The sequence below is a fragment of the Microcoleus sp. S13C4 genome (assembly GCF_036700865.1).
Lineage (GTDB): Bacteria > Cyanobacteriota > Cyanobacteriia > Cyanobacteriales > Microcoleaceae > Microcoleus.
The window spans coordinates 1-57,671 of record NZ_JAUBPS010000011.1 but is presented as its reverse complement, the minus strand read 5'-3'; the positions used below and the strand labels follow the sequence as shown (position 1 = coordinate 57,671).

Here is a 57,671-nt window from a genome sequence, read left to right as displayed (position 1 = left end):
CCCTCAACTGTTTTATAAATGGGATTGGCAGTCATCAAATCTTCAATGACATCCGCATCTTTCAGCTTTGTACGAAAAGGATAAATAATCCAATATTGCACTTGTCCCGACTGGCTGACAGCCACAGCCTCAAAGCCTTCTCCTGGTTTAAAAGGAGATTCCTTAAACTGCGCCGTGGAACCCAAAGCTTTTTTCAATTCTCCGAAAGTCATCCCCAGCTTCGCCGATCCAATTCCGCGCTCGGAAATTGTTAAACTTGCAGCAGGTGTTTTTTGAGCAACCTTTGCCACTTCTGGCAGCGCCTTTGTACCCACATGCGCCACAGCGGCATCGGGCCTCGATATTGCTCCCAGATAAGAGCAGATCGCCAGCAAAACAGCTATCATTGATCCAGACAAAACTTTAACATTCAACATGGCTAATTCTCCTAGATTTCAAATGCGACTATCTACCCGTATCTTTTTCGTTTACGTTAAGAAACCGGGGTTTGTGCGTCCAGGACTACTAACTTACTTCCGCACCATCACAGAGCGAATTACAGCATTCGGCTGATACTTATTAGTCTGATAAAATCCCCCTTGGCCAGCGCCATAAACTCCCGCAAATTGTTTCCCTTTAGCCTGGGGAACAAACATAATGTTTCTCGTGGGTTGCTTGGCAAATACAACCCCTTCTCTCATTTCATTATCTACGTTATAAGATAAAGTAGCCTTACCGTAAATTGCCTCGGCTTGTTTCAGATTCATTCCCGGTCCGACACCCTGAACTGTTTTATAACTAGAATTTTCAGTCATCAAAAGTTCAATGACATCGGTATCTTTTAGTTTTGTACCCGCAGCGTAGATAATCCGATATTGCACTTTTTGCGACAGGCTGACAGCCACAGCATCAAAGTCTACCATAAAAGGAGACTCTACCTTAAACCGTGCCGTGGAACCCAGAGCCTTTTTCAATTGTCCGAAAGTCATCCCGACCTTCGCCGCTCCAATTGTGCGATCGGAAATTGTTAAACTTGCAGAAGGTGTTTTTTGAGCAGCATTTGCCGCTTCTCCCAGCACATTTGTAGCCCCAGGCGCAATAGCGGAACCGGGAGTCGAAATTAAGGTGAGGTAACTGCCGATCGCCAGCAAAGCAGCTATCATTGATCCAGACAAAACTTTAACATTCAACATGACTAATTCTCCTAGATTTCAAATGCGACTATCTACCCGCATCTTTTGGGCTATCCTGGGCCTCACCCTCCTAGTTTGGATTCTCAGAGGTGTTGGCCTCTTGACATTCATTCCCGGTGGTGTCATTTGGATACTGATTTTGCTTTCTTTTGTGGCGGGCATCCTCAGCACTTTACTCCGTAGGTAAGCCAGCATCCGGCAAATAACAAATAACAAATAAAAATTAACCAATTATTTTAATTGTGATTGTTTCATTGCCTTGCCCACCGTCACATTTAACTGAGCGCCCATCAGCATCACCAAAGCAGAAAGATTGAGCCACAGCAGCAACACAATAAAAGTTCCAATCGTCCCGTAAGTCCAAGTGTAATTGCTTAAATGCAAAACATAAAACCGAAATAAAGCTGAAAATAGCGCCCACAAAATAGCAGCAAAAACAGCTCCCGAAAAAATAGGAATATCTGGTTGACGGCGACTAGGCCCGTAGCGGTAAACAAAGGCAAAAGCCAGTGATACAATTCCCAAAGAAATCGGCCACCGCCACAGACGCCAAACAGCTAACAGTTGCGACTCCAAAGGGCAATTGCCGGCGAGTAGCAAGCAATTTTGGACATCTTTTAAATCGCAATTGGCGACGGACTCCAGCAGGCAACTCTGGCGGGCAATCGCTTGTACAATTAAGTCGCTGACAAATACTACTCCCGATGCCAGAATCAATAGTATAATTGTGCCGATACTCAGCGCCAGAGAAATAAGTTTGGCTTTCCAAAATGGTCGAGTTCGATCGCTCGGGATTTCATGGATGCGATCGAGTGCAGCCATCGCCGCGCTCATTACTCCAGAAAATGCCCAAATCGCCACAAGAAAGCTCACGGAAAACAGCCCTTTATTGCGAGTTAACAGAATTTCTTTGATTAAGCCGCGAATCAAATTCCGAACGTTATCGGGTATTACCTCCCCCAAAAGGCCGGCGAGTTGATAAAGTGTTGACTGCAAAGGTTCAAAGAGAGCGATCGCAGATAAGATAGCCAACAACCCCGGAAACAGCGCCAGCATAGAATTGTAGGCCATTTGCGCCGACAGCCCCGGCAAGCGCTGCTCTCCCGCCTTAGCGCCGACTTCCTTGATCGTGCCCCAAGTCAAACACCGACAAAACAGCCAAAAAGCACCAAATTTCCTTTTGAGAGTTCGAAGCAGCCTTAAAAGCGCCTTAAACAAAGCTAAAATCAGGTAGCGCAACCAGTAAAAAATGTTCATAGCGCACAGGAAACGGGGCGAAAGATGAGGTAAAACAAGTCGTTAATTAATTAAGCCATTATCAACTCGCAATTGCCAATTCCCAATTGCCAATTCCCAATTCCCCAATCTAAAATCTAAAATCTAAAATCTAAAATCAATATTATGGCTCAGGATGTCAGACAGTGGTTAGATGAAATTAAGCGGCTGCAACAGCAGTTAACAGAAGTTTCGCGCGATCGCGATGAGGCCGGTGAAAGTGCTGCTCAGTGGCGGCAACTCTACAATACCGAAGCCGAACAGCGGCGGAATGATGCCAAATTAACTCAGCAAAGCATCGCTTCTCTGGAAGCACAAATAGAGCAATTACAAAGTTTCTCCCCCATTGTCTCCGAAGGCGAGGATGCTGGAGTTGCTCGACAGCAGGAAGTCGCACAACTGCAAACAGTAGGCGAGCTTAAAGCTAAGTTAGCAGAAGTTCTCCAAGAGCGCGATCGGGCGATCGAACAAGTTAAACAACTCACTCAAGCCCTCAAACAAGAAGAAGCCCGTCACGCCGAAACTAGCAAAAATTTAACTAGCGCCCTCGGAGATGCCGTTGACTTGCTCACGAAATCACAAAATCCTGCCCCTGCAAAAACCGAGACAGCATACTCTTTAGAGATAGTACCTGTTACCACCCAAAATCCGGGAGAAACTGCGATCGAAATCCGCCACAATCCCGCTCAACTTCCGCCTTCTAAAAACCAGTTACTTCAGCTACCACCTTTTAATCAGTAGTCAGTAGCCAGTAGTTATTAATCATACCAAATCCGCTTTTATCATCCGTCTTTTCTTCAGTCGGCGGAGGCGGACTTCATTTTGCAGGGAGCGATTTCAATCGTCTATCAACAAAACTGACCAACCCGGACTTAATATGACGCCTAATTTTCAAGCAAAAACAACAGTCCGATTGCCATAAACTAAAACACGATTTTGTAAATGATATCGCACCGCCCTTGCTAACACAACTCTTTCTAAATCTTTACCTTTGCGAACCAAATCCGACACTTCATCGCGGTGACTCACGCGCACAACATCTTGTTCGATAATCGGACCCGCATCTAAATCGGGTGTAACATAGTGGGCTGTTGCACCGATAATTTTTACCCCTCTTTCATAAGCCCTTTCGTAGGGATTTGCACCCACAAACGCGGGTAAAAATGAATGGTGAATATTAATCACATGGGGAAATTTTCTGATAAAGTCTTGACTCAAAATTTGCATATATTTAGCCAAAACTACTAAGTCAATCTTATATTTATTAATTATTTCTAACTGTCGTGTTTCTTGAATAGCTTTATTGTCTTTAGTAATGGGAATATACTCAAAGTCGATACCGTATTGTGCGGCAAGAGGCTTTAAATTTTGATGGTTGCTGATTATCAGCGGAATTTCACCTCTGATTTCTTGAGATTGTTGTCGCCAAATCAAGTCTAATAAACAATGATCTTGACGGCTGACCCAGATCGCAATCCGTCGAATTTTTTGGGAGAAATGCAATTGCCAATTTGCTTGTAAGTCCTTGGCAATTTCACTAAAAGCAGGTGTTATCTGTTCGGTGGTTAAATCAAAATCATCTAATTGCCATTCTAGCCGACTCAGAAATAATCCAGCGGTAAAATCGGTATGGTGATCCGCGTGAATGATATTGCCATTATGGGAGGCGATAAAATTGGCAAGTAAGGCGACAAGCCCCTTGCGATCGGGACAGGCAATTAACAGGGTTGCAGTAGGCTTGGTCATAATATAATGATGACAAAATTGTCTGGCTGAGTCGCTCGAGAAAAAAGCGATCTCACAGGGGTTTATTGATACGCTTAAGGGCGGGCTCTTCGGCCCACCCCACAAGGAATTTTAACTGAGAGTGTAACAGGCTAGAAAGCCTGTTTCTATGGGCTTAGGGGCGGGCTTTTCGGCCCACCCCACAAAAGATTTTAACTAAGAGTGGAACAGGCCAGAAAGCCTGTTTCGATCTTCCTTCTTCGTTCTTCCCTGTTCCCTCTTCCTTCTTCTAAAATCCCATCGCCCCAGCTACTGCATCCAAAGTCGGAGCAATGCCACTTTTAAACAGATTGTTGCTGTGATTAATGGCGGTATCCGGGTCTTTTAAACCGTTACCAGTCAGCACGCAAACCACCGTCGCCCCAGTCGGAACTTGGTCTTTCACCTTCAGCAAGCCGGCCACAGAAGCTGCACTCGCCGGTTCGCAGAAAATTCCTTCCTGCGATGCTAACAAACGGTAAGCATCCAGAATTTCGGCGTCGGTGACTGCCGCAAAACCGCCGCGGCTGGCTTCGGAAGCTGCGATCGCCTGTTTCCAGCTAGCAGGGTTGCCGATCCGAATCGCCGTCGCCAGGGTGTCTGGGTTCGCCACTGGTTGGCCCGTTACTAAAGGTGCAGCCCCGGCGGCTTGAAATCCCATCATCTGCGGCAAGCGCGAACATTTTTTTGCTTGGTGGTATTGACAAAAACCCATCCAGTATGCTGTGATGTTTCCCGCATTTCCCACGGGAATGCACAGCCAGTCGGGGGCGTCGCCCAAGGCGTCAACGACTTCAAAAGCACCGGTTTTTTGACCTTCCAAGCGGTAAGGATTCACCGAATTTACCAAAGTGACGGGGTAGTTAACAGCCATTTCGCGGACAATTTCTAAGGCGCGATCGAAATTTCCGCCAATCGAAATGACTTCCGCACCGTAAAGCAAAGCTTGCGCCAACTTGCCCAAAGCCACGTAACCCTCGGGAATCAACACGAAAGCTCGCATTCCCCCGCGTCTGGCGTAGGCGGCGGCGGCGGCCGAAGTATTGCCGGTACTGGCGCAAATTACTGCCTCGGCACCAGCTTCCTTCGCCTTGGAAATCGCCATTGTCATCCCCCGGTCTTTGAAACTACCAGTGGGGTTGAGGCCGTCGTATTTGACCAAGACGCGCACGTCTCGACCGATGAGAGAGGCGATCGCAGGTGCTGGAATCAGGGGAGTATTGCCTTCTTGGAGCGTCACTACCGGCGTGGTTTCCGTCACCGGCAGGTAGGGGCGATAAGCTTCGATCAAGCCGGGCCAGCCGTAGCGCTTGGGGGAGGCGGCGCGGGCAGCAGAGTTAGTAGCAGAGTCAGTAGCAGGTAGAATCAGGGTCACGGTGTCAATGGTTTTAGGCAAGGGCTAAGGAATTTACACTAATTTTAGCTCGATCGGTTAATTTGATGTTTAATACGATCGGTTCAGGTTAAAGTAACTTAATGGTGTGAATGTGTAGATATGTCTACTCAATTACTAATGTCAAATAATTCATCCACTCTTTCCCGGCCTCAAGTCACCGCGAGCAATCCCGAAATGGCTAGTTCTTCTACCCTATCGACCACTTTTGCCCGCAAACTAGATTTGGTGAAGTGCCCCTACCAAGCCGATCAGCAAGTTAAGTTCCTGCACTTACAAGCAGAAATCGAATCCTTGCTGCTGGAAGTGCAAAGCCTCAAACAGCAACGCTCGCTCGCTGGCTTGTCGGCTCTCGACCCGATTTCTGGTAGCAACAGCAATTAGCAGACCACAGTCGCTAATGCTAATTGTGCTGCCCCTGTGTTATAAAAACTAAGGTTTTGCTACCCGCAGAATTTTTGCCAAAAGTGCTAGAAATTCCTAACTGCGGATAGCGATCGCTAGCATTTGCTAAAACGCGCTTGCCTACTGCTCAACTCGTCTGCCACAAGCTGGCAACGAGCTGACATTTTACTGCGCTTTTTTATTGCGCTAATTTGTTAAGCCATGCTCATGGCATACGGAGAATCGAAATCAGTTTATGACAGCATCGATCGAAAAACCACTAAATTTGACATCCGCAAGTGACACCTCCAACTTGCGCCTCAAAGATATTCTCAAAACCCTGCCGCGGGAAGTATTCGTCAAAAACCCCCGCAAAGCTTGGACAAAAGTCATCGTCAACGTTTTGCTAGTTGCTGTCGGTTACTGGGGCATAGCAGTATCGCCTTGGTTTCTACTACCCCTGATGTGGATTTTCACAGGTACCGGATTAACCGGTTTTTTTGTGATCGGGCACGACTGCGGCCACCGATCATTTGCTAACCGCCGCTGGGTAAACGATTTAGTCGGACATATTGCATTTCTGCCGTTAATTTTCCCGTTTCACGCATGGCGGCACGGCCACAATTACCACCACAAACACACCAACAAAATTGGCGAGGATAATGCTTGGCAGCCGATGACAGCACCAGACTACGCTGGCGCGTCCAAGCCTTTACAAATAGCTTATAGTTTAATATTCGGTCGGATGTGGTGGATCGGCTCGATCGCCCACTGGGGAAAAGTGCACTTTATGTGGTGGCGCTTCAAAGGCCAACAAAAACAAGAACAAGTCCGGTTTTCGGTTTTTGTAGTTTTAATCGGTGCTGCGATCGGATTCCCGATTTTAATTGCCACAACAGGCATTTGGGGATTTGTCAAGTTTTGGTTGATGCCCTGGCTGGTTTACCATTTCTGGATGAGCACTTTTACGATCGTCCACCACACAGCACCAGACATTTCATTTCAAGAACCCGAAGAATGGAACGAAGCCCAAGCGCAACTATCGGGAACAGTTCACTGCGATTATCCCCGCTGGGTAGAGTTTCTGTGCCACGACATTAACGTCCACGTTCCCCACCACCTTTCAACTGCTATTCCCTGGTACAACTTGCGCCTAGCCCACAGCAGCTTAAAGGAAAATTGGCAAGATCATCTCTACGAAACAGAATTTTCTTGGTCTTTAATGAAGCGGATTGCCGACAACTGTCATTTGTACGATCCCGCGGGTGGCTATCTGACATTTGAGGAATTTAACGCTCAAACAAAGTAGTTTTGAAGCGCGATCGCTCCCATAAAAACCCGGTTTGTCAAACACAACCGGGTTTTTCGATATTACAATCCGTAGCCTTTGTAAGCTGCGGAAGGCGCGCCCTACTGTCAACATCAAAATCCGTACCATTATTAAATCAGTCATTTTCAATTTAAAATCTAAAATCTAAAATCTAAAATCGAATGACTTTCAATCCCAATAACTGTCGCAACGAAAGCGAAGTAGAAAGCAAACTCATTGTCAGCTATCTGCTACCAAAACTAGGCTATACCCCGGACACTTGGCACCAAGAAATCGAATTTGGGAATATTCGTCTAGACTTTCTCTCATTTGCCACCCAAGTTATCCCCATAGTCGTCGAGACAGACTCACCGATGAGTGTAGTCATGGAGGCTAAACATCCCAAGGAAAATTTAGACCGCCACCTGCGAAAACTCAATCGCTATTTAACAAGTTTGAGCATCCGCTACGGACTCATAACTAACGGTAAAGAAATTAGAATTTACGAAAGAGCCGTCGATCATATTGAGCTAGTCTTTAAGTGTGCTGGACAAGACATTGAAAATAGAATTGATGAAATTAGCGCTTTAATTGGCAGAGATCGTTTAAGATTTATAAAAAATCCCGATAATCTCGAACTGGAAGATAGTAAAATTAATTTGGTTAGTCCTGAGTTAGTTAGCGAAGTCCCAGTACAGCCTAACAATCCCGCCCCCGCAGAACCTGAGCCAAGTCAAATCTCAGAACCGGAACCAATACCTGAAAATAATCCAGTTAACCCTCAAGTTAAATCCGATGTAACCGTTCCCCAAAAAACTCAAAATACGATGAAAATCATTGCAGTTTACCACAATAAAGGCGGCGTTGGCAAAACTACAACAGTAGTCAATTTAGCCGCAGCCCTCAGCAAGCAAGGTAAAAGAGTCTTGGTAATAGACATGGACAGTCAAGCCAATACAACATTTGCCACAGGATTAGTCAAATTTGAGGATGAAGAACAAGACGATTTGAAAAACAACAATATTCTTCACGTTTTGCAGTCAGCAGATTTCTACTCTATCACAGATGTCGCGAGAAAGTCTAATTTTTGCACTCCAGCCATAGATGTGATTCCTTCTCATATTGATTTAATGCAATATGAAAATGAACTAAACTCACTGGATTACAGTAAAATAATTCTGATTCAAAAACTAGCAGAAGTACAAGAAAAGTACGATATTGTACTGATTGATACGCCGCCATCTTTGAATTTATATGCTAGAGTTGCTTTGATTGCTGCTGATTATTTAATTATTCCTTCTGACTTAAAGCCTTTTGCCAATCAAGGACTAATTCATGTCAAAGATTTTATCGGAAAAATCAATGGATTCAAGAAACTAATTGGCAGAAATCCTCTAGAAATTTTAGGCGTACTTCCTTGTAAAATATCAACTAACACTAAATTTATACAGTACAGTTTGCCCAAACGGAGGGCGGCAATTCCCAAACGCTACGGCCTGGAAATTATGGAAAGCGCCATTTACGAAAGAGATGATTTGGCTAAGTGTGCAGAACAAACTCAGATGGTGGGAGATATGGAAATTGCCGATCCGGTTTCGGTGCTAGACTTTAATCCAGATTCTACCGCATCTCAAGAATTTGAAGTATTAGCAATGGAAGTCTTGGAAAAGATAGGTGATAAATAATGAAAAAATTATTGGTGTCGTTGGTTCTAGTTAAAAAGATTACATCCACAGTTCCCCGTTCCAATTTTGCCGATCGCGATTTGGAGAAACTGGCGCAACTGATTTTAGAATTAGGAGGATTGATCAACCCCATAATTCTCCGCCGCAACGGTATGGATTCCTACGAGATAGTAGACGGAGACTTTGAATACTACGCTGCGGCGAAAGCCAGGGAAATTAACCCTATGAAAGGCGAGACAATCGGAGCATTTATTCTTGAACCAGAAAATGAAGGACTGCTTTTAGAGCAAGTTCAAGCGCTGAGGAAATCAGCCAAAACTGAAAATTTAGTTGATCTCCCAGAAACCGGGTTTTTGTACGAAAATACTTCGTCGCCGCCCGCAGATTCAATAACAAACGCGGTTTCTTTGGTCGAAGTCCCTAATTTAGGTGAAAATGAAACTCCCGAAGAGTCATCTAGTTTAGAACAGCGACTAACAAATATTGAAGCCCAGTTTGCCAGTCAAATTAATGAATTAAAATCCGAGTACGCCCGCGAACAAAAAGTTTTAGCCCAGAGTATACAAGAACTTGAAAACCGAATCTTACAACAAGTACCTCTGTTAGTTGAAGCTGGGTTAGCAAACAGAATTAATGAGTTGAAATTAGAGTCGCCACCCGAAAAACAACTGGTGGTAGAGAGGATACCAGAAGTTGAAAACGTAGCTTCCCAATCAATGTCGGCGTTGGAAGCACTCAATACTTTAGAAAAAAATCAACTGTCGGCTAATTTGAAAGATGCTGGCTTGAAGCTTCCAATAATCCAAATAATACTCAAAGAGCGAGATGTGCGGCCGTTTGTCTCCTTTGCAAATGTGGTAGAACGTGTTAAAGGGTTAGCCGACAAAACAATGATTAAAATAATTGATAAGTGGCACAAATATTCATAACTCGCAATTCCTGTCGCCACTAGCAACTTTGGTCTAGTGAGTCTCTACGCCAAAAAAAGTAAAGATGAGTAAAGCAGTGTATCCTTGGTGTCCCCCAGCCAGTTAAACTCATCACAGCCGCTTTTTTTAGGAATTGCAGTAACTTTTGCCGTAGCTTGCGGGGCGGGACGCCATCGCTCGGGCTGTCACCGCACAGCCAGCCGCCCAGGTACAGCAGCAACGCCATATCTCCCCCTGATCACCGAGTTCGATAGATCACCGAGTTCGATCGCAGTTGGGGTAAAGTGCTTGTGGCCCACCCGACAATTAGAGTTCTTGGGTTAGTCCTGCATCACTTAAAACTGAGGCTGTAAAGTGCAAATATACACAAATATCTACACAACAGATTTTAATGACAAAAGGGGACTTGTAACAAGATGGATCGATCGTCCGATCAAAACCGAATAGTTGAATATTTGCGGATTAAGCCCATTAGTCACACTCAGATTTACACTTCCCAAATTGCAATACCCGAGTCTCATCGGGGCGAAATTCCTCGCGAACGCCGCGAAGCTCTTAGGAGAAGTCTGATCGAGCAAGGCAGCAACTTGATTCCTTTAATTGTACGCCCCACTGAAGCTTACAGCAACGAAGAAGAATATGAAGTAGTCTGCGGCTCGGATTGGTGTATTGTTGCTAAAGAACTCGGCATCGAGCAAATGTGGGCGTGGGTATTTGAAATGACCGACGAGGAGGTAGCTGTTGCTCAAGCAGAAATGGAACATTTAGCTCCGCAATCGACTCACAAAAATGCACAAATTGAGACTTTACTGCAACAATTTGAGCTATCATTTCAAAAAAAGGTAGACAGTCTAACAAAACAAATAGAACAATCTGTTAAAAAAAATGAAGACCTGCTAAAAAAGCACGTAAAATCTCTAACTGATCAGAACTTTGAGCGTAACCAAATAGAACAGATTAAGCATTTGCTCGAACAAGTGGAAAAAGCATTTCATGAAAAGGTAGATAAAATGGCTAAAAAAATTGAACAATCGAGCAGCAACCATCCGCCAACATCGGCTGTTATTTCTGAGGTAAATCTTGAAGGTGCTTTGAGACAGTTGGATGAACTGGAAAAACTGCTGTCAACAAAATTAGAACGCACAGTCCAAACCATTAATCAGTTTGTCTCCGACGCCATTGAAGACGTAGAAAATGACCTGAAAAATCAAATCGAAACGCTCCGCCGCCAACTGGGCGCCGCGGCGACGCACTCAGAAATACAGCCAGAGGCACCGCCAAAGAAGCAGTCAAAAACGCAGCCGAAGAAGCAGTCGAAAGCACAGCAGAAACCTCAGTTACCGCAGTTGCAGTTGGAGTTGCCGTTTCCGTCCCAGTCCCCAGAGGAAGACTACGAAAGTCTTTCGCTGAGACGGTTGAAGGCGATCGGCAAAGACCGGAAAGTGCGGGGCTACGCGCGCATGAAACGACCGGAAATTCTGGCGGCTCTCAGACAAACTGACGGTCAATAAAACGCTAATTGCTAATAGTTAAAGACTAATTATGCGGTGTTCGATCGCGTGTTTGGGCAAAAAGCGCGATCGGGCTTTCAGAATAGTCCTCGGCCGAGATATGAAAAGCTTGCTAAAATAGACACACAACCTCTTACTCCTCACCCAGCAGCCATGTCCGCAACCGCAGAATTAGCTACTACCCAAGAAATACTAGAAGAAGAGATACCGGAAAACTTTATCTTTCCTCCCGGCGATTTATACAGTGATGAACATTCCGTAGAAACAGAACTGCACCTGCGACAAATAATCCTACTCCTCCAATCCCTAGAATGGCTGTGGCGAGATAGAAACAATTTCTATGCTGCTGGAAATCTCACCATTTATTACTGTTCCAATCAACTTAAATCGAAAGACTTCCGAGGATCAGACTTTTTTGTGGTACTCGGAACTGAACGCAAAACTCGGAAAAGCTGGGTAGTTTGGGATGAAGAGGGAAAGTACCCCAATATTATCATTGAAATCCTGTCTCCCAAAACAGCGGATATAGATAAAAACTTTAAAAAACAACTGTATCAAGATACTTTTCGCACTCACGACTACTTTTGGTTTGACCCAGAAACTTTAGAATTAGCTGGATTTCATTTAGTTGACGGGGAATATGAAGCAATCGCACCGAACGAATTCGGGCATCTGCGGAGTCAGCAGCTCGATTTGAGTCTCGGAATTTGTGGCGGAAAACTGCGTTTCTTTACAGCAGAAGGAGAGCTTGTCTCTACTCCTGAAGAGGTTGCAGAAAGGGAGGCTCAACGAGCCGATCGCCTGGCCGCGAAACTGCGAGAATTAAACATTGATCCCGATACAATTTAGTGCACCCCCTACTCACAAAAACACGGTTTACTGCCGCGTGTATCGGTGCTTCACCCCAATCGGAAAATACTCCGCATCGCCCGTCGCAGTTAATGTCACCACAGGTAACTGATATTCTGGCGGCACATAATTAGCAAATTCGCTGTTTAGCCGCCGCAATTGCGTGAGAATTGAAGATGCGATCGCCTGTTTCATCTCCTCGTCGCCCTCCACCCCCGCTGCTAATTCCACAACCACCGATAAAAACCGATTTTGATCCGCATCTTCCTTGACTTGCAGTACAAATTTTCCCGTCACCCATTCCCGAATCGTGGGAAATTCTAAACCTACGGTGACATTTTCCGGGTAAATGTTAGCACCGAAGTAGGAAACGGTAAAGTGCGATCGCCCAAATACATAGACAAATGGCAAGCAACGAATTCCTCTGGGGAAATCAGAAACTTTCATACCTGCTGCTTGCTGCAAACGTGCCACAGGGTTAAATCCCCATTCAGCCAAAAAATTGAGCATTGCTTCGTAACAAATTAAACCGCCGTTATCGGAGATGTGATAGCGTATTAGCGGGATGCCGTTGTCGCCAGAAAATAACAGCGTGCCGTCATTATTCACTTCAAAAAAGCGGCTTTTCGGATCGTACTGCATCAGCGTTGGCAACCGCGATTCCCCGAATAAATTGCGTGCTGCTTCCGGATTGTTTGCTAAAAAGCGGCGGATGCAAATACTCAGCGGTGTCTCGTTGCCCAAAACGCCCGCATCGGCTGTACCGTAAAGGCTCGCAGAGTTGTAATATAGATTGTCAGAATTAGTGCGATCGCTCACCAAACTCCGCCATTCTTCGCTAAACACTTCTCCCGCAAACACCATCTTAATTCGGTATTTTTGCCACTCCACACCCCCAGCAATTCCGCTATCAATCACATCCTTGATAAACGGCGGATATCCCAACAAAACTACTTGCTCGAAATGCTCCCCAAGTTCCTGCACAACTCGGAATATTTCAGTCTTATTATTCCCCGGCGTCACAACTGTAACTGGATAGCCCTTACTCGCTAGATAGCGGCAGCAATTTGCCGTGTACATTCCGCCTACCCAAGTTCCCAACGCAAAGCAAATGACAGCTAAAGTTGAGCGCTTGTCGGCGTAAAAACTGTCGTGAAATATTTGTTCAAAACGAGCAGCTATTTGCAACTCATCGCTGATAAAACGCGGCCAAAATGTGGGGTTTCCTGTCGAACCAGATGAAACAGCAATGAAATCGCAAGTTTCTAATTTGCCCTGGTAACACAACTGAGGTAGCGGGTGACAGCGTAAATAATTCTCTTTAGTAATTAGCGGCAATTTTTGGAAGTCTTCAAAGGTTTGAATTGAGGCGGGATTGATGTTACGTGCAGCTAGGAAAGTCTGGTAAGCTGGTACTGTGGCCGCGACTTTTTGAAAAAGCGCGATCGCCCTGGATTCGGCAACTCGATTCTGCTGGTGTTGCAATCGTTCCTCAAGCGGCGCCCTCAAAAACTCTTCAAACGCCCCACTTGCTCGCTGACGCTGTTCTGGCTGCATGATTTGCTCCTTAAAATGGGTATTTGGAACCTCGATGCTCAAGATTCAATTAGTAGCGCTAACGACCCGATCGCACATTGGGCTGGACACTAAAAATTTGAACACATTTTGAGGTCGATCGAAAATATGGCGCAGTAGATAAACTTCCATAGCACGAAACCGCTGTTTTCACAATAACCACAGGGGATAGCCAAGGTGCCGATCGACAAATAAACACTGACACACTATGTCAAGATTAATTCAGCGATCGCCCAAAACTCCCAGTCTCAGTCAAGCGTGAAAATCCGACGCAGCAAGTTCCAATGAACAATCCCATCTACCCCGGCATAACTCTCAACAACCACTACCGCATCGTCCGCGAATTGGGACACGGAGGCTTCGGGCGCACCTACCTCGCTGAAGATGCCCACCGATTTAACGAACCCTGCGTTTTAAAAGAATTTGCGCCCCAAGTACATGGAAGTTACGCTTTACAAAAATCCGAGGAACTGTTCGAGCGGGAAGCGGGAGTGCTCTACAAGCTGCAACACAATCAAATCCCGCGCTTCCGCGAACTCTTCCGCGTCAGTATCAGCGATCGAGGCTACCTATTTCTCGTCCAAGACTACGTGCCAGGCCAAACTTACCGCTTTTTGCTAGACGCCCGCAAGCGTCAGGGTTTGCGGTTCATAGAGGCAGAAATCAATCAACTGCTCATCCAGATTTTGCCCGTGCTCGAATACATTCACTCTTTGGGAGTGATTCACCGCGACATCTCCCCGGACAACCTGATTCTGCGGAGTTCTGACGGGATGCCAGTGCTAATCGACTTTGGGGGAGTAAAACAAGTCGCCGCCACCGTAGAGTCTCTTTTCGCTGAGGCTAACGGCACTCCCGCCCCCGCGACTCGCATCGGCAAGCTCGGCTATGCTCCCGTCGAACAGATGCAGATGGGCATCGTCTCTCCCCACAGCGATTTGTACGCTCTGGCGGCCACGGTTTTGGTGTTGCTGACGGGGAAGGAACCGCATCAATTGCTCGACAGCCATACCCTGAATTGGAAGTGGCGGGCGGAATGTTCTCTGTCTCCGAATTTGTCCCTGGTGCTGGATAAAATGCTTGCTCAACAGCCGAGCCAGCGTTACTCCTCGGCTCGCGAGGTAATGCTCGCTCTCTCCGGCAATCCGCCTTTACAGCCACCTTTGCCACCAGCCCCGGATTTTGGGATCACGCAGCCACCGCCGGATTTCTCGCCTATACCCGTGCCCGCTCCCACGCCAAAACTGCCGGGAACTCCGGTGCGAATTGCTGCTATTGGCAATCAGCAAAAAATGCCTGCTTGGAAAATGGTTTTGTTTGTGGTGGCGGTGCTATCAACTATGGGTGGAGTTGGCTGGTTTGCGGGCAATTCTTTGTTAAATCTGCAATCAAAAGTGCAGAAAGTTCCCCAGCCTTCAAACCCGAAGCAGCAACAAGAAGATGCTTTGCAAGATCGCTTTGTCAAGCTCAAAATTGACGATCGATTCTATAGCGGTTATGTCAACCTTGTGGACGAGACTTTCTATGCCAAATACCCGGAATTGGGCGGACGGCTGTTAAAAGAAGGCGATGACGATCGCCAATGGCGCGAAAGGTGGCAGAAAATCGGTGACGAGTTGCTCGATAAGCTGGAAAACCTCAGCAGCGACGCTAGAGCGCGGTTGGGTACTTACGACACCACTGATCTCGATCGCTGGAAAACAGAGGTTAACAAGCTGAATTTGAGCAGTCGGGCTTTGTACGATTTGGCTGATGCTAAGTTCTTTTATTGGTTTCCAGAACAGCCGCGCGATCGCAATATCATTGGTTTGCCGATCGGACAAATTTGGCAAGCAATTACCGCCGACGCACTCGAAGCCTTACAAGCTGGAGCAACTGTCGAAAGCGTTGAATTTGACCGCCGATCGAACAGCAAAAGCCTCACAGGGAATCTCAAACCCGGGGAAGGGAAAGCTTACATTGCCAGGTTCGCTCAAAATCAAACTTTGCGCGTGAATTTACAAGCACCGCGCAAATCTACTCTACTGTCAATTTATACTCCGGGGCGGACAAAGGGCGCGCGACCTTTGCTGGAAGATGCAGAGGGGCTTAGTTGGTCGGGATTGCTGGATGATGCTGGTTTTTATGAATTTGTGGTAGTTTCTCAAGCATCTGAGCCGATCGCTTACGAGTTGAACCTGACGGCGGAATAACTGCTATTGACGCTCTCGATCCACCCAGGCAATAATAAGGTAATACCAATCAGATAAGTTGTCGGGTTCAAACAAAGAATATGCTGAGATTCGCGATCGTAGCTTTAGTGACTTTTGGATTAGTATTAGTGACTGCACTAGGTTTACATCCGGCCAATGCGACAGTCAGCACTCCCGAATTTTATGCTTGGAACTTTGCCTCTGTAGGCAGTAGCGAGCTGGTTTGTAAAAAGACCCTAGTAGTTCCGCAAGACCTGATAATTCCGTCATCATCCATGCAGGCTGTCAGTATCAATTCTGCAATTGTAGATGAAAAGTTTTGCGTGAATTCCCCTAAGCCTGTGAATTAAGGCCGTGCATAATATGATTTCCGGTTAGAGAACCATACTTAAGTTCTCCGTTAGTCGATTTGAGATTTGAGATTTACTTCACAGATGAATCTGGCAGCTTCAACCTTAATCTAAAATTTTTATCTCTCCACGACTGTTGTCTGAAAGCAAGTATCCTTTTTTGGATGAATCAGGACACTGCGTCCTGATTCATTCATTGATAAAAAACTCTAGTTGTCAGTACAAATACGGACTTATTATGAACAATTAACCGGACCTCATATAAGTGATAGCCTGAGTAATTTCCGCCATCGGCGCTGTGAAAGTGTGGGCGGCAATTTTTTTAATGAGAAATATCGGCTATTTTGTAATGAAAATTCATCAAACAAGTCGGGCGCCGAAGTTTTATGCTCTTGAAAGAGATCAAACTCTTCCTTATTTTCCCAGTGCTTTTATGGTGACTTAAGAACCGAGGGAAAATATTCAGCCATTTGGCTAATCGTTTATTGGCTAATTGGCCGACTCAGTAATTCGTTAGTTTGAGTATGCTAGAGTTAGTCAGGTTCAGATATATAGTGCCATCTGTTATCTAAGTATCATGCTCAAAATTTTGGTGATTGAAGACGACGAATTAATCCGGGAAACTCTTCTGCAACTCCTGGAATCTCACAGCTACCGGGTCATTGCGGCTGAAAACGGTCGAGCTGGGGTGCAGATGGCACTTTCGGAGATACCTGATTTAATTTTGTGCGATGTGCAGATGCCGGAACTCGACGGTTATGACGTGTTGCGGACTCTGCGGCAAAACTCTCTAGCTGCAACAATTCCATTTATTTTCCTCACGGCTCAAAGTGACAAAACCGATTTTCGTCGGGGGATGGAATTGGGGGCAGACGATTACTTGACAAAGCCGTTTACCAAAGCTGAATTGCTGGGAGCCATTGCTTCTCGCGTCTTGAAACGGCAAACTATTACTCAACCGCTGACAGTCGCGCTTCACCAAGCAGAAGCCAGACTCAAAGATTTAGTTAATGACTCGACCAAGGTTACGACCGTCTCTCCTGAAAAGTTTGCTCTCGAAGCTTTGCTGCGCCACGCTTTGGCACAAGGTGAGTTTCAGGTATATTATCAGCCACAAGTGAATATTGCGACCGGCCAAGTTATCGGCGCCGAAGCTTTAGTTCGCTGGCAAAATCCCGATCGAGGTATAATTTCTCCCGTCGAATTTATTCCCTTAGCAGAAGAAACAGGTTTAATTATTCAGATTGGGGAGTGGGTACTGCTTTCAGCTTGCGCTCAAGCCGCTAGTTGGCTGGCTGCAGGGTTTTCGCCCTTTACAATATCAGTAAATTTGTCTGCGCGACAGTTGTCAGACCCGGAACTCAAGGCGCGAATCGTGCAAATATTGGAAACTACAGGTTTAGATCCTGCTAATTTAGAATTAGAAATGACCGAAAGCGCTTTGGTGGAAAATGCGACAGTAGCAGGCGCTACTTTAAACCAACTAAAAGCTTTAGGAATTCGGATTGCTATTGACGACTTCGGCACCGGTTACGCTACTTTAGGATATCTTAAGCAATTTGCTTTTGACAGTTTAAAGATTGATCGAATTTTCGTCCGTAATGCCAACGAAGATACTCAAAATGCTGCTATTACTACAGCAGTAATTTTACTGGGTCACAGTTTGAATATGACCGTAATTGCTGAGGGAGTGGAAACACAAGCAGAACTAGATTTTTTGAAACAACATCAGTGCGATATCATGCAGGGGTATCTGTTCAGCCGCCCCGAACCAGCAGCGATAATTGAAAGTATGTTGGTTGCCGACCCTGGTTTGTGCGCGCAGCCGCCAGTAGTAGGACCTGCTCGCGTTGTCCCTTTTGTACCTGTTTCCGAACCCGAAAAATCTAAAAACCTTTCAATGTCGGGTCTAGGAATAGTGTAAGTGTCATCCAGCTTTCTGTTTTATAGGATTAAATTCTTTCTTTTACCTTCTATGGTCTGCATAAAAGTTGACGCTTCCTCATAAAAAGTTGTAGCTTTTGATGATATGCGAATCAAAGAAGGATATTGTTCCCCATATTGCTCTACTGCTTCCCCTTTTATGCGCTAGGCGCCCCTAATTGGACTATTTGAGAAAGTGTAGCGTCTTCAAATTGCGAGCCTTTATCAAGTTGCAGGAGGTAAACTCATTTAAGTTCCTACTTTGGAACTGGCAGTTTCAAGAACTGTCCAACTCGAATTGGTGCAAGCCTGTCATGGAAAGAATATTAGTAGTTGACGACGAAGCAGACTGTCAAACAGTCTTAGCAATGTACTTGGAAAGTCAAGGATATCGGGTTGAATGCGCTAATTCAGGGGTTGAGGCGCTCTCGATTTTTGAAAAGGCCCCCCCAGATTTGGTAATTTCAGATGTCATGATGCCGGAAATGGACGGGTTTGAGTTTTGTCGCCGTTTGCGAACTACCCGTTTGGGACAGTTAGTCCCTTTTATATTTTTGTCGGGTCAAGGGGAGATTGAGTCAAAAGTTGAAGGTCATTCGATCGGCGCTGACGATTATCTGGTAAAACCTTTTCAATCGGAAGAAATCTTAGCTAAGGTAAAGGGGCAGTTAGAGCGCTCTCACCGCATTCACGCCGAGATTGTCCGACTGCTGCAAACTGCTAGCGGTAGGGCGGTGGAACCAACATTTGTGGCAGTATTGCCCGCACCTGCACCTTTGCCTTTAACTCCAGCCGAGGAAAGAGTTTTTTGGGAGGTTATCCAGGGTTATACTAACAAACAAATTAGCGATCGGCTGTTTATTAGCCCCCGGACTGTGCAAGCTCATTTAGGCAGCATTTTCAGCAAACTACAGTTAGAAAATCGTGCCCAGCTTGTGAGATTTGCCCTAGAAAGAGGATACAAACCACCTCAAACTTAGCTCGGATCTCAACTTAGGGTGCGCCAGCCAGTGGATTTTAGATTTTAGATTTTAGATTTTAGATTTTAGATTTATTCCACAGATTCATCTGGGAGCTGGAACTTTACTCTAAAATTTTGATCTTTCCACGACTTAAGTGGGGAACTTGTATCCGTTTTTGGGCGGGAGCAAAAACTCCCGTAGCTGCCAAGAAAATGGAGGCTGACGCACTCAGCCAGCAGATTATTCCACATTCAAAACACAATAAGGATAATTAGTTATCACACAAACCCCTGGCCCCAAATTCGTACCCCGGAAGTTGGCACGTTCCAAATCACCCTGCCGCACGTTATTCGCCGCATCGATATTTGTCCCGGTCAATTGAGCTCTAGGAAGCCTAGTATTTGACAAAATAGCATTCTGCAAATTACTATCGCGCACATCCGCGAAAGACATATCCGCTCCGCTTAAATTCGCACGATTCAAATTAACTCTAAACAACAGCGAACGCCTCAAATCGGCATTCGACAAGTTAGCTTGCAGCAGATAAGCTTCGCCCAGATTCGCATTAAAAAGTTTAGCACCGCGCAAATCCGCACTCGTCAGATTGGCTCGCCCCAAAAAAGCATTAGACAAATCCGCATTTCGCAGATTAGCACCATTCAATTCAGCACCGTACATCTCGGCATTAACTAAGTTAGCATTGGTCAAATTAGCATCACTTAAATCCGCTTCTAGCAAATTAGCTTCATAGAGATTTGCTCCGCTTAAATCCGCTCCTCTTAAATTAGCTCTGTACAAGCTAGCCTTGAACAAATCAGCATTTCTCAAGTCACAGCCCTCGCACTCCTTAGTTTCCAGCAATTGTCTAACCTGATCTGGATTTTGAGCTTTAACGGGAGCTGCCAGCCCAAACAAAGCTAAACAAGCCGTTACAGTTGCCAAGAGTTTAAGTTTCACAAACAAACCTCACTGCTACTTCAAACAAATTATACTAGGAAACTGTAGACTTTAAACCGATATCCTTCTCTCTTTTATCTTGCTCTGCGTTCTCGGCGCCCTCTGCGGTAAATCAAAAAAAAATGATTCGCAGCCAAGGATTTAGACCAGCTTCCAGCAAGGCGGGTCAAGCCCGCCCTACTTAACTTAATTAAGCTTCATCTAAAGCAGCAACACCAGGCAATTCCTTACCTTCTAGCAGCTCCAAACTAGCACCGCCACCAGTGGAAATGTGGCTCATTTGTTCGCCTAAATTCAACTGTTCCACAGCCGCCACCGAGTCACCACCACCGATAATTGTGGTAGTACCGGTTTTAGTAATCCCCGCCAAAGAATGGGCAATTCCTTCAGTTCCTACAGCAAACTTCTCCATCTCAAACACGCCCATAGGCCCGTTCCAGATTACAGTTTTGCAATCGGCCAAAGCATCTTGGAAAGTTTTCACTGAATCTGGGCCGATATCCAAACCCATCCAACCGTCGGGGATGCTTTCAACAGAGACTGTTTGAGTATTAGCATCAGCAGCAAACTTGTCAGCAACTACCACATCAGTAGGTAACAGAAAAGTAACTCCCCGTTCCTTCGCCTTAGCTTCCAAAGACTTCGCCAATTCCAGCTTGTCATCTTCCACCAAAGACTTGCCCACGTTCAAGCCGCGAGCTTTGTAGAACGTGAAAACCATGCCACCGCCCAACAGCAGTTTGTCGCACTTTTCGAGCAGTTTTTCAATGACTCCAATCTTGCTGGAAACCTTAGAACCGCCGATAATAGCAGCTAAAGGACGCTGAGGATTGTCGATCGCACTGCCGAGATATTGCAGTTCCTTCTCCATCAAAAACCCAGCCACAGAAGGACTCAGATACTTAGTAACGCCCTCAGTAGAAGCGTGAGCCCGGTGAGCAGTACCAAAAGCATCATTGACATACAAATCGGCCACAGAAGCTAACTTCTTAGCAAATTCTGGATCGTTTGCCTCCTCCTCTGGGTAGAAGCGGACATTTTCCAGCAACAGCACATCGCCATCTTGCATCGCCGCGACTGTAGCAGCGACTTCATCACCGATGCAGTCGTCAGTCTTTTTGACCTCTTTGCCCAACAATTCCGACAGCCGTGTAGCAACCGGTGTCAAGCGCAACTTCTCCGTCACACCCTTGGGACGGCCGAAGTGGCTGCACAAAATCACCTTAGCGCCCTTGGACGCTAAATCTTGAATTGTCGGCAGAGCCGCGCGGATGCGAGTATCATCGGTGATATTGCCGTTGTCGAGCGGCACGTTAAAGTCCGCCCGCACCAATACCCGTTTGCCCGATAAGTCCGATGCCGATAAATTTGCTACAGTTTTTTTTGTCACAGGATTAACCTCCTAATATGTGTGTTTTTGTCGAATTCCGTTGAAATGGCGGCACTGGTCACTTGCACTTGGGCCTCGGACGCATTCAACCGCGTCCGTACAAAAAACGGAAGATGAAACAAACGGCACTGATTGGCTCAACGTAAACATTTTATCGGAGTCCGCGTCCCGGAGATGTGCAGTATGTTCAAGACTGTCTTATTTCCTGTAGATCAAAGCCGAGAAGCCCGCGAAGCTGCCGAAAAGGTGGTCAATATCGTGAAAACCTACGCTTCTCGCTTAGTTATTCTCTCGGTAGTCGAGCCCCCAGCCGAGGAGGCCGACGCCCCGGCCCGAGAGGTGATGACTTCCCCCGAAGCAGTCGCCAAACTTCTGTCGGAGGCCCAATCGATGTTTTCCCAGCAGGGAATTGAAGCTGAAATCATCGAACGGGAAGGCAAACCTGCTTTCACGATTTGCGATGTGGCTGACGAAATTGGGGCCGATTTGATTGTGATGGGCTGTCGGGGGATGGGTTTAACCGATGATGGGGCGTCTGACAGCGTTACCAATCGGGTGATCAATCTGTCTCCTTGTGCAGTTTTGATTGTGCCTTAAGGAAGGAAGAAGGAAGAAGGAAGAAGGAAGAATGAAGAGGGAAGAGAGAATAAGGAAGAAGCAAGAAGGAGGAAGACGGAAGAGGGAATAAGGAAGAAGCAATAAAGAAAACTCTTTCTTTTTACTTAATCTCAGCAGTGTAAGTTAGATACCTAACAGCTTACTTTTTCATTTTCCCTTTTTCATTTTCCCTTTTCCCTCTTCCCTTTTCCCTCTTCCCTCTTCCCTCTTCCCTCCTTACTTCTTGATTCCTTACTTCCTGATTGCTTCCCTAGTTCCTTCCTTTGTGATTCTCTCTTTCCTTACACTCATCCTTCTTCCTTCTTCCTTCTTCCTTCTTCCTTCTTCCTTCATATTATGAAAATTCACTGGTATCCCGGTCACATTGCCAAAGCGGAACGGGCATTAAAAGAACAGCTAAAGCGAGTAGATGTGATACTCGAAGTCCGAGATGCCCGCATTCCATTGGCTACTTATCACCCCCAAATGCCGAGCTGGGTGGGCGGCAAGCCGCGAGTCTTGGTCATTAACCGCATGGATATGATTACGCCTCGATCGCGCGAGGCGTGGGAAACATGGCTGGAGGCGCAGGGGGAAACGGCGTATTTTACCAATGCCGAGCACGGTCACGGAGTAGACGCTGTGGCGGATGCAGTGCAGAATGCTGGGGTGCAGCTAAATAAAAGAAGGTTCGATCGAGGTATGCTGCCCCGTCCAGTCCGCGCAGTGGTAATGGGATTTCCCAATGTGGGAAAATCTGCTTTAATTAATCGGCTGTTAGGGCGGAGAGTGGTAGATAGTGCTCGCAGAGCTGGAGTAACTAAATCGCTCCGATGGATTCGCATTTCTGACGAAATTGAATTATTAGACGCGCCCGGAGTGATCCCAACCCGAATTAACAATCAAGAAAATGCCATAAAATTAGCTATTTGCGAAGATATTGGCGAAGCAGCTTATGACAATCAGGTAGTAGCTGCAGCTATGGTAGATTTGCTCCTAGGGCTGGAGGCGGCTGATGAGACTTTGATATCACTATCTGGTTTCAAATCCAGGTATAAATTAGATGCAGCCTCTAGTAATGGTGAAGATTATTTGCACGAGGTCGCAAAAGACAAGTATAAAGGAGATGTCGAACGAACGGCGCGGCAGATGTTAAACGATTTTAGAACTGGTGTGTTGGGTCAGCTTTCTTTGGAGTTGCCGCCGGCTTGATAAGACTCGTGCCATAGAACTAATCAGGAAGGGTATTAAATAGGGATTTGCTGACGGTGAGAATTTGAACTTCGTCTCCTATGTGTACTATTTTTTCGGCTGATTGAGGTGGCACTCTGGTGTTAACTATCAGCCGACTAAAGTAATTTAAATGCCTTTTTTTTACCAAGTTAGGCATGATTTCGTTATGCTTGGCTGCTAGTATCTTTTTAAAATTTGGATAAGCTTCTATCAGTGCATAATTTGGTGTAGATAGGAGACAGGCATGACCCGGATTAATACCTTCAAATATTACAGTCCCTATTTTAAACCTCACAACTTCATCAGCTTGGGGAAAAAGTTCATCTTCCCAAAAAGCCGGGACATCTCCTATTTCAATATTAGCTCGCAAGTGATGGCGCATCTCGCTAACGCAAACTCTGGGAAACCAAGATGCAACTTCGGCAATTGTTGCGGTACTGATAATGCTTGGCCCTGGTGCAGTGGTATCCTCGGGAAAACCAGTCAGCAAGTTTTCAATTAACTTGACGGGGAAACCGAAGTAGTTGCTCAACCAACATTCTACTCCTGGGCGTTCTCTATCTACATGAAAAAAAAATTCTTGTTCGGTGTCTTGAATTTTCAGACCGGCAATTCTCTTTTTGATGTCAAAGGATAAGCGTAGAAAACGGACTCCGCTGTTGTGCTTAGTGTTAACCAATTCTCCTGCTGCATCGCAAATTGCAAAAGAGCGATCGCCTTCTAGAGCTCCGCTGGCTAGAATAGTTGCTTGACTGACAGCTATGCCGTCAAGGGACTTGAGCGGATAGATATGAATGCTGGCGACGTAAGACATTTCGAGCCATTGATAAATAATTGTCGTTTTAGATACATTGTAGCATCCCCTGCGGGTAGAAGGATGACTGCTGTTGACTTTACGAAATAAAATATGAATGAAATAAAAAGAGGCAACTTTTTTGAAGTTTACATTTGACCAGAGTATCTTGTAAGTAAAAATCAAAGAAGTCTGACTGAGCTTGTGGTAGATATTATGCTATAAAATAGAACAAATTGAACCGAGTTATAAGCAATGACTGAAAGCGGAAAAAAAGGCATGATTTCGCGACGCAATTTAATGTTGAGGGCTGGTGCAGGGATGCTGGCGGCAAGCTTTGCACCTGCGCTTTTACAAGCCCAAGCCGCAAATGCACAGGAAATCTCTGACATTACTCCCGACGGTGCTCTTCAGAAATTGATGGAGGGAAATCAACGATACATTCAGCAAAAGCGGACATTTCCCGACCAAGCCCGATCGCGAATTGTAGAGGTAGCACAGGGTCAACATCCGTTTGCAACCATCCTGGCTTGTTCTGATTCGCGGGTTGCTCCAGAAATTATTTTCGACCAAGGATTAGGGAATTTATTTGATATCCGAGTAGCTGGAAATTTTCTCGACGATGTGGTTCTCGGGAATATAGAATATGCCGCCTTAGAATTAGGCGTGCCGCTATTAGTAATTCTGGGTCACGAACGCTGCGGTGCTGTTAAAGCAGCTTTAGATGCCAAAGCTGTGCCGGGTCACATTAGCACTTTGGTGGCGGCGATTCAACCCGCAGTTGATTCGACCAAAGGTCAAACAGGCAATGCGTGGGATAACGCAGTCAGAGCTAATGTGAAAATGAATGTAAATAAGTTACAATCCTCGTCGCCTATTTTAGCTGAAGCAGTCACAGCGGGCAAACTTAAAGTTGTTGGCGGTCGCTACGATTTGGATAGTGGCAAAGTAGAGATAATTGCTTGATTTTGCTGGTTGCATCTCATATCTTGGAATATTTTTAATGAACAGGCTTTCCGGCCTGTTCCACAATCCGAGAGTTGGATTGTGGGGTGGGCATCCTGCCCGCCCATAAAAGCCATAATCTCAGTTACATCAAACCCATTTCTTGCAGTCCCCGGCGCAGGCGTTCTGCCTCAAATGGGCGGCGCTGTTCGTGAAGGGCGATCGCTCTTTTAAATTCTGCTAAACTTTCTGGCATTTTGCCAATTTTGAGCAAGGCTACTGCCAAGTTTTGATGAGCTTCGGCGTGTTCGGGATCGATTTTTATCGCTTGTCGGTAATAGGCGATCGCATCTGCTAAATTTCCGGCGGCCTTCAGCGTCAGCCCTAAATTGTAGTGACCTGCTGCAAAATAGGGGTCAATTTTTAAAGCTGCTTTGTAAGCTTTTTCAGCAGATTTCAAATCTCCTTCATCTTTAAGCAAATTGCCCAAATTATTGTAAGCACCCAACTTGAGGGGCGGGAACACATTTGTATTAATTGCAGCTTGATAGTGTTCTTTTGCTTTGGCAAACTGCTGCTGCTGGCGATAAGCAATTCCCAAATGATAGTTTAATTCGTAAAGAATAGAATCATCAATTGCAGCAGCAGTCAAGCCTTTGGTTAATAAATTAATTCCCCGCGCCAGTTGCCCGGTTTCTACATACAAAGCGCCTAATTTGCTACAAGCATAAGCATCGTCTGGATAATAAGCGATATAGCGTTCCATCGCAGCTTGAGCTTTTTGGAATTTACCTTTTGCTGCGATCGCATCTTTTTGATAACCAGAGTGCAAAATCCCTACATCGGGGAGAGAAGCTATTTTCCATTTTGGTTCCCTGTGCAAAATCTCAGCCACGCTGTCGTCTACCATGGCGTGGTAAGGGCGGGAAAAGCGGATATCGAGGCGATTGCGAAACAAGCGCGACACTAGGGAATAGGGAGATTGAGAGGCACCGATTTCTTGGCGGATGAGATTGATTAGCAGCAGCCGATCGCTCCCAATTGCCTGCTTAATTTGAGGTACAATCTCCGGTACCAAAACCTCATCGGCATCCAAGACCAAAATCCAGTCGCCCTGGGCGTGCTTCAGACACTCATTGCGCGCCGCTGCGAAGTCGTCGCACCATTCAAAGTCATAAACCCTCGCCCCGGATTCTCGGGCAATTTCACGGGTGCGATCGCCCGATCCCGTATCCACCACGACTATTTCGTCAACAACACCCTTAACGCTGTCCAAAGTCCGCGACAGTGTTGCCTCTTCATTCTTCACAATCATGCACAGAGTCAGATCCATCGGGCGCAAACTTTCCTCATTTCACAGAAATATTGTAATTTTTTTAGCCACCCAAACACAAAAAGTCCCAGAAAAGATTTTCCTATTTCCCTTTTGCTTTGAGCATAAGTACCTTTCTTCGCTCGAAAAAGTGGGTTAACTCTTTTGAGATATTAAAAAGCCTCAAACTGGGACGATTGATGAGAAATCCTACCACTTTCGGTTCCTCCCTACGGTAGAGGTAAAGGCTCGATAGCACTTGTTATTCTAAAAACATAAGACAAGGGACGAGAAAAGTTTAAGTATTCAGGAGAAAGAGAAATGGGAATTATTGCTTGGATCGTTTTAGGACTGATTGCCGGTGCGATCGCCAAAGCCATTTATCCGGGAAGTCAAGGTGGCGGTTTTCTGGCCACAACAGGCTTAGGAATTTTGGGCGCGTTAGTGGGAGGTTATCTAGGTCAAGTCTTACTGGGGACGAGCGGGGGAGCATCCTTCGGAGCATTAACTCTACCCAGCATAGCTTTTGCCGTTATAGGTGCGATCGTTCTACTTTTCATCTGGGGATTGTTAACTCAGCGTGCTGCATAACAAATCTTGCCAATTCCCAGTCGATAGACTTTTAGGGTATTCATAAACCCGGTTTCTTTAAGAAACCGGGTTTTTCAGTTGTTTGTAGGTGCGTCAGCCTACTTTTACCAAATCCGGGTTAAAAACCCCTATCAGACTCGGCGGTTGAAACCGCTCAATAGTAAAACTTTCGTCTGAACAGAGGGGACTGAAGAATAAAGGGGTAAAAATCCCGGATTGGGTATCACTTAATTAATCAATCCGCAAATTGAAAGGCAAGCGAACATAAATCCCCTGGGGGTCGTTCATCGACTTGATTACAGCCAATTCATCTTGCATTTTCTTAAATTCGGCCGTTAGCGGGTCGAGTTTGGTGGCTGGTTTCAAAACGTGAACGCCTGAAATTTTTTCCAAAATTCGCTCCTCCAAACTGCGGCGTTTGGGATATTCTTCCAACTTCCAATCGTCGCCGAGTTTAGCTTGCTTCGCCGCCTCTCTCACAGCATCTTCAAGCCCGCCAATTTCATCGACTAAACCCAACTGTTTCGCAGCCGTACCAGACCAAACCCTGCCTTGAGCAATTTCTTGTACCTTGTTTTTCGACAGTTTGCGGGAGTCGGCGACTTTAGTAATAAATCGATCGTAAATGTGATCGACTACCCTCTGAATATTCGCCAATTCTTGAGGATTTTTCGGACGGGAAACCGTGTTAGTATCCGCAAAGCGGGCGGTTTTCACAACGTCCCAAGTCAGGCCGTTGTTAGCAGCCAACTTTTCGCCGTTGAACAGCATTCCAAAAACGCCGATAGAACCGGTAATCGTATTGGGTTCGGCAAAAATGCGGCTGGAACCCATCGAAATCCAATAGCCGCCGGAAGCTGCTAAATTGCCCATCGAAACGATAACTGGTTTCTTTTTTCCCGTCAGCATAACTTCGCGTCCAATGACTTCGGCCGCCGTCGCGCTGCCTCCGGGACTGTTGACGCGCAAAACCACTGCTTTTACGTCGTCATCTTCTCTAATTTTCCGCATTTCTTTAGCAATGCGATCGCCTCCTACTTGAGTCGGGCCGCCTTCGCCGTCTACAATCTCTCCTTCAGCGTAAAGTATAGCAACTTGGTTTTTCTTGTTAGCGCGAGTTGAGCTTTTATTCTCAGCAATTTTTGCGTAGTTTTTCAAACTAATTTGCTTGAAAGATTTGTTTTCGCCATCGATTCCTGTGAGTTTTTTAAGTTCGGTCGATATTTCGTCAAAGTATACAACTTTATCAACTAACTTGCTTTTGAGAGCTTCGTCAGCCATCAAATTTCCGCCATTATCTGCAAGCGCTTGCAGTTGCGGAACAGTCACTTTGCGACTCGGGGCGACAGTTTTCAGGTATTCTCCCCACATATCTCCGAGCAACTTTTGAGTTTGCTGGCGATTTTCGGGACTCATTTTTTTGAGCAAAAACGGCTCAACGGCTGACTTGTATTTGCCAACGCGAGTCACTTGCACTCCCACGCCGTATTTTTCCAAAGCACCAGTGAAAAACATTGCCTGACTGCTAAAACCGTTGATTTCCAAAGCGCCGTAAGGATTGACTGCAATTGTATTAGCAACGGAACCGAGGTAATAATCTCGCTCATTCCAGTCCATCTGGTAAGCAAAAATGGGTTTTTTGGCATCTCGGAAACGCTGCAAGGCCGATCGAACTTCTTTGAGATTGGCAAACCCGCTGCTGCTCGAATCCGAGCTGCCTTCGAGATAAATGCCAACAATTTTCGGGTCTTTTTTAGCATATTCGATCGTGTCTAAAACAGTCCGCAGCGTCACAGCATCGCCGGAATCTTCCGAAAGCACTTCTTCAATCGCCGCGCTAGTGCTACGGATCGGTTTGCTGTCAGTGATATTTAAAGAAAGGTCTAATACCAATACAGACTTATCTTTAACTTGCGGACCTGAATCTTTAGACGACGATGCCGCCAGAGAAATTAGAAGTACCAGTCCCCCCAATCCGATGCTGCCCAGCAGCAGCAGTCCGAGGAAGGTTCCCAGTAAACTTGCACAGGTATATTTTAGGAAATCTTTCATTAGATAATTGGTAATTAGTTATTAGTCAATAGTCAATAGTCATTAGTCATTAGTTAGAACACATCTGGTGAGAGTGGAATGATACCCAGGTGAGCGTCCCGCTGGCATTGCACTCGGAAAAATATTATTCCGATGCCAGCGGAAACGATATTATTGGTCATTCCAGCAAGTAGGATCTAGCAATTACCCGCTGTCGTTAGTTATTAGCTAATGACTAATGACTGTTGACTAATGACTTTTGACTGCTGACTCACTTTTATCTTAACCTTTCCAAAACCCCAGAATGTTTTAGCTCCTCCAAGTTACCGCAGCCCGTACAGAACATCACGGTGGCGATTTCTGCAATTAAAGCCTCAGCTAGGAGGGCTGCGGCTGATTCCGATTCCGCTGCAGCTTGCAGAAACGGCCGCGCCAGTCCCGCAATATCCGCGCCAAGGGCGATCGCCTTCGCTGCATCCAATCCATTCTGCAAGCCTCCCGAGGCAATCAGGGGAAGATCCGGGGCTGCGGCGCGGGTGCTGACAATGCACTCGGCTGTTGGTATTCCCCAGTCGGCAAAGGTTGCGCCCAACCTGCGCTGCTTGCCATCTTTAGCTCGCTCTCCTTCTATTTTCGCCCAAGAAGTGCCTCCTGCTCCGGCAATGTCGATCGCACCTACCCCGGCGGCGAGCAATTTCTTTGCCATCTTTCCTGAAATACCGTTGCCGACTTCTTTAGCAATAACTGGTACTGGTAATTTGTCGCACAATTTGGCAATTTTATCTAGCAGTCCTTTAAAGTTAGTATCGCCTTCGGTTTGAACGCACTCTTGCAGCGGATTGAGATGCAAAATTAGTGCGTCTGCTTCTAAAATATCAACAATTTTTTGACACTCTTCCAAACCGTAATTGTAGTTTAATTGAACTGCTCCGATATTGGCAAACAGTAGAATATCGGGAGCGCGACGACGGACGGCAAATGTAGGAGCTAGTTGAGGATTTTCTACGACGATTCGTTGGGAACCGACTCCCATTGCTAGTTTGTATTCTTGAGCGACATCGGCGAGGCGATAATTGATTGTCTGGGCTAATTGTGTGCCGCCGGTCATCGAGGAAATTAGCAGGGGAACGGCTAGTTTTTTGCCGAGAAATGTGGAGGTTAAATCGATTTCGGTGCGATCGAGTTCTGGCAAACAGCAGTGTTCAAAACGGTAGCGTTCGAGGCCGCTGGTAGTTTCGCGAAATTGTACGTCTTCTTCGAGGCAAATCCGCAGGTGGTCTGCTTTGCGAGTTTCGGTTTGCGAGGGGGAGGTTAGCGGCAAGTTCACAGTTGCTATTGGGGGAAAGAGTTTTGATTTGGGAATATAGAAATTTTATTTCATTTTTGAGATTTTTTTTAATTAACCGTAGAGAGCGCAGAGGGCGCAGAGAAGAGAGATGTTTGCCAATCTTCTTGCAAGGGTTGCTATATTATCCAGGAACACTCACCGGCATTCCGTTATCTGAAGGTTTCAAGTTCAGTAAAAAAGGAGCTGCTTTTTGCACCCATGCTTTGGCAGACGAGTAATTGACCGCATCTTCGCCGAAACAAATGTCCAGCATATCTGTGTGAATTATCCCCGGATTTAAAGGAACTGCTGCCATACCTGCGGGCAATTCTTGAGCGAGCGATCGCGTAAGTCCTTCTATTGCCCACTTAGAAGCGCAATAGGGCGCGACTTCCGGGGAAGTTGACCTTCCCCAAAGAGAACTAAAGTTGACAATTATGCCCCTTTTTCGAGCAATCATTGCCGGGACAAAGTGGCGAATTACATTAGCTGTACCTTTAATATTAACATCAATTAGCTGGGAAAATTCTTCGTTACTAACCTTCCACAGAGGCGCGAGATTGTTGGCTAAAGCTGCGTTATTAATCAGCAAATTTGGCGGCGAGTAATTTGCCAGCATTTCTGTTGCCCAAGCTTTTACTTGCTCGTCGTTGGCGACATCCAAACAAGTAAAATGGTGGGGCGCACTATATTTTTGGTTGAGTTTTTCCACCGCTTCGGAAGAACGGGCGCATCCCACAACTGTATGTCCCAACTCAATAAACTTTTCGGTCATGGCCAGACCAAGACCGCGACTAACTCCAGTAATTACAATTAATTTGGTCATAGATTTGCTTAATTTAGACATTAAGTAATACAATACATCTTGACGGGTCAATTGACAAATCGATCGCAGGGAGAAAGCATGAAAGTAAAAGCAGCAGTTGCTCGCAGTGCCGGCCAACCTTTGAGCATTGAAACGGTTGATCTAGATGGGCCGAGGGCTGGAGAGGTGTTGGTGGAAATTAAAGCCACGGGTGTTTGTCACACTGACGCTTACACTCTTTCGGGCGCCGATCCTGAAGGTTTATTTCCTGCTATCTTAGGCCACGAGGGAGCCGGGATTGTCGCAGAAGTTGGGCCGGGAGTAACAAGTGTCAAAGTGGGCGATCGGGTAATTCCTCTCTACACTCCCGAATGTCGCAATTGCGAATATTGTTTGAGTGGCAAAACGAATCTCTGTCAAGCAATTCGCATCACTCAAGGCCAGGGAGTGATGCCTGACGGCACGAGTAGGTTTTCCCTAGACGGGCAGAAACTTTATCATTACATGGGAACTTCTACCTTCGCTAATTATACAGTATTGCCAGAAATTGCGGTAGCAAAAATTCGCGAAGATGCTCCTTTTGATAAAGTTTGTTTGATCGGTTGCGGCGTAACAACTGGCATCGGCGCTGTCATTAATACGGCGAAAGTAGAACCTGGTTCTAATGTGGTAGTTTTCGGTTTAGGCGGCGTGGGTTTGAATGTAATTCAAGCGGCTCGCCTGGTGGGAGCTAACATGATTGTCGGCGTAGACATGAATCCCGACAAGCGAGAGATGGCGGAAAAATTTGGCATGACTCACTTTGTCAATCCCCGCGAAGTGGAAGGCGATTTAGTGCCTTATTTAGTAGATTTAACCAAAGGCGGAGCTGATTACAGTTTTGAATGTATCGGCAACATTAATGTAATGCGCCAAGCTTTGGAATGCTGCCACAAAGGTTGGGGCGTGAGCGTAATTGTCGGGGTAGCGGGAGCAGGTCAAGAAATTAGCACCCGCCCGTTTCAGCTAGTAACTGGTAGGGTTTGGAAAGGGACGGCTTTTGGGGGCGCAAAAGGCAGAACAGATGTTCCTAAGATAGTTGATTGGTACATGGACGGGAAAATTGATATTGATAGTTTGGTATCTCGGGTAATGCCGATCGAGCAAATTAACGAAGCTTTTGATTTGATGCACAAAGGCAAAGTAATTCGCACAGTTTTGACATTTTGAGTTTTTGAAGGTGAAGGAAGAGGGAAGAGGGAAGAAGGAAGATAGGACTTACGGAAAAAGTGGTTTTACGCGCTACCTATAGCCGTAAGGTACACGGCTGCACCCTACATAACTTCTCTCTTCTCTCTGCCTCTGCGTCCTCTGTGCCCTCTGCGGTTAATAAAAAAATCTCATTCACAAAAGAAATAGAAGTAATATGATATCAGAATCCCTAAAACTGCAAAAAGAATATAAAAGTTTCGGTGGCAAACTCGGCTTTTATAGCCATCAATCGTCTGCTTGCAAGAGCGAGATGAAATTCGCTGTTTACCACCCCCCGCAAGCTTTATCTCAACCCGTACCAGTTTTATATTTTCTATCAGGTTTAACCTGCACAGAAGAGAACTTTATGGCAAAAGCGGGGGCGCAACAATTTGCGGCAAAATACGGGTTAATGCTGGTTGCGCCCGACACTAGCCCGCGCAATACTGGTATTCTTGGGGAAGATGACGATTGGGATTTAGGAAGTGGTGCGGGTTTTTATGTTGATGCCACAGCCACACCTTGGAATTCTCACTATCGAATGTACAGTTATGTGGTTGATGAATTGCCAAATTTAATCGCCGAAAATTTTCCAGCGATACCGGAAAAACAGGGAATTTTCGGTCATTCGATGGGCGGACACGGGGCTTTAATTTGCGCTTTAAAAAATGGATCTCGCTATCTTTCAGTTTCAGCTTTTGCGCCTATTTCCGCGCCAATGCGCTGCCCTTGGGGACAAAAAGCTTTTGCAAACTACCTCGGCAGCGACAAAGAGATTTGGAAGGCTTGGGATGCTAGTGAATTGGTTGTTGCAGCGCAATACAACCGTCCGATTCTGATTGACTGCGGCACTGCTGATTCGTTTCTTACTGATGGGCAGTTGTTGCCGGAAGTGTTCGCGGAGGCTTGTGCAAAAGCGGGACAGCCGCTAACTTTAAGGATGCAGGAAGGTTACGATCATAGCTATTATTTTATAGCTAGTTTTATGGAGGATCACATTCGCCATCACGCGGCTGTTTTGTGCGGCTAGTTCCTAGCAGGAAGCAGGCAAGATGCCTGTTAGGCTCTGCCTGGGAACCCATATCCAGAGGCTCTGCCTCGCATGGCTGCCATAAAATGTGGAGGCAGAGCCTGGTAACGAGTGAACTCGCTTCTACGAACACAGGTATTTTCGGTTAATTAAGATTAATCGGAAATACCCATTCTTTATAATTACTGTCGCGATTTTCGATAATCTCCGTCAGTTTGTCCAAAATCTTTTCGGTGATGGGTCGGTTTTTGGGCAAGTGATAGTTTTCTACTCGCTTAATTGGGGTAATTTTGGCGGCGGTTCCGCAGAGAAAAATCTCGTCTGCAATCAACAATTCTGATTTGTCAACTGGTCTTTCTATGACTTCTATTCCTAAGTCTCGGGCGATTGTAATTACGCTGTCTCTGGTAATTCCTTCGAGAATATCTTGCTCGAAACCAGGAGTAACTAATTTACCGTTTCTGGCGACAAATATGTTCATCCCTGAAGCTTCGCTGACTTTTCCTTGAGAATTCATCATAATTGCTTCGTCGAAGCCGGATTCTACTGCTTCTGTTTTGGCTAATGCTGAGGTGATGTAAGCACCGCTAATTTTACCTCTTAAAGGCAAGCTGCGGTCTTCTTGACGGTACCAAGAGCTAATTCTACAGTTGACTCCTTCTTTTGGCAAATAGTCTGAGAGTTCTAATCCGTAGACAAAGAAGTCTGTTTCTACGTTGTGCAGTCGGGGGGCAATTCCTAAACTGGATGTGTAGATAAAAGGGCGGATATAAAATGATTTGGTTGGTTGGTTTTTCTTGACAAAATCAATTATTATCTGTTGAATTTTGTCGGCTGGCAAATCGCAGTGGAGGAAGCTGGCACTTTGACTTAATCTTTGACAGTGGCGGTCTAATCTAAATAGCAATATTCGATCGGCATTTTGAGGGTCTGGAATTCCCCGCAACCCGCCTAAAACTCCGGTTCCGTAGTGCAGTGCGTGGGTGGCAATGGAAATTTTGGCGTCGGTAAAGGGGAGAAATTGGTTTTGAAAGTAGGCAATTGGTAGAAAACTATCCATGATTCAAGCTGGCGATGAGTTTTGCAGTCCGCGAGGAAGGCTTAATTTGGTTATATTACCATAAGTTCTACGATTTGAGATTTTAAATTTTAGATTGTAGATTGAGAATGACTGATTATCTAAGGGCTTGAAGCTTGCCTATAGTTAGATTCTTTTGGGAAATGAGTATTATTCTTTTGTTGTTATATCGATATATAAAATAATATCAATAGCGGTCTGTTTGGTTGATAATTGTTTTGGGAAAGAGTGCGATCAACTACAAACAAAAATCAACCGAGGGGCAACTATGGCACGTAAATGTTTCATCATTGAAATGGGGATGGGTATAGACCAGCACGGGCAGGAACCGACTGTAGCCTGTGCAAGGGCTGTACGCAATGCGATCGCCCACAATGCTTTGCTGGGTGTCTGGGAAGTGGCAGGTTTGAGCGACCCCAATCAGATGATTGTTGAGGTAAAGGTGGCTGTTCCTTACCCGGAACAAGTGCGCGCCGAGGAGGTGTTGGCGGTGCTCCCTTTCGGCAGCAAAACTCTGATTGTGGAGCAAGGAGGCATGATTGTGCCAGGAAGGGCGATCACCTCTCTGAATGATAAAAATGATGAAATGCTAATCGCTGTGGCGGCTGTGACTGTTTTTGTGGAAACTCAGGACTAATTAATTTTGTGTTGTTTGAATAAATCGCCCGATCGCACTTGCTTGTTTCCGCGATCGGGCGATCGAACGCTTGTCTGTTAAAAAATGATTAATTTAGGCTAAGTTGTAGGGAGTGTCAGAGACATCGCATGAAATACCGTAGAAAATCTGAGGATCTGAGGCACGCTACAATAGGTCTGTTCTACGCTAAGACTTATTTGCGCCTACCTACTTAATTTTGAACTTTTAAGTGATAATTTTTAATTTCTCAGGCGACCGGGTATGTAAGCAAGCCAACAAAACCCTACAATTAATAACAGCCACGTCGCTGTAATATTGCTGCCCAACAAGCTGCGGAGAAAATCTTCCATTGTTCTCAAAAATTATAGGGTTTAAAAGAATTTATTGCTCTTCCCTCTCGGATCAGCAAAGGTAGAGTGCGATCGGCTTTTATGCAATCGCACTCTACCTCCTCTACCTCCTATTGGGGCTTGCTGGTATCTGCCAACATTTGGTTAACCATTTGCAAGTGCGCCTGAAGGTTCGGCAAAGTCTTGGTAGCCCAAGCCTTCAACTCGGGATCTTGTCCCTGTTGAGATTGAGCCTGAAACAAAGCAATAGCCTGATTGTGGCTCTCGATCATAGCCTGCTTGTAAGCGGTGTCAAAACTTGTACCGGAGAGTCGCGAAAGTCGATCGCTCAAAGCTTTGTTCTGGCTGCTGATTTCGGCTGGCAGTTCTACCTCCTTTTGCATTGCTAACTGCATCAATTCTTGATTTGCCCGAGTGTGTTCATCAACCATTTCTTGCCCGTACTGTTTCACACCAGCACTAGAACCGCGCTGCACTGCCAATCGACCGAGCTGCACTTCCAGCATACTAAGTTGACCTGCTTGCATGACAAAGGTTCTGTCTCTGCTGCTGAGAGAATTAGGCGAAGTTTCGCCACCTGTTGGAGTGCTGGGAGAACGGCCGGGATTGTTGTTGCTGGGGGTAGTTGGAGTGTTGGGAGAACCCCCGGGATTGTCGTTGTTCTGCATATCGGTAGCAGGAGAACGAGGAGAAGTACGATCCTGGGAAGCGTTATCAGCAAGATCAAAAACCCGATCGCCCGACTGGTTTAAGCCGTGAGTCTGGCGGTTTAATTCTGCGAATCCCGGGACAGCTATCAAGGAACTAACGCCGGCAATTCCGGCAACTGTTACCAATTTTGTGAACAAATTTTTGCGATTGAATGAAGTCATGAATTTCTAAGCCTCTAAGTTTTCAAACGTCCGCGCCAGCCAAGCTATGCCGTAGGGAATAGCCCGAAACTAACGATGGGACGGTGTACCGTTTTTCCGAAACAAGTTGAGCAAACCAAAGGCGCCCAGGACACCCAGCCACCCCAAATTGTTGTGGCGATCGCGCTGAGCACTCAAAACTCCAGAATTAGTATCAGCCGAGGTCGATGTGGTACCGCTTGTACCCGTTGTACCCGTTGTACCCGTTGTATCTGTGCCACTCGTACCCGTTGTACCCGTTGTATCCGTACCGCTTGTACCGCTTGTACCGCTTGTACCAGTCGTACCGCTTGTACCGATGCCAGTCGTACCGCTGCCGCTTGTACCAGTCGTACCGCTGCCGCTTGTACCGCTTGTACCAGTCGTACCGCTGCCGCTTGTACCAGTCGTACCGCTTGTACCAGTCGTACCGCTGCCGCTTGTACCCGTACCGCTTGTACCCGTTGTACCGCTTGTACCGCTTGTACCCGTTGTGCCACTCAAACCGGTTGTACTGCTTGTACCCGTACCGCTTGTACCCGTGCCACTCGTACCGCTTGTACCGCTTGTACCCGTGTCACTCGTACCGCTTGTACCCGTACCGCTTGTACCCGTGTCACTCGTACCGCTTGTACCCGTACCAGTCGTACCGCTTGCACCGCTTGTACCCGTGCCACTCGTACCGCTTGTGCCAGTACCGCTTGTACCCGTGCCACTCGTACCGCTTGTGCCAGTACCGCTTGTACCCGTGCCACTCGTACCGCTTGTGCCACTGCCGGCGCTACTGCCAGCACCCCCACCAGCACCGCCTCCAGCACCGCCGGCTCCCGACTGGGCAGAAGCAGGCACTGCTAAGGAAACTGTTGCTAAACCTAAAGTACAAGCGCTTGCTAAAACAATTTTCAACAACTTAGAAGATTTCATGGTAATGCTTGCTTTTGCGTAGAGTCCTGCGATCGCTTGTGATGCCAAAACCGCAGGGTCAAGTTGACAGCGTAACGTACGACTTTTGTAACCTTTGCTGCAGGATAAGGATGGTAAGGGAGCAAATTTAGTCCCGTTCCCGCGATTCTTTTCCCCTGATCAATTACACCGCAGCGTTAATAGTTTATAAGCTATTACGTATCGTTCAAGTTAGCCATTCATCTTTAGGAATATTTGGGAAAACGGCGTTTTATTTCAGGTGGTGGATGATATTTGATTGGGCGGCCGACTAGCTAAATCAAAACTTGCACACGGGATAGAAACCGGGTTGAGCTGAAAAATTTTGGGTTGAGTAACGAGACATATACGAACCCCCGGGTTTCTCAGACAAGGCGCTGATCTTCCTATAAATTTTCCCCTGATGCAGGTGCTTTGAGGCAGAAATTCTTGATTTTGTCACCGTCAATTTTGGGTTAGTCCTATACCAGAGGAGTTAGTTTTAAATTTTTTTGAGCGCTATTTTTCCTTAAGTTGCTGCTGGCAATTTTGCCCCTCGTAGGATACCGATCAAACTTTCTCAGGAAACTAAATTATCTCAAAAAGCCCGATCGACCGCCGGTCGTCCCATAGGGTCTGCAATCCCGCAACAGCAAGGCTTTTGACGCTCGCTTTGACTTGCGTTAAACACGAAGGCGAACTGAGGGCTATCCGAGTCGTGCCCCCGCGACATGAAATTAACCAACGGCGGCGCAGTCGTCAGAATTGCTTGTGGGTGCGATCGGGCAAACTCTGATATAGTAAAGCCAGAGGTATGCCAGAGAGCGCTTGTTCTCTAACACATTTTCCAAGGGGAGATCAACTATGCTGCATCGAGTTCTTGCCAAAAGTCGCTATCTAATGTTAATCGCTGTATTCGGTTCTTTTGCAACGTCTGTGACGCTTTTGATCTACGGTGCCCTGGAAACCTTCATTACCATCGGCCACACAGCTACAGTACCGGTTTCTAGCGAAAACTCCAAACAACTGATTCTGTCTAGCATCGAAGTTGTAGATTTGTTTCTCCTCGCCACAGTATTTTACATTACTGCCCTCGGGCTTTACGAGCTGTTTATAGACGAGCGCATCAAAGTACCACACTGGCTGGAAATTCACACCATCGATGACCTAAAAACCAAACTCACCAGCGTCATTGTAGTAGTGTTAAGTGTATTGTTTCTCTCTGAGGTAGTTCGGTGGAACGGCGGGACGAACATCCTTCCCTTGGGAGCGGGTATCGCTTTAGTAATCGCTGCGCTGACATATTTTCTAAGTTCGCAGCTCAAAAAGCCGAAGTCAGATTAATGGCTGTTTGAGGAGGGAAATTAACCAAATCCGGCTGAACCAGCAACGGCAATCAAGTTGCATTATATTTCATAAGTAATTTAACATTACATCTGTCTGGGGACTGATAAAAATGCAATCTGAAACTTGCTTTTAGAGAGAGGAAAGTAGTGGCTTCTAGTATATAAGATTAACTTTATGTTTAATAATTAGAGGTCATTATGCCCGAACAACAATTTGATACCTTACCTTCAGAAGCACAAGAACTCCCCCAAGGGGCGAAACAAATTTTTCAGGCGGCTTTTAAGAGCGCTAGTGAAGATGGAATGAGCGCCGATGGTGCTACTAGCGTCGCTTGGAACAGCGTAAAATCTGAATACGTTAAAGGCGATGGGGGCACGTGGCATCACAAGGGCGACGATACTAACCAAACCCGCAAATCTGTACAGTCTGGTGGCAATTAGTTATCAGCCATCAGTAATATCGTGTCCGCTAACATAACCCCTATCCGTTGTGTAGTGAGGGCTTCATTCCTCAAATTTTGATGAGAACGAAGAATCCTCACTACCAACCAATTGCAGTGACGTTATTCTAGCGGGCATGAGATCATCAGTCCTTAGCAATGTACTCATCATTTGTGGTTAATGCTTTACGTTGATAGCTGTTGGAATGGCGGTGGTACACAAGTTAATGCAGCTTGTTAATCGGCTGGCGCATATCCCATTGCAATTCGGCTAAAACTAGCAAGCTAAATACCATTACGGTTCCCGTAAATAGGAAAGACCAACGGCCCGTGAAAGGCAAAATCAAAATTCCCAACAGGTGAAATAAACTTGCTGCTAAAAGCGCGCGCGAGCGCACTGCAAATCCAGTCCCCAAATACCCTAGGCCGCTCATTCCCAACCACAGGGGACAGAGATTCGCCAACACTTTTCCCCACTTGAGAAAAATTGCTAGATCCGTCAGCAGCAATCCTAATAACATTAGTAGTACCCAACCGTAAAGCACCCAAGTCAGGCGTTCTATTTTGACCCAAGAGTATGTCATGCTTACCATTGCTGCTGTACCTACGACGCTAAGCGCTGACCACAAACCTGCTTGCAGTATCCAACTCACAGAAAAAAATTGTGCTGTGCCGAAGATGGGTATCAACAGCAAGCTCCACAGCAAGCAAGTTCGATCTAGACAAGTATAAAATTGTGAATAAAACCGATCTTTGCCAAGGGGAAACTGAACCTGCCAAAGCCCTTCTAAATCCTGAACCTCGATCTTAAGCTGTTTCCGGCGCAGAGGCGGAACTGAATAATTAAAAAAGGTCATATCTGACACTATTAAAATTTACAATTATTTGCTTAGGTACTATCTCACCAGCTATCGCTATAATTGCAATCTGTCAATCGGATTAATCTAGTTAAGTTGATAATCTGTCGGCAGTAAGAGTTATTTGAACTCACCAGATTAAACAGGAAGAGAGAGATTGGACAACTTGATAAGATAGCTCTTGCGACAGATGGCTGGAATATTACTTATTCGATACTTTGAAAATAGTCAACTTTGTTACAGAATTTATGCTCACTTCATCCCATCCTCTGAAACAGGTATTCCACTGCCCGGAAGAATCGGATTTTTACGCGCACTGCTTGGAAAGTTTAGTGTTAAATGCTAGTGACAATTCTCGACTTATAGTAGAGTTTGGTTCAGGAGAGGGAAGTCCAGTTATTAAGTCTTTGCTGAGAAGTGATTTTGAGGGGACAATACAGGGATTTGAGCTAAATAATGTAGCTTGGAAAATTGCTCAGTCTCAAATTAAGGAATATCAACTGAGCGAAAAATACACGGTCAACAATTGCTCTTTTTTTGATTCGCCTTTATACGAGTCGGCGGATTGTGTCATCTCAAATCCGCCTTACTTGCCGGCGGTGGATGATAAAATTTACCAGCCTCTGTTGCACGGCGGGAGTGATGGTTGTACAATTGCTAAGAAACTTTTATCTTTGGGCAGCGATGAAGTTTTGCTGATGGTTTCTAGCTATTCTAATCCTGTGGGTTTGATCGATTATGCCTTGGATCGAGGCTACTCGGTGGCGAATTTTGAAATTGCACCTTTAAATTTTGGCTATTATAGTTCGGAACCGAAGGTGAAAAGTGCGATCGCCAGTCTGCGAGAACAGGGAATGGCTTTTTATTCGGAAAATATCTATCTGCTGGCTGGAGTTTTGTTTAAGAAGCACCAAAAGTCGCAAAGAGATTTGTCGATCGAGCTAATTCAGTTAATGACAGCATTTTAAAATACAAGCCTGGTAGGGTGCATCTGAGATGTTGCACCATTCTCAGCAACAGGCAAGATGCCTATTCCACAAGAAATACACTTTTTGTGGAACAGGCATCTTGCCTGTTGCTAAAAGGCTTATTGAGAACGGTGCAATATCTAGGGTGCATCAGTGTTTGAGGCACCCTAGATAGCCGTTAATTCCGTTCTGCGGCTTGGATCGATCGCACCACAGCAGCCGCAGCCCGATCGCCGATCGACTTCTCCTGATCGTATCCCAACACCAGTTCCCACGCCTCCTGCGGGTATCTATCAACCAGCGGGATCGCCACTTCATCCAACATCCAGCGGCCGTGACGCTCATCTTCTTTGATGTGCAGTTCCCAATAACCCATCGCAGCCTGCGAGAGGCCCAGACGCTGGGCGGCGGCTAGATAATTGCGGTAAGCCACGGGCCCCGCCACCTCAAAATATGTGAGTCCGCCGTTGTAGCGCAGAAAATGGCGCTTGCGTTCCGTCAGCAGGAAGTTGTGATTAATGCTTGCGAGCACTTCCCAAGGCACTAAATCGAAGTACGCTTCTGGTTCTGTACTCATCCCGAATTCAGCCAGCATTTGAGCAAAAAAGGTCGAATGCTTGCGGGGAAGGCGACCGCCGCCGTATTCTTCGATCAGCACTCGGGTAAGGGTGCACTGAATTTCGTTGCCGGCACCGCCGAGGATGCGAGAAAGGCGGCTGGCTTCGACTAAACCGTCGAAAGAGGCGATCGCCAGTAGGTGTTTGTATCCCTCTTCAGTCATCTGTTCCCGCTGGTAGCGATCGAGCTCAGTTAACGGAGGATCGACATCGGCGGCCGCGCGATCGCGCAGGGCTTGCTTGACATCCGACAATTTTTGCAACGCTGCAACGTCGATTTGCGCCAGTTCCCACTGCTGCCAAGGTTCCTCAATGCGATCGCGCACGGAACGCAAATAGTGCGATCGTTCGTTATTGTAACGGCGCAAATCGTCGTACCAAAACAAGTTGAGGCGGTTGACGCGGTAAAGCACGCGCTGCAAGAAGCGGTGAGCGGCCTCATCGCCCGGTTCCTGTTGGTAAGCTGCTTGAATTGCATAGGCGATCGCGCTTTCAAAATCGCTGACAAGTAACGGTTTTGCCGCCACCGTCTTGTCTAAATCCTCGACTTCTAGCAAATTGACAAATTGCCGATCGGCTGCTTCGTAATTTGGGGGTGTGGGTTGCTTTTTGGGAAGACTCGGCGAGTCTATTTTGGGGAGTAAATCTGCCGTGTTTTGCATGGAATCAACTTAATTATGACTTTGATTATTGTGCTGCCTGCCCAAACAGCCAACCGTTGCAGATTGCTGAGGATTCTGGCTAATTACTTTCAAGATAGCCAATCAGTCAGCCGCATACACCCTTCCATTGATAGAGATTTGACCGCTACCGTCTCATACCCTTTTCAACTTGTGAGTCAAGGTAACAACGTTTATGGAAATTGGTATTAACTTATATCAGGCTTCCTTCTCAATCACCTGTTTATAAACGGGCATCTTGCCCGTTCCACAAAAACTAAATTTTCTTGTGCAAGAGGGATCTTGCTCGTTCTTCAAAAACTCAACCTTCTTGTGGAACGGGCATCTTGCCCGTTCTTGAAAAACTCAATCTTCTTCTGGAACGGACATCTTACCCGTTCTTGAGACTGGTACAACCTATGACTACTATCAATTTAGGCGATCGCGAAAATACTCCTCATACAAGTTGCATCTCGCAGTGCAATAATTGCTCTCCTGCTTCACCAAACCCATACTGTTTAATTTAAACGCCAATTCTAGCCTTAATCGGATTGGCTTTGACACACTCGAAACCTCTCTCATCGCCTCGATTAATTCGGGATATTTTTCTAAATTCCACAAATGCCTCCGCAAATGGTCGCTGTAAATTCCTGCCTCCGTCGTGGCCGATTTCAGCAAGTGATTTAAAGTCACATCTTGACGGGCAATGCGATACATAGCCAGCCGCACCAAATATGGATGACCTCCCACTAAACCCATCAATTCTACAACTTCACCATCACTCCAATTCAATCCGTGCCGTGTAGCCAAATCTTGCACTTGCTGCGAATTAAACTCTGGCAATTCAATCGGCAATCCCACATTAAACGGTGATTTATTCACGTCCAGCGGGATATAAACTTCCGTCGAATGCACCACTACCAAGCGAAACTTTTTCCAAATATCTCGCCGTTTTGCTTCTTCGTGTAAAGCTCGCAATAATCCAAAAAAATCATCAGCAATTTCCGGCGATTCAAACAGGCGATCGCTCTCATCCAAACCTAACGTCAGAGGTTTTGAGGATTCTGAAAGTAAATACTGTTCAAAATAAGCTTTGCAGCACTGATTACTACCAATCAAATCCGCTAACTCCCAGCACTTAGGCAATTGCTCTAGCATTCCTAACTCTTGACCGATGCTAGCACAAAACCACTGCAAAAATGTATCTGAGTTAGCGAATATTTTCCTATTTGCTAGCTGAAAACTCAGCGCTACCGTGCGAGAACCTTGCACTTCTGCATGATGCAAAATCCTCGCCATCAAGGAAGTTTTGCCCATTTGTCTGGGCGCTTTAATGCGGATCAGCGCTCCCGGTTGGGCGATCGTCTCGTAACAGCGGGATTCGATGGGAGGGCGATCGATATAAAAACAAGAAGTGAGTTCAACTTGTCCTCCTGGCAATTCTGGCGCGGCTGCTGGCAGGGGTTGAATTATTGACTGTTTTGTGCTAGGAATTGCGTGCCATTCTACAGCTAATTCATGGTCGCGAGTTAACGATGTCCGACCTTCTTTGATAATGGTTAAAATTTCTGATAATAACTTTGATGAGTGACCAGCACCGCGCCACAGCCAGGGCTGAATTCCTGCTAAATAGCTGCGTAAATCAAAGGAAAGCGGCGTATTTAATTCAATAAAAATTGGTAAAATGGCTGGTTTAGGAGAAGTTAAATTGTGCAATTCCTTGGCTAGCTGCACTTGTTCCAATACCATTTCGCTAGCGGCAGATTCTTGAGAAATCAGCAACATCAAATAATCGCAACGCTTTAAATATGAGGCTGAGTCGCTGCTGTTGTTAATAAAAAAGACTTCGTGGCCTCCCGCACTCAAAGCTTGGTATAACTGCTGGGAAAGGGTGTTGTCTGAGATCGATCCTCTTCGAGGGCTTCGCCAACGGGCGTTGGCGTTAGCGAAGCGATCCGAAGGAAAGCCCTCGAAGACGATCGCCACTTTTGCCCTCACCAGCACTATCTCCTCTGGCTCTGAATTCGCTTCAAAATCAGCTATATCGCGCCATTCCTGCCCCAATCCGCGACAAATTTCGATGAAATTGGCATAATCCACAGGTTTGCCATTCAGAAAATGGCTGACAGTAGATTGCGCCATCCCTAAATCCTCAGCCAGAATTTTCTGACTGGGAAAGCCATTTCTCAGGAGACAGGATTTAACTGCACGAATGCACTCTTCGCGCACCCTTAGCGATCGTGGCATTGCTTATAACAATCAAGACACTGAAACCATCATAAATGCCAAGCGTCCCTAAAGTCGATGAAAAGTCGATGAAAAGTCGATGAATTTTCAAATAACTCAGTCGCCAACTCAAATAGCCACCTGATTAGATTAGAAATAACAAGGTTGAATCCCATCACAACGAGGTAAAAGCATTGTGCATTCTATCCTAATTTGGTCGCTGGCCTCAGCCACTAATCAACCCGGTTTCGCCTTCACACCCCCGATCTTGTGGTTGCTAGTCGGAGTTGTGCTTAGTGCGATCGATCTATTAATCCAAAAAACTCAGCCCCAAAAATACAGGTTTTACGTGCTAATGATGGGTGCTGCTGCTCTAATTGAATCCTTCGTTTTGTGGAGAGGATCAGTCGCTTTCCAATTTAATTGGACGATGGTAATGTATGAAGATTTTGACTGGCAGATATTCTACTGGATGGGGATAGCCCTGGCGCTGAGCATCTGGATTCGACCGATTTTCATTGTTCGCAAAAAGTTTGTGATTCCCGAAGCAACGGAAGCCACAACAATCTCCGAGATTTTCCCTGGAGAAACCGGAATGGTGATTTATGAAGGGGCTTCTTGGAAAGCTCGCAACGAAGATTCCCAAGGGGCGATCGCACCCAGACAAAAAGTTTACGTTTTGCGCCGCGAAGGAAACACGCTGATTGTTGTACCTGACAGATTAATTCACATCAACAGCTAAATCTCAGTTAGCTCTTTTATGACTCGGCGATTGAAATCGCTTCTACACAAACAAAGTCCCTCTCTAAGAGACTAATAAATCACTCTCAACTGTCAACTGTCAACTATTTACCAGGAGATTCACTATGTATCAGTATTTTTTGACTGTATTGTTGGCTATCACCGGAGTATCCTTAGCGAGCAGCGTTAAAATTGTCCGTCAAGGAGATGAGGCGTTAGTTGAAATTTTCGGAAAGTACGATCGCAAAAAACTAGAACCGGGTATAACCTTTTTGATTCCCTTTGTCGAGCAAGTGGCCTATAAACAAACTCTGCGCGAGCAAATTTTAAACTTGCCACCGCAAGAATGCACAACGCGTGATCGGGTTGCCGTCACCGTCGATTTTATTGTGTACTGGCGAATCATTGACTTAGAAAAAGCTTCCTACAAAGTGCAGAATCTCAAGGAAGCAATGTTAAATATGCTGATTCTTTCCATTCGGACTCACCTTGCTAAATTATCTGTCGAGGAACTCTACACGGCTCGCAATGAAATCAATAATGCTTTAGTGGAGGAGTTGGATACAACGACAGATCCTTGGGGTGTGAAGTTTACGAGAGTGGAATTGCGCGATTTTGCGATCGGCAGTAAAGTGATTCATCCTACATCCATTGACCGGAAAGAAGTACAAAAGCTGCGAGCTTAGAGATTAGTATTTCCTCCTTTTCCTCGTTACCAGGCAGAGCCTGGTAACGAGGAAAAGGAGCCTCTGCTTCGCCGACTTTAATTCGCCTTGTATATACCATTTAAGGAGACAAAATCATGACTAAATATCAAGTATCAAGTATGAGCAATTTAGCTTATAACGGTTGCGGATGCTTATTGCTTTCAATGGGCATTGGAGCAATTGGTGCGATCGCTCTGGCATCATTTCTGAATGCTAGCAATAAACCCATGATTTCAGAAGCAAAACTGTATGTTGGCTCCATGAACAAAGCGCAGCAAGCTCAATTTGCTGAAAAAAGTGCTTTTGCTACTTCTGTTAATGCTTTGGGAATTGGGATTAAAACCGAGACAACAAATTTCAAGTATTCAGTTCGCGCCACTAAAAAAGCAGCATTTAATTATGGACTATCCAAGGAAAAAGGCTTTAAAAGTTATGTCGGCGGTGTCTTTCTAGTTTCTGCTAAAAATTTTGAGCCAAATGCTGCTAAAGATGAAATAACTACAAAGTCCATATTGTGCGGCTCTGATTTTCCCGGTACAATTAAACCAGCGGAACCCACCTATGAAAATGGTAAGATTGCTTGCGGTAAAGGCACGACACAAGTGACCAGATAATCTAATTATAGGCCAGATTATGACAGTCGATTACCAATATCAAATCGGAGGCAGTCTCCCGCAAAATGCACCTACTTATGTAGTGCGACAAGCTGACTCAGAACTTTATCAAGCCCTCAAAGCCGGAGAGTTTTGTTACGTGCTCAATTCCCGACAAATGGGCAAATCCAGTTTGCTGGTGCGAACTGTACAAAAACTCTCCGCTGATGGCATTGCCTGTGCTACGATCGACCTTTCGGACATTGGCAACCAGCAAGTCTCTCTAGATAAGTGGTACGGCGGCGTCGCTTACAAGCTATTGTGCAGCTTCAACCTGTTTAACCCAGTCGAGTTTATGGCTTGGTGGCGGGAGAGAGAGTTGATGTCGCCGGTGCAGCGCTTAGGAGAGTTAATTGAAGAATTGCTGCTGGTCAAAATTTCTCAAAACCTGGTCATTTTTATTGATGAAATTGATAGCGTTCTGAGTTTCCAAGAACCGCTAGACGATTTCTTTGCATTAATTAGATGTTGCTACAATAAACGCGCTCACAATTCAGAATACCAGCGCATTACATTTGCTTTGCTGGGAGTAGCTACCCCATCGGATTTAATTAGCGATGCAACTCGTACCCCGTTTAATATCGGTTTAGCTATTGAATTGCACGGTTTTAACTTACAAGAAGCTCTGCCTTTAGCCAAGGGATTTGAGGGACAAGTAGACAATCCTCAAGAGGTTTTAAAAGAAATTTTGGATTGGACTGGAGGGCAGCCATTTCTGACTCAAAAGCTTTGCAAGCTGATTCTACACCATGTAAAAAGCTTAGCATCGGCTTCTCTTATATCAGACGCAACGGATGAAAGCACTACTAAAATTATTAGTACAAATCAATTATTAATTAGCGAGATAGTGCAATCTCATATTATTGATAATTGGGAATCATCCGATGAACCTGTACACATCAAAACAATTCGCGATCGCCTTCTCAGAAGTCAGCACCGCGCCAGTAGGTTATTAGGACTATATCAAAAAATATTGCCACCCTGCGATCCCCCTCAACCCCCCTTAATCAGGGACGAGAAAATGCCAGAATTACCCTTGTTAAGGGAGGGTGCGGGAATCTCGGCGGATGATACTCCCGAACAAACAGAATTGCGGCTGAGCGGATTGGTAGTAAAACGAGCCGGAAAATTAACCGTATCCAACCGCATTTACGCAGCTATATTCAACCAAAACTGGGTAGAAAAAGCACTCGGCGACTTGCGCCCCTATGCTGAATCCCTCACAGCATGGATAGCTACAAATTGTCAAGACGAATCTCGCTTGTTGCGCGGTCAAGCACTGGAAGATGCCCAACAGTGGGCGGCAAATAAAAGCTTGAGCACACAAGATTATCAATTTTTAGGTGCGAGTCAAGAAGCGGAATTTGCCAGATTGCGCGATCGCGAAAAACAAACTCAAACTGAAATTGAACAACTGCGCCGCGAAAAAAAGTTACTAGAGGAACTAAGCGAAGCACAAAAGCAGAAAAAAGTGATGGCAGTTAAACTTTGGCGCGAGCAACAACTGAGAGTGCAAACAGTTACAGGAGCCGCGGTCATATTAATATCAATCCTGATAGTAGCTTTTTGGGTTAAACCGTCAATCGAAGAAAGAAACAACAAAATTCTCACCCTCAGTTTGCTATCAGAAACGCTATTTGCCGCAGATAAAAAAGAAGAAGCTTTGCTAGAAAGCATTAGAGCTGTTACAGAAATGAAACGATCGCTGGGAGTGAGTTCAGATATTCAGATGCGAGTGGCGATCGCCCTCGAACAGGCAGTTTACAGCTTTCGGGAACGCCGCCGCTTGCAGAGTCAAGCGAGTACCCTCGCTTTCGTGAGTTTCAGTCCCGACAGTCAAACAATTGTGACGGCTACCGATAATTATATCAAACTTTGGCAAACTAATGGAACTTTGCAAGCCACATTGACAGGGCATACTGATAAAATTAGAAGTGCAATATTCAGTCCTAGCGGTGAGATTATTGTCTCAGCCAGCGACGACAAAACTGTAAAAATTTGGCAAAAGAAGGGCAAATTAATTCATGATTTAAAAGGACACAGCGGTCAAATAACAAGCGTCTTTTTGAGTCCCGATGGTAAAATCATTGTTTCAGCAAGTGCCGATGGAACTGTTAAACTCTGGAAAATCAACGGTGAAGAATTGTCAAGTTTTAAAGTGCAGCGAGGTTGGATAACCAGTGCCAGTTTTAGCCCAGATGGTCAGATAATTGCTGCGGCTGGCACTGATGGCACTGTTAAACTTTGGAGTTTGACAAAGGTTGTGGAAAAGTTGCAAAAACAGCAGTCCATCCAAGCAAGCACCGATATCCAATTGCTGCGAACCTTACAGATTGAAAGTGATAAAATTATGAGTGTAACTTTCAGTCCCGACGGAGCAATGCTGGCGACTGCAAGTGCTGGCGGAACTGCGAGAATTTGGAGCAAAGACGGCAAACCGCTAAGTATGTTAAAGCATACAAGTGGATTGACAAATATCAGCTTTAGTCCCGACAGTCAAATGTTGCTATCTGCAAGCACAGACAAAATGCTGAGGCTGTGGAACATTGACGGTACATTGCTCAAAACTTTAAAAGGTAACAAGGATGCTGTTTGGAGTGCGAGTTTTAGTCCAGACGGCAAGGCGATCGCTAGTGCTAGTGCTGACGGTACGGTGATGCTGTGGAATCTTAATCTTGACGATTTGCTGGTGCAGGGCTGCAATGTCGCCCACAATTATTTTAAGACAAATCCGATCGCAAATCAAAACAATCGCCACCTCTGCGACGGGATTGGAACTCAGTCGGAACTCACGCAAAAAAAACCGGGTTAAGAGTCAATCGATTTTAGATTTTAGATTAAAGATTTTAGATTAAAGATTTTAGAATTGAAGCATTGACCCCACGGATGAATCCGGGGGCTTGTATCCTGGATGCTTTCGGTCAAAATGTTGAGTTGGGCAGCAAAGTATCTAGGCAGAAACTGGCTTTTTGACCGCCCCTGCGTCTAGGGCTGATATGGTTAAAATTGGTAGCAGCTAATAGGTAATAGGTCAGCCCGATCGGTGTATTCAACTCTAGAACAAAAGTACCAGCGCCTGCAAAAAGACTTAACAGGCGGAGTCATCGCCCTTGGGGGCATTTTATGCACGGGTAGTCTCTGGTATTGGCAGGTGGAAAAATGGCCTTTGCTGGATGCCGCTTACATGACAGTCTTTACCCTAGCAACTGTGGGCTACGGTGAACTTCACCCCCTCGGCCAACGTGGGCGAATGTTTACGATATGCCTGATTTTGATGGGCGTGATTGTGATTGGTTTCATCGTCAACCGCTTTACAGAAGCGCTGATTCAAGGATATTTTCAAGAAGGAGCAAGAATTAGGCAGCAGCGACGATTGGTAGATTCTTTGATGGGGCATTACATTCTCTGCGGTTTTGGGCGCACGGGCCGCCAAATTGCCTTGGAATTTCAGGCCGAATATATCTCTTTTGTGGTGATTGATTCGGCGGTGCCGTCGGTTGAGGCAGCTTTGGCGCTGGGGTACACGGCTGTCCAAGGAGACGCGACTCTGGACGAAACTTTGCTGAATGTGGGGATCGATCGCGCAATTTGCATAGTAGCAGCTTTGCCTTCGGACGCCGAGAATTTATATACTGTCATGTCGGCGAAAACTCTGAATCCGAAGGTACGGGCGATCGCCCGCGCCACCACAGAAGAAGCCGTAAAGAAGTTGCAGCGGGGCGGGGCCGATGCCGTCGTATCCCCCTACATTACCGGCGGAAAGCGGATGGCGGCAGCGGCTTTGCGGCCTCAAGTTATGGATTTTTTAGACGGTGTTTTGACCGGCACCGATAGTTCTTTTTACATGGAAGAATTTTTGGTCGATCCCAATACTTGTGTCTACGTCGGGCAAACTTTGAGAAATGCCAAGTTGCGATCGCAATCGGGGGCCTTGGTTTTAGCAGTGCGGCGCGCTGGCGGGACTTTGATTGTCGGGCCTACTGGAGAAACTGTGATCGAAGGAGGAGATATGCTGATTTGTTTGGGCACTGCGGAACAACTGCGAACTCTCAATCAAATCCTCAGTCCCCTGAGTTTTCGCCTCCCCCGGCCCCCGAACTAATACGATGTCAGGTTTCTTGTCAGGAATGCAAGTCCTCTCTCAATCAATGCTTCCCATAACAATTGACACTCGATGGCGTAAACACACGGGGATTCTTTAACCTGGACTTCCCCCCCTACAAATGTACTAACAGTCGTCAAACTTTTACTCCACAAATAAGACAACTGTTGAGCTGAAAATTTGACCCATTTATACACAATAGCTGACGCAGGCGATCGCGATCCTCTGTTGTAGATTCAATATAATTGCCGATCGCAAACAGATATCAATCATCTACATGGGTACACATTTTTTTACTCAACAGTTGAAACCTTTGTGAGCAGAGGCTTAAAAATGCTAAATATCGAATCGAATTAACGCGGCGGTGTTTGCGAAACTTGGGGGTATTATAGAGATAATTTTAACGGTCTGTACTTACTGACTCAAGGATTGAGAGAATTGGTGCTATAATGCGCGGTCTTGCTTCTCTAACCTTAGAGAGAAGCAAGACGGATACAGAAATACGTCCTAAGAGTTTTGCGATCGCCCTTAGCGTCAGGTAATATTCTTGTTAATTATTGCGCTTCGCTCAGGAGAAAAAATTTATGCCAGATATGTCCGGTCAAGACCCCTCGGAAATTAAAATGGCGACGGTTGATGAAGAAGAAAAAGGCGCAACGTTTAGCGGTACGGTCATCCTTGGTATCGATGTCGAGGGTGCTGGGGAAGTCCTTTTCTTCAGAGACTTTTTGATTGAAGATTATAAAGGCGAACTTACCGCTTATCTGGCAACAGATGGCAATATAACGAAAAGCATTGATTTAGGCGAAGTTAAGCATAAGAGCACCAGCTTTAAGCTGCCAATTCCGCTGGGGACGGATACATCACCCTACAATACCGTCGTGCTGCGCGACGAAAAAAGCAAGAAAAAAGTTGTGACGATCAAGCTGTAAAATTTGCAATTTAGCTCGTAGTTCAGCCAAATTCGTTAGCGCAGCCCTCGAAGAGGATCGCCCTTTTTTTCCTGAAGTGCGATCGCTCTTAAATTAAGGTGCGTCACTTTCCATCGAACAGTTCAGTTGTAAAGTGATGCACCCTAATTTTTAAAATGGAATCGGATCGTAATCGGGATTTTCCGGTTCGTTAGATGAACCCGACTGGCGATCGGACTCAGAATTTGAAGACTGATGCGAGTTCCAATCCGAACTAGACGTGCGGTTAGCGCCGCCTGGAGCGCTGTTAGAACTGCGGTTCCGCGAGCCTAAAGGAACTACATTGCTCGGCACATTAGCCGGCGCGCTGTCGCGAATTTGAGCCGGTTCGGGGGCGGTTCTACCTGCGGGAGCCGCACTCATAGCATCGGCGCCGACACTGTAAATCCTTTGAGCTGTCAGTTCAGCGCGCTTTTCTTTAATACCATCTCTTTCGATCGTATTCATGCTCAGCCTTCCCTCAATAATCACGCGATCGCCCTCGTGATATTTCTCGTGAATTTCTTGAGCAAAATTTCCCCATCCTATCACTTTCAAATGTTCGGGCGGATCTTCTGGTTTGGGGCCGGGAAACTGCACCAACATCTCAGCGATTTGAAGTTGATTGTCTGGAGTATAACGGAGTTGCGGTTGTTGAATTATTTCCGCCATCAAAATGCAGCTATTCATCTGTTATCTGTGCGTAATTGGGAATTGGATGTTGAAGAAAGAAGGAAGAAAGAAGAAGGAAGAAGGAAAAAGTAGCTCTCCGTGTACCGATGACTTGTGCGTCTTGCTTTTGGCAATAGCAAATAGCAAATTGGTAATTGGTAATTACTGATTTTTCTGCACTCTTGGCTATTAGTTGTCGCCGATTACCGATTACCCATTACCAAATTTATCTTGGCGAACCGCCGCCTCGGTTTGGCTGACAAAATCGTGAACGAGGGCGCGGTACTCCTTCAAAGTTTCAGATACCCAATCTCGATCCTCGCTGTTGGCGAAGATATGAACGGTCGGTTCACTAGCATCGGGCAAAACTAATACCCAATTGTCGTCGCTGTAGTTAAAAATCTTCACTCCATCTACTAATTCTAAACGATCGGGCGAATGAGTTTCTACTAAATGTCGCATCAGCGAACCCTTGATCGTCCAAGGACAGCGGACGCTGTAACTGCGGTGGGTGACGCGGGGAAGTTCCGCCTTGATCTGTCCGAGCGATCGCTCCTGAATCGTCATCATTTCTATCACTTTAGCAATGCAGAACATTCCGTCAAATCCGGGATGCAACTGCGGGAAAATAAAACCCATAAGGCCGCTGCCGCCCAAAACCACATTCGGGTTCCTGTTAGCGGCTTCCATCAAAGCAGTTGGGTTCGCCTTAGTGCGGATTACCTTGCTTTGATAGCGTCGGGCGATCGCCTCCACCGCAGAAGACGCATGCACTGGTACTACTACTGTACCTTTGGGATGAGAAGTCAGCATCAAATTTACCATCAACGCCGTCAGCATTTCCCCGCGAATCGCTATCCCAGACTCATCTACCAAAATGAGTTGTTCGCCGTTGGCCGACACCTGCACGCCAAAATTAGCGCTGAGTGCTTTCACCACCCGGCCGAGTTGGTCGAGCAAATATTCCCGTTCCCCGTTGCTCAGAGAAGTCTGCTTGAGACTGGCATTGAGCACCACCGCATCGCAGCCAAACTTGGCGAGCATTTGCGGCAGAATTGCTCCGGAAACCGCGTAAACGTAATCGATTACCACCTTAGTATTGCTGTAGCGTATGGCCTCAACATTCATCTGTCGCTCAAAAATGCGGTTGTAAACGTCGAGAGCTTGGTTAAAGTACGTCATGTCTCCAATTTCCGGAATTAGAGCCCGCCGCAAATCTTCTTTAAAATAAGCCCCCTCAATTTTTTTCTCAGCTCCTTTAGTAATATTGATGCCTTTGATATCGAAGAATTCAATTAAAATGTGGTCGGAGCGATCGGGCGAAATGCGAACATGAATGCCGCCGGCAATCGACAGCGTAGACGAAACCGTGCGCGCGATCGGAATTGCCGTCGATTCCAAATTGATCACATTAATTCCCACCGACATCAAACCCGCAATCAAAGACCTAGAAACCATCCGCGAAATGCTCCGCTGGTCACGAGAAACCGATACCGAAGTCCCGGGTTTCAAAGTCGAGCCATAAGCCGCGCCCAATTTCACTGCAAATTCCGGAGTAACATCCACATTTGCCAGTCCTTGAACGCCACGCTGACCGAACAAATTCCGCTTAGCTTGTTCTCCCCAAATTAAATTTTGATTTAACAGAGCGCCGGATTCAATATTTTTGCTCGGCCAGACGCGCACGCTTGGCCCCACTTGTGCTTCTTCTCCCACGATGGACATTGAACCGACGACAGCACCTTCGAGGACGTGAGCGCGCCTGTCTACGCGGGTACTCCGGCAAATCACGCAGGCCCTAAGATGAGCGTCTTCACCGACAATTGCTCCGTTCCAGACAATGGGACGTTTGAGGTTGGCGTCGGCCCCGACAGTCACGTTATCTCCGATAACTGTACCGGCATCGATTTTAACTCGGGCTGCAATTCGGCAATTGTTGCCGATCATGGCCGGTACTTCGATGATCGCGCTATCGTCAATAAAAGTATTCTGACCTACCCAAATTCCCGATCGAACTTCGTTGTAGTAGCTCAAATCCAGTTTGACCTTTCCCCGCAGCGCGTCGTACTGAGATTCCCGGTAAACATCTAGCTGGCCAACATCGCACCAGTAACCCTCGGCGATGTAGCCGTACATCGGCTCGTTTTTTTCCAGTAGCATGGGAAACAAGTCTTTGGAGAAGTCGCACTCCTGATTTGCCGGCAGGTAATCCAAGACCTCGGGTTCTAAAATATAAATGCCGGTATTGATAGTATCGGAGAAAATTTCGCTGCTAGAAGGCTTTTCCAGAAAGCGACTGATGCGGTAATTTTCCTCGGTAATAACGACCCCGAATTCCATCGGGTTGGGAACGCGAGTTAAAATTAACGTGGCTTTGGATTGCTTGCTGCGGTGAAATTTGATCGCTGCAGTTAAGTCGAAGTCTGTGATGCTGTCGCCGCTGATGACCAGAAAAGTTTGATCGAGCAGTTCAGCAATATTTTTGACGCAACCAGCCGTACCCAGCGGTTGGTCTTCCTCCACAGCGTAAGTCATTTGAACGCCAAACTCTGCCCCGTCAGTAAAATATTCGCGCATGACATCGGGAAGATAGTGCAGCGTTGCAATAATTTCCGTGATCTGATGCCTTTTTAGCAAATTAATAATGTGTTCTGCGATCGGGCGATTGAGAATCGGCACCATCGGTTTGGGCAAATCGCACGTCAGGGGTCTGAGCCTCGTTCCCGACCCCCCAGCCATTAGCACTGCACGCATAAAATCCTCCTTGCTTAGAAAGCTCTCTACCGTCATTGTCCGCTAGAAAAAGTTTCCCTGCTGTAATTGGTTGGCCGCCAACTCTCAGTTCTTACTTAAATATCTTCGAGTAGTGACCCGTCTGGGAAATCCCGTTCGGCCAGGCTGTCCCCCAACAGCAACCGATTTCAACCGAATTAGAACTTGCGGCGCCGCACCAATCCCCCGATCGATCTCGGATTTGTAGGGGATGTTGGGTACTACCAGTTAAAAATAAATAATGCCACTGTAGGCCCGTGCTCGAAACCCTTCTGTCATCAGTCATTCCCAATTCTTTAATTCTTCAATTCTTCCATCGTATAAGCCCTCAGAATCCTCGACTTTTGGCAGAAGTCCCTTCTTGCTGGCTCGGTGAAAGCTATTTCGCGGGTGTTATTTTTAAGTTTGTGGCCAGCCGGGATTTTGAAGTCTCTTTCTGAAGGTGGAATTACTACCGCTATCGGTGCGCCTTGGCGTCTGATAAATGATAGATTAAGGGTAGCGCTTTGACTAGCTGACCCAAAATCCTATCTATTGCTTAGGGGTTGTTTAAATGAGTACGTTAATTAGCTTGGCATTGCTGATCGCTTACGGTGGCGGTATTTGGAAATTTTGGAATGGTTTCGATCGCACTAACTTCGATCGAAGTTTTGCAAATCGCCTGAAGCTGTCGCTGCTTTGGCCTGCATTAATTTTTAATAAGCCCTATCGCCAAAACTTTACAAAGGCTCTCAAAGCCTCTAAAAGGTAATTCAAGAATGTCTAAAAAGTCCGAACGCCCAGCAAGTACAAGCGAGCAAACTTGGTTTGCCAAAGGCAAATCAGATAGCTGGCAAGTTTTACTATCGCAGGTTGCTGCCCGGTTCGATCGCGAATACCGGGGAGAAGCTTTCGCTTTACCCGAAGAAGTCGAAGCAATGCCGATTTTCCTAGAATCAGTCGCAGGAACTCTCCAAGCAAAAACAGTTTCTCCCTTCTGGAAAATTGCCAAACCTCAAAAAAATCAGCGCTGTTTAGACATTGGCTGCGGAGTCAGCTTTCTGATCTACCCTTGGCGGGATTGGGAGGCCTATTTTTACGGTCAAGAAATCAGCAGCGCAGCGCGAGACGCCTTAAACGCTCGCGGCCCTCAGCTCAATTCTAAGCTGTTTAAAGGCGTAGAATGGGCTCCCGCTCACCAGTTAAATTACGAGGAGGCTCAGTTCGATTTATGCCTCGCTACAGGCTTTAGCTGTTACTATCCCATAGACTATTGGAGTATTGTCATGGGAGAAGTAAAACGGGTACTAAAACCGGGCGGTCATTTTGTTTTTGATGTCCTCAACCCTACTGCTCCTCTAGCAGAAGATTGGGCAATTTTGGAAACTTATCGAGCCGGCGAAGTATTTTTAGAGACACTAGAAGCTTGGGAAAAAATGATAAAATCTGCGGGCGCTAAGGTAGTCAAAAAGCAAAGCGGCGACTTATTTCAAATGTATAAAGTTCAATACAATTGAGAGGTTAAGGGGAATAGGTAATTAGCTTTGTAGTCAAAACTTCACTCGTCCAAAGCCTGGTCAGGCAGACGAAAAACTACTTTATTCTTAGTGGAGAAAGTAGGGTAGCGTCACTAAGTAGAAATTAGTTTGAGAACCAACAAATATTCAAGCTGACGCGCCCTACTAACTATAGCAACCGTCAAGGCAGTTATGGCATAAACGGGAAGTAGTCCTTATCCTGCCGTGCGATCGCTCCATGCCAAAACCCTACAGCTACGACCTTCGTCAGAAGGTGCTCGAAGCCATAAAACTCAATGGTTTGAAGATTAGTGAAGCCAGTCTCCTGTTCAACAGAGCGTCGCAACACGATCAGCTTAGGGTTTTCCATACCAGCCAAAAGTGGGAGCTTTGAAGCGTTACCCAATAAACCTCCCCGCAATGGTCATAAAATTACTGACGTTTGAAAAATTCCGCGAGGCAAGGCTGGACTCATGGGAATAAAACTCAGATGGAGATGGCATCATTGAAGGGAGGGGGAAATTAGCGCTCGCACCATCTCACGGGCATTGAAAAAGATTGGTTTCACTCGAAAAAAAAACTTACGCCATTCCCAGAACCGGATGAAGTCAAACGCAAGGCGTTTATAGTTCAGTTGTCCAGTGTAGCCCCAGATCAGATTGTTTACCTCTCCCGAGTCTGGGATGGATCGGCCCTGCTCTGTACGATTATGGTTGGAATCAAAGAGGTCAGCGGTTCTATGCACTCAGATCAGGACGACGTAAGGGGCGGGTGAACATGATGGCAGCGCCAATGGGCCCCAACCTGATAGCTCCGTTTACTGTCTGAGGGAGCGTGTAATCAAACAGTGTTTTAAACGTGGCTAGAAACAAGTTTGCGAACCACACTCCAAGTTTGACAAGTTGTGGTGATGGATAATGCCACCTTCGACTCATAGCGGGCGCATTGAGCCACTGATTGAGAATGTGGGTGGCAAACTACTGTACTTACCTCCAGGGTAAGAGCATCTCAATCAGCCTTGACAAAAGCACTTGAGAATTTGCATCATATAGTCATTGTTCATTGCGGCCCGTTT

At 46.1% G+C, this 57,671-nt stretch carries 50 protein-coding genes (1 of these 50 running past the window's edge); 29 read left to right on the top strand and 21 right to left on the bottom strand.

Going from position 1 to position 57,671, the window contains the following annotated elements; all coding sequences use genetic code 11:
* From QT996_RS07170 to QT996_RS07160, 3 genes are all read right to left on the bottom strand, one after another.
* Window positions 1–416, bottom strand: partial view of a hypothetical protein gene (locus QT996_RS07170; RefSeq protein ID WP_333045502.1) — the 5' portion only. Its footprint begins 250 nt before the window's first position; only the first 416 of its 666 coding nucleotides appear in the window; it begins with the start codon at window positions 414–416; the stop codon falls past the left edge of the window.
* Window positions 417–509: 93 nt separating this feature from the next.
* Window positions 510–1,172: a hypothetical protein gene (locus tag QT996_RS07165; RefSeq protein WP_333045501.1), complete on the bottom strand. Its 663-nt coding sequence runs from the start codon at window positions 1,170–1,172 to the stop codon at window positions 510–512.
* Window positions 1,173–1,403: 231 nt separating this feature from the next.
* Window positions 1,404–2,429 carry a YihY/virulence factor BrkB family protein gene (locus tag QT996_RS07160; RefSeq protein ID WP_333045499.1) on the bottom strand — a complete coding sequence of 342 codons (1,026 nt, stop codon included), beginning with the start codon at window positions 2,427–2,429 and terminating at the stop codon, window positions 1,404–1,406.
* Between the two features lie 144 nt (window positions 2,430–2,573).
* Between QT996_RS07160 and QT996_RS07155 the strand changes: the two genes are divergently transcribed.
* A complete protein-coding gene (locus QT996_RS07155; RefSeq protein ID WP_333045498.1) occupies window positions 2,574–3,188 on the top strand; it encodes a hypothetical protein in 615 nt (204 codons plus the stop codon).
* A 150-nt stretch (window positions 3,189–3,338) separates the two neighbouring features.
* Here the strand turns inward: QT996_RS07155 and purU are convergent, their stop codons facing one another.
* Window positions 3,339–4,193, bottom strand: coding sequence for a formyltetrahydrofolate deformylase (gene purU, locus QT996_RS07150; RefSeq protein ID WP_333045497.1), 855 nt, complete (start codon window positions 4,191–4,193; stop codon window positions 3,339–3,341).
* A gap of 268 nt (window positions 4,194–4,461) precedes the next feature.
* On the bottom strand, window positions 4,462–5,586 hold the full coding sequence (gene thrC, locus QT996_RS07145) for a threonine synthase (protein WP_445304547.1): 1,125 nt from the start codon (window positions 5,584–5,586) through the stop codon (window positions 4,462–4,464).
* Window positions 5,587–5,706: 120 nt separating this feature from the next.
* Between thrC and QT996_RS07140 the strand changes: the two genes are divergently transcribed.
* From QT996_RS07140 to QT996_RS07115, 6 genes are all read left to right on the top strand, one after another.
* Window positions 5,707–5,988: a hypothetical protein gene (locus QT996_RS07140; protein ID WP_333045496.1), complete on the top strand. Its 282-nt coding sequence runs from the start codon at window positions 5,707–5,709 to the stop codon at window positions 5,986–5,988.
* 256 nt (window positions 5,989–6,244) lie between these two features.
* On the top strand, window positions 6,245–7,297 hold the full coding sequence (locus QT996_RS07135; RefSeq protein ID WP_333045495.1) for a fatty acid desaturase: 1,053 nt from the start codon (window positions 6,245–6,247) through the stop codon (window positions 7,295–7,297).
* 182 nt (window positions 7,298–7,479) lie between these two features.
* Window positions 7,480–8,982: an AAA family ATPase gene (locus QT996_RS07130; RefSeq protein WP_333045491.1), complete on the top strand. Its 1,503-nt coding sequence runs from the start codon at window positions 7,480–7,482 to the stop codon at window positions 8,980–8,982.
* A complete protein-coding gene (locus QT996_RS07125) occupies window positions 8,982–9,911 on the top strand; it encodes a ParB N-terminal domain-containing protein (RefSeq protein ID WP_333045490.1) in 930 nt (309 codons plus the stop codon). Before QT996_RS07130 ends, QT996_RS07125 begins: the two co-directional genes overlap by 1 nt.
* A gap of 416 nt (window positions 9,912–10,327) precedes the next feature.
* Window positions 10,328–11,422 (top strand): Rho termination factor (modular protein), encoded by a 1,095-nt coding sequence (locus QT996_RS07120; RefSeq protein ID WP_333045489.1) that lies wholly within the window; start codon window positions 10,328–10,330, stop codon window positions 11,420–11,422.
* A gap of 153 nt (window positions 11,423–11,575) precedes the next feature.
* On the top strand, window positions 11,576–12,271 hold the full coding sequence (locus QT996_RS07115) for a Uma2 family endonuclease (protein ID WP_333045488.1): 696 nt from the start codon (window positions 11,576–11,578) through the stop codon (window positions 12,269–12,271).
* 27 nt (window positions 12,272–12,298) lie between these two features.
* Here QT996_RS07115 and QT996_RS07110 read toward each other — a convergent pair whose 3' ends face one another.
* Window positions 12,299–13,828 carry a phenylacetate--CoA ligase family protein gene (locus QT996_RS07110; RefSeq protein WP_333045487.1) on the bottom strand — a complete coding sequence of 510 codons (1,530 nt, stop codon included), beginning with the start codon at window positions 13,826–13,828 and terminating at the stop codon, window positions 12,299–12,301.
* Between the two features lie 302 nt (window positions 13,829–14,130).
* Between QT996_RS07110 and QT996_RS07105 the strand changes: the two genes are divergently transcribed.
* The 4 genes from QT996_RS07105 to QT996_RS07090 all read left to right on the top strand — a co-directional run bounded on the left by QT996_RS07105 (window position 14,131) and on the right by QT996_RS07090 (window position 19,291).
* The gene (locus QT996_RS07105; RefSeq protein WP_333045486.1) at window positions 14,131–16,038 is read left to right on the top strand and encodes a serine/threonine-protein kinase; all 1,908 of its coding nucleotides are present in this window, start codon (window positions 14,131–14,133) and stop codon (window positions 16,036–16,038) included.
* A gap of 80 nt (window positions 16,039–16,118) precedes the next feature.
* Complete coding sequence (locus tag QT996_RS07100; RefSeq protein ID WP_333045485.1) at window positions 16,119–16,388, top strand: hypothetical protein; 270 nt, start codon at window positions 16,119–16,121, stop codon at window positions 16,386–16,388.
* A gap of 577 nt (window positions 16,389–16,965) precedes the next feature.
* Complete coding sequence (locus QT996_RS07095) at window positions 16,966–18,312, top strand: EAL domain-containing response regulator (RefSeq protein ID WP_333045483.1); 1,347 nt, start codon at window positions 16,966–16,968, stop codon at window positions 18,310–18,312.
* A 313-nt stretch (window positions 18,313–18,625) separates the two neighbouring features.
* Complete coding sequence (locus QT996_RS07090; protein ID WP_333045481.1) at window positions 18,626–19,291, top strand: response regulator; 666 nt, start codon at window positions 18,626–18,628, stop codon at window positions 19,289–19,291.
* 222 nt (window positions 19,292–19,513) lie between these two features.
* Here QT996_RS07090 and QT996_RS07085 read toward each other — a convergent pair whose 3' ends face one another.
* Window positions 19,514–20,230, bottom strand: a complete 717-nt coding sequence (locus tag QT996_RS07085) for a pentapeptide repeat-containing protein (protein WP_333045480.1) — start codon at window positions 20,228–20,230, stop codon at window positions 19,514–19,516.
* Between the two features lie 190 nt (window positions 20,231–20,420).
* On the bottom strand, window positions 20,421–21,620 hold the full coding sequence (locus QT996_RS07080) for a phosphoglycerate kinase (protein WP_333045479.1): 1,200 nt from the start codon (window positions 21,618–21,620) through the stop codon (window positions 20,421–20,423).
* A 183-nt stretch (window positions 21,621–21,803) separates the two neighbouring features.
* Here QT996_RS07080 and QT996_RS07075 point away from each other — a divergent pair, with 183 nt between their 5' ends.
* Entirely contained in the window at window positions 21,804–22,217 is a 414-nt protein-coding gene (locus QT996_RS07075; RefSeq protein ID WP_333045478.1) for a universal stress protein, read from the top strand.
* Window positions 22,218–22,574: 357 nt separating this feature from the next.
* Window positions 22,575–23,429: a ribosome biogenesis GTPase YlqF gene (gene ylqF / locus QT996_RS07070; protein WP_333045477.1), complete on the top strand. Its 855-nt coding sequence runs from the start codon at window positions 22,575–22,577 to the stop codon at window positions 23,427–23,429.
* Between the two features lie 19 nt (window positions 23,430–23,448).
* Here ylqF and QT996_RS07065 read toward each other — a convergent pair whose 3' ends face one another.
* Entirely contained in the window at window positions 23,449–24,264 is an 816-nt protein-coding gene (locus QT996_RS07065; protein ID WP_333045476.1) for an MOSC N-terminal beta barrel domain-containing protein, read from the bottom strand.
* A gap of 234 nt (window positions 24,265–24,498) precedes the next feature.
* Here QT996_RS07065 and QT996_RS07060 point away from each other — a divergent pair, with 234 nt between their 5' ends.
* Window positions 24,499–25,209: a carbonic anhydrase gene (locus tag QT996_RS07060; protein ID WP_333045475.1), complete on the top strand. Its 711-nt coding sequence runs from the start codon at window positions 24,499–24,501 to the stop codon at window positions 25,207–25,209.
* Between the two features lie 124 nt (window positions 25,210–25,333).
* On the opposite strand, the gene QT996_RS07055 is transcribed toward QT996_RS07060, so the two are convergent.
* Entirely contained in the window at window positions 25,334–26,521 is a 1,188-nt protein-coding gene (locus QT996_RS07055) for a tetratricopeptide repeat protein (protein WP_333045474.1), read from the bottom strand.
* 300 nt (window positions 26,522–26,821) lie between these two features.
* Here QT996_RS07055 and QT996_RS07050 point away from each other — a divergent pair, with 300 nt between their 5' ends.
* The gene (locus QT996_RS07050) at window positions 26,822–27,091 is read left to right on the top strand and encodes a GlsB/YeaQ/YmgE family stress response membrane protein (RefSeq protein ID WP_333045473.1); all 270 of its coding nucleotides are present in this window, start codon (window positions 26,822–26,824) and stop codon (window positions 27,089–27,091) included.
* Between the two features lie 231 nt (window positions 27,092–27,322).
* Here the strand turns inward: QT996_RS07050 and sppA are convergent, their stop codons facing one another.
* From sppA to QT996_RS07035, 3 genes are all read right to left on the bottom strand, one after another.
* Window positions 27,323–29,143 carry a signal peptide peptidase SppA gene (gene sppA / locus QT996_RS07045; protein ID WP_333045472.1) on the bottom strand — a complete coding sequence of 607 codons (1,821 nt, stop codon included), beginning with the start codon at window positions 29,141–29,143 and terminating at the stop codon, window positions 27,323–27,325.
* Between the two features lie 256 nt (window positions 29,144–29,399).
* Window positions 29,400–30,449, bottom strand: coding sequence for a type 2 isopentenyl-diphosphate Delta-isomerase (fni, locus tag QT996_RS07040; RefSeq protein WP_333045470.1), 1,050 nt, complete (start codon window positions 30,447–30,449; stop codon window positions 29,400–29,402).
* 142 nt (window positions 30,450–30,591) lie between these two features.
* Window positions 30,592–31,275: an SDR family NAD(P)-dependent oxidoreductase gene (locus QT996_RS07035; RefSeq protein ID WP_333045469.1), complete on the bottom strand. Its 684-nt coding sequence runs from the start codon at window positions 31,273–31,275 to the stop codon at window positions 30,592–30,594.
* 78 nt (window positions 31,276–31,353) lie between these two features.
* Here QT996_RS07035 and QT996_RS07030 point away from each other — a divergent pair, with 78 nt between their 5' ends.
* Both QT996_RS07030 and fghA read left to right on the top strand, forming a co-directional pair.
* Window positions 31,354–32,463 carry an S-(hydroxymethyl)glutathione dehydrogenase/class III alcohol dehydrogenase gene (locus tag QT996_RS07030; RefSeq protein ID WP_333045468.1) on the top strand — a complete coding sequence of 370 codons (1,110 nt, stop codon included), beginning with the start codon at window positions 31,354–31,356 and terminating at the stop codon, window positions 32,461–32,463.
* A gap of 196 nt (window positions 32,464–32,659) precedes the next feature.
* Window positions 32,660–33,514, top strand: coding sequence for an S-formylglutathione hydrolase (gene fghA / locus QT996_RS07025; RefSeq protein WP_333045467.1), 855 nt, complete (start codon window positions 32,660–32,662; stop codon window positions 33,512–33,514).
* A gap of 145 nt (window positions 33,515–33,659) precedes the next feature.
* Here fghA and QT996_RS07020 read toward each other — a convergent pair whose 3' ends face one another.
* Window positions 33,660–34,574: a branched-chain amino acid transaminase gene (locus QT996_RS07020; protein ID WP_333045466.1), complete on the bottom strand. Its 915-nt coding sequence runs from the start codon at window positions 34,572–34,574 to the stop codon at window positions 33,660–33,662.
* Between the two features lie 286 nt (window positions 34,575–34,860).
* Between QT996_RS07020 and QT996_RS07015 the strand changes: the two genes are divergently transcribed.
* Window positions 34,861–35,229 (top strand): Lin0512 family protein, encoded by a 369-nt coding sequence (locus tag QT996_RS07015; RefSeq protein ID WP_333045465.1) that lies wholly within the window; start codon window positions 34,861–34,863, stop codon window positions 35,227–35,229.
* A gap of 460 nt (window positions 35,230–35,689) precedes the next feature.
* Here the strand turns inward: QT996_RS07015 and QT996_RS07010 are convergent, their stop codons facing one another.
* Both QT996_RS07010 and QT996_RS07005 read right to left on the bottom strand, forming a co-directional pair.
* Window positions 35,690–36,451 carry a DUF4142 domain-containing protein gene (locus tag QT996_RS07010; protein WP_333045464.1) on the bottom strand — a complete coding sequence of 254 codons (762 nt, stop codon included), beginning with the start codon at window positions 36,449–36,451 and terminating at the stop codon, window positions 35,690–35,692.
* Between the two features lie 69 nt (window positions 36,452–36,520).
* Window positions 36,521–37,393, bottom strand: coding sequence for a hypothetical protein (locus tag QT996_RS07005; RefSeq protein WP_333045463.1), 873 nt, complete (start codon window positions 37,391–37,393; stop codon window positions 36,521–36,523).
* 861 nt (window positions 37,394–38,254) lie between these two features.
* Here QT996_RS07005 and QT996_RS07000 point away from each other — a divergent pair.
* Together QT996_RS07000 and QT996_RS06995 are read left to right on the top strand one after the other, a co-directional pair.
* Window positions 38,255–38,734, top strand: coding sequence for a YqhA family protein (locus QT996_RS07000; protein ID WP_333045461.1), 480 nt, complete (start codon window positions 38,255–38,257; stop codon window positions 38,732–38,734).
* Between the two features lie 200 nt (window positions 38,735–38,934).
* Window positions 38,935–39,177 carry a ChaB family protein gene (locus QT996_RS06995; RefSeq protein ID WP_333045460.1) on the top strand — a complete coding sequence of 81 codons (243 nt, stop codon included), beginning with the start codon at window positions 38,935–38,937 and terminating at the stop codon, window positions 39,175–39,177.
* Window positions 39,178–39,400: 223 nt separating this feature from the next.
* Here QT996_RS06995 and QT996_RS06990 read toward each other — a convergent pair whose 3' ends face one another.
* Entirely contained in the window at window positions 39,401–40,033 is a 633-nt protein-coding gene (locus tag QT996_RS06990; RefSeq protein WP_333045459.1) for a hypothetical protein, read from the bottom strand.
* A 248-nt stretch (window positions 40,034–40,281) separates the two neighbouring features.
* Between QT996_RS06990 and QT996_RS06985 the strand changes: the two genes are divergently transcribed.
* Complete coding sequence (locus QT996_RS06985) at window positions 40,282–41,001, top strand: SAM-dependent methyltransferase (RefSeq protein ID WP_333045458.1); 720 nt, start codon at window positions 40,282–40,284, stop codon at window positions 40,999–41,001.
* A gap of 178 nt (window positions 41,002–41,179) precedes the next feature.
* Here QT996_RS06985 and QT996_RS06980 read toward each other — a convergent pair whose 3' ends face one another.
* Both QT996_RS06980 and QT996_RS06975 read right to left on the bottom strand, forming a co-directional pair.
* Window positions 41,180–42,280 carry an iron-containing redox enzyme family protein gene (locus QT996_RS06980; protein WP_333045457.1) on the bottom strand — a complete coding sequence of 367 codons (1,101 nt, stop codon included), beginning with the start codon at window positions 42,278–42,280 and terminating at the stop codon, window positions 41,180–41,182.
* Window positions 42,281–42,706: 426 nt separating this feature from the next.
* Window positions 42,707–44,524 carry an AAA-like domain-containing protein gene (locus QT996_RS06975; RefSeq protein WP_333045456.1) on the bottom strand — a complete coding sequence of 606 codons (1,818 nt, stop codon included), beginning with the start codon at window positions 44,522–44,524 and terminating at the stop codon, window positions 42,707–42,709.
* Between the two features lie 175 nt (window positions 44,525–44,699).
* Here QT996_RS06975 and QT996_RS06970 point away from each other — a divergent pair, with 175 nt between their 5' ends.
* The 6 genes from QT996_RS06970 to QT996_RS06945 all read left to right on the top strand — a co-directional run bounded on the left by QT996_RS06970 (window position 44,700) and on the right by QT996_RS06945 (window position 51,638).
* Window positions 44,700–45,245 (top strand): NfeD family protein, encoded by a 546-nt coding sequence (locus QT996_RS06970; RefSeq protein WP_333045455.1) that lies wholly within the window; start codon window positions 44,700–44,702, stop codon window positions 45,243–45,245.
* 124 nt (window positions 45,246–45,369) lie between these two features.
* Complete coding sequence (locus QT996_RS06965) at window positions 45,370–45,930, top strand: SPFH domain-containing protein (protein ID WP_333045454.1); 561 nt, start codon at window positions 45,370–45,372, stop codon at window positions 45,928–45,930.
* A 116-nt stretch (window positions 45,931–46,046) separates the two neighbouring features.
* A complete protein-coding gene (locus QT996_RS06960; protein WP_333045452.1) occupies window positions 46,047–46,565 on the top strand; it encodes a type IV pilin-like G/H family protein in 519 nt (172 codons plus the stop codon).
* A gap of 19 nt (window positions 46,566–46,584) precedes the next feature.
* Window positions 46,585–49,416 (top strand): AAA-like domain-containing protein, encoded by a 2,832-nt coding sequence (locus QT996_RS06955; protein WP_333045450.1) that lies wholly within the window; start codon window positions 46,585–46,587, stop codon window positions 49,414–49,416.
* 231 nt (window positions 49,417–49,647) lie between these two features.
* The gene (locus QT996_RS06950; protein WP_333045449.1) at window positions 49,648–50,706 is read left to right on the top strand and encodes a potassium channel protein; all 1,059 of its coding nucleotides are present in this window, start codon (window positions 49,648–49,650) and stop codon (window positions 50,704–50,706) included.
* A 584-nt stretch (window positions 50,707–51,290) separates the two neighbouring features.
* The gene (locus tag QT996_RS06945) at window positions 51,291–51,638 is read left to right on the top strand and encodes a hypothetical protein (RefSeq protein WP_333045448.1); all 348 of its coding nucleotides are present in this window, start codon (window positions 51,291–51,293) and stop codon (window positions 51,636–51,638) included.
* 150 nt (window positions 51,639–51,788) lie between these two features.
* Here QT996_RS06945 and QT996_RS06940 read toward each other — a convergent pair whose 3' ends face one another.
* On the bottom strand, window positions 51,789–52,346 hold the full coding sequence (locus tag QT996_RS06940; protein ID WP_333045447.1) for a single-stranded DNA-binding protein: 558 nt from the start codon (window positions 52,344–52,346) through the stop codon (window positions 51,789–51,791).
* A 192-nt stretch (window positions 52,347–52,538) separates the two neighbouring features.
* Window positions 52,539–55,082 carry a mannose-1-phosphate guanyltransferase gene (locus QT996_RS06935; RefSeq protein WP_333045446.1) on the bottom strand — a complete coding sequence of 848 codons (2,544 nt, stop codon included), beginning with the start codon at window positions 55,080–55,082 and terminating at the stop codon, window positions 52,539–52,541.
* A gap of 571 nt (window positions 55,083–55,653) precedes the next feature.
* On the opposite strand from QT996_RS06935, the gene QT996_RS06930 reads away from it, so the two are divergent.
* Both QT996_RS06930 and QT996_RS06925 read left to right on the top strand, forming a co-directional pair.
* Window positions 55,654–55,851: a hypothetical protein gene (locus QT996_RS06930; protein WP_333030091.1), complete on the top strand. Its 198-nt coding sequence runs from the start codon at window positions 55,654–55,656 to the stop codon at window positions 55,849–55,851.
* A gap of 7 nt (window positions 55,852–55,858) precedes the next feature.
* Complete coding sequence (locus QT996_RS06925) at window positions 55,859–56,596, top strand: class I SAM-dependent methyltransferase (protein WP_333045445.1); 738 nt, start codon at window positions 55,859–55,861, stop codon at window positions 56,594–56,596.
* Window positions 56,597–57,671: the final 1,075 nt, after the last annotated feature.

Bases quoted from the DNA above. Each gene is read 5' to 3' on its own strand.
- QT996_RS07165 (WP_333045501.1), bottom strand. From the start codon at position 1,172: ATGTTGAATGTTAAAGTTTTGTCTGGATCAATGATAGCTGCTTTGCTG.
- QT996_RS07160 (WP_333045499.1), bottom strand. From the start codon at position 2,429: ATGAACATTTTTTACTGGTTGCGCTACCTGATTTTAGCTTTGTTTAAG.
- QT996_RS07155 (WP_333045498.1), top strand. From the start codon at position 2,574: ATGGCTCAGGATGTCAGACAGTGGTTAGATGAAATTAAGCGGCTGCAA.
- purU (WP_333045497.1), bottom strand. From the start codon at position 4,193: ATGACCAAGCCTACTGCAACCCTGTTAATTGCCTGTCCCGATCGCAAG.
- QT996_RS07140 (WP_333045496.1), top strand. From the start codon at position 5,707: ATGTCTACTCAATTACTAATGTCAAATAATTCATCCACTCTTTCCCGG.
- QT996_RS07135 (WP_333045495.1), top strand. From the start codon at position 6,245: ATGACAGCATCGATCGAAAAACCACTAAATTTGACATCCGCAAGTGAC.
- QT996_RS07130 (WP_333045491.1), top strand. From the start codon at position 7,480: ATGACTTTCAATCCCAATAACTGTCGCAACGAAAGCGAAGTAGAAAGC.
- QT996_RS07125 (WP_333045490.1), top strand. From the start codon at position 8,982: ATGAAAAAATTATTGGTGTCGTTGGTTCTAGTTAAAAAGATTACATCC.
- QT996_RS07120 (WP_333045489.1), top strand. From the start codon at position 10,328: ATGGATCGATCGTCCGATCAAAACCGAATAGTTGAATATTTGCGGATT.
- QT996_RS07115 (WP_333045488.1), top strand. From the start codon at position 11,576: ATGTCCGCAACCGCAGAATTAGCTACTACCCAAGAAATACTAGAAGAA.
- QT996_RS07110 (WP_333045487.1), bottom strand. From the start codon at position 13,828: ATGCAGCCAGAACAGCGTCAGCGAGCAAGTGGGGCGTTTGAAGAGTTT.
- QT996_RS07105 (WP_333045486.1), top strand. From the start codon at position 14,131: ATGAACAATCCCATCTACCCCGGCATAACTCTCAACAACCACTACCGC.
- QT996_RS07100 (WP_333045485.1), top strand. From the start codon at position 16,119: ATGCTGAGATTCGCGATCGTAGCTTTAGTGACTTTTGGATTAGTATTA.
- QT996_RS07095 (WP_333045483.1), top strand. From the start codon at position 16,966: ATGCTCAAAATTTTGGTGATTGAAGACGACGAATTAATCCGGGAAACT.
- QT996_RS07090 (WP_333045481.1), top strand. From the start codon at position 18,626: ATGGAAAGAATATTAGTAGTTGACGACGAAGCAGACTGTCAAACAGTC.
- QT996_RS07075 (WP_333045478.1), top strand. From the start codon at position 21,804: ATGTTCAAGACTGTCTTATTTCCTGTAGATCAAAGCCGAGAAGCCCGC.
- ylqF (WP_333045477.1), top strand. From the start codon at position 22,575: ATGAAAATTCACTGGTATCCCGGTCACATTGCCAAAGCGGAACGGGCA.
- QT996_RS07065 (WP_333045476.1), bottom strand. From the start codon at position 24,264: ATGTCTTACGTCGCCAGCATTCATATCTATCCGCTCAAGTCCCTTGAC.
- QT996_RS07060 (WP_333045475.1), top strand. From the start codon at position 24,499: ATGACTGAAAGCGGAAAAAAAGGCATGATTTCGCGACGCAATTTAATG.
- QT996_RS07055 (WP_333045474.1), bottom strand. From the start codon at position 26,521: ATGGATCTGACTCTGTGCATGATTGTGAAGAATGAAGAGGCAACACTG.
- QT996_RS07050 (WP_333045473.1), top strand. From the start codon at position 26,822: ATGGGAATTATTGCTTGGATCGTTTTAGGACTGATTGCCGGTGCGATC.
- sppA (WP_333045472.1), bottom strand. From the start codon at position 29,143: ATGAAAGATTTCCTAAAATATACCTGTGCAAGTTTACTGGGAACCTTC.
- QT996_RS07035 (WP_333045469.1), bottom strand. From the start codon at position 31,275: ATGACCAAATTAATTGTAATTACTGGAGTTAGTCGCGGTCTTGGTCTG.
- QT996_RS07030 (WP_333045468.1), top strand. From the start codon at position 31,354: ATGAAAGTAAAAGCAGCAGTTGCTCGCAGTGCCGGCCAACCTTTGAGC.
- fghA (WP_333045467.1), top strand. From the start codon at position 32,660: ATGATATCAGAATCCCTAAAACTGCAAAAAGAATATAAAAGTTTCGGT.
- QT996_RS07020 (WP_333045466.1), bottom strand. From the start codon at position 34,574: ATGGATAGTTTTCTACCAATTGCCTACTTTCAAAACCAATTTCTCCCC.
- QT996_RS07015 (WP_333045465.1), top strand. From the start codon at position 34,861: ATGGCACGTAAATGTTTCATCATTGAAATGGGGATGGGTATAGACCAG.
- QT996_RS07010 (WP_333045464.1), bottom strand. From the start codon at position 36,451: ATGACTTCATTCAATCGCAAAAATTTGTTCACAAAATTGGTAACAGTT.
- QT996_RS07005 (WP_333045463.1), bottom strand. From the start codon at position 37,393: ATGAAATCTTCTAAGTTGTTGAAAATTGTTTTAGCAAGCGCTTGTACT.
- QT996_RS07000 (WP_333045461.1), top strand. From the start codon at position 38,255: ATGCTGCATCGAGTTCTTGCCAAAAGTCGCTATCTAATGTTAATCGCT.
- QT996_RS06995 (WP_333045460.1), top strand. From the start codon at position 38,935: ATGCCCGAACAACAATTTGATACCTTACCTTCAGAAGCACAAGAACTC.
- QT996_RS06990 (WP_333045459.1), bottom strand. From the start codon at position 40,033: ATGACCTTTTTTAATTATTCAGTTCCGCCTCTGCGCCGGAAACAGCTT.
- QT996_RS06985 (WP_333045458.1), top strand. From the start codon at position 40,282: ATGCTCACTTCATCCCATCCTCTGAAACAGGTATTCCACTGCCCGGAA.
- QT996_RS06980 (WP_333045457.1), bottom strand. From the start codon at position 42,280: ATGCAAAACACGGCAGATTTACTCCCCAAAATAGACTCGCCGAGTCTT.
- QT996_RS06975 (WP_333045456.1), bottom strand. From the start codon at position 44,524: ATGCCACGATCGCTAAGGGTGCGCGAAGAGTGCATTCGTGCAGTTAAA.
- QT996_RS06965 (WP_333045454.1), top strand. From the start codon at position 45,370: ATGTATCAGTATTTTTTGACTGTATTGTTGGCTATCACCGGAGTATCC.
- QT996_RS06960 (WP_333045452.1), top strand. From the start codon at position 46,047: ATGACTAAATATCAAGTATCAAGTATGAGCAATTTAGCTTATAACGGT.
- QT996_RS06955 (WP_333045450.1), top strand. From the start codon at position 46,585: ATGACAGTCGATTACCAATATCAAATCGGAGGCAGTCTCCCGCAAAAT.
- QT996_RS06945 (WP_333045448.1), top strand. From the start codon at position 51,291: ATGCCAGATATGTCCGGTCAAGACCCCTCGGAAATTAAAATGGCGACG.
- QT996_RS06940 (WP_333045447.1), bottom strand. From the start codon at position 52,346: ATGAATAGCTGCATTTTGATGGCGGAAATAATTCAACAACCGCAACTC.
- QT996_RS06935 (WP_333045446.1), bottom strand. From the start codon at position 55,082: ATGCGTGCAGTGCTAATGGCTGGGGGGTCGGGAACGAGGCTCAGACCC.
- QT996_RS06930 (WP_333030091.1), top strand. From the start codon at position 55,654: ATGAGTACGTTAATTAGCTTGGCATTGCTGATCGCTTACGGTGGCGGT.
- QT996_RS06925 (WP_333045445.1), top strand. From the start codon at position 55,859: ATGTCTAAAAAGTCCGAACGCCCAGCAAGTACAAGCGAGCAAACTTGG.